The organism is Polyangium sp. 6x1 (assembly GCF_029946515.1).
In the GTDB taxonomy this organism is placed as follows: Bacteria; Myxococcota_A; Polyangia; order Polyangiales; family Polyangiaceae; genus Polyangium.
Window position 1 is genome coordinate 1 of record NZ_JARZHH010000069.1, and the last position, 57,423, is coordinate 57,423.

49 protein-coding genes and 1 tRNA gene (1 of these 50 only partly in view) are annotated in these 57,423 nt (G+C 69.3%); 19 read left to right on the forward strand and 31 right to left on the reverse strand.

Going from position 1 to position 57,423, the window contains the following annotated elements; all coding sequences use genetic code 11:
• Positions 1-2,133 (forward strand): lamin tail domain-containing protein (locus tag QHF85_RS40300; protein ID WP_281332748.1); only part of this gene is annotated, 2,133 nt, incomplete at its 5' end.
• Between the two features lie 52 nt (positions 2,134-2,185).
• On the opposite strand, the gene QHF85_RS40305 is transcribed toward QHF85_RS40300, so the two are convergent.
• From QHF85_RS40305 to QHF85_RS40325, 5 genes are all read right to left on the reverse strand, one after another.
• On the reverse strand, positions 2,186-3,304 hold the full coding sequence (locus QHF85_RS40305) for a hypothetical protein (RefSeq protein WP_281332749.1): 1,119 nt from the start codon (positions 3,302-3,304) through the stop codon (positions 2,186-2,188).
• Positions 3,304-4,296 (reverse strand): hypothetical protein, encoded by a 993-nt coding sequence (locus QHF85_RS40310; protein ID WP_281332750.1) that lies wholly within the window; start codon positions 4,294-4,296, stop codon positions 3,304-3,306. The genes QHF85_RS40305 and QHF85_RS40310 overlap by 1 nt, the downstream gene beginning before the upstream one ends.
• Positions 4,297-4,463: 167 nt before the next feature.
• The gene (locus tag QHF85_RS40315) at positions 4,464-5,810 is read right to left on the reverse strand and encodes a serine/threonine-protein kinase (RefSeq protein WP_281332751.1); all 1,347 of its coding nucleotides are present in this window, start codon (positions 5,808-5,810) and stop codon (positions 4,464-4,466) included.
• Positions 5,811-5,843: 33 nt separating this feature from the next.
• Positions 5,844-8,135: a transglycosylase SLT domain-containing protein gene (locus tag QHF85_RS40320; protein WP_281332752.1), complete on the reverse strand. Its 2,292-nt coding sequence runs from the start codon at positions 8,133-8,135 to the stop codon at positions 5,844-5,846.
• A 105-nt stretch (positions 8,136-8,240) separates the two neighbouring features.
• Entirely contained in the window at positions 8,241-9,209 is a 969-nt protein-coding gene (locus QHF85_RS40325) for a hypothetical protein (RefSeq protein WP_281332753.1), read from the reverse strand.
• Positions 9,210-9,470: 261 nt separating this feature from the next.
• Here QHF85_RS40325 and QHF85_RS40330 point away from each other — a divergent pair, with 261 nt between their 5' ends.
• Positions 9,471-10,064, forward strand: a complete 594-nt coding sequence (locus QHF85_RS40330; RefSeq protein ID WP_281332754.1) for a plastocyanin/azurin family copper-binding protein — start codon at positions 9,471-9,473, stop codon at positions 10,062-10,064.
• A 5-nt stretch (positions 10,065-10,069) separates the two neighbouring features.
• Positions 10,070-10,375 (forward strand): hypothetical protein, encoded by a 306-nt coding sequence (locus QHF85_RS40335; RefSeq protein ID WP_281332755.1) that lies wholly within the window; start codon positions 10,070-10,072, stop codon positions 10,373-10,375.
• A gap of 94 nt (positions 10,376-10,469) precedes the next feature.
• Here QHF85_RS40335 and QHF85_RS40340 read toward each other — a convergent pair whose 3' ends face one another.
• Positions 10,470-11,831 carry a hypothetical protein gene (locus tag QHF85_RS40340; RefSeq protein WP_281332756.1) on the reverse strand — a complete coding sequence of 454 codons (1,362 nt, stop codon included), beginning with the start codon at positions 11,829-11,831 and terminating at the stop codon, positions 10,470-10,472.
• A gap of 36 nt (positions 11,832-11,867) precedes the next feature.
• On the opposite strand from QHF85_RS40340, the gene QHF85_RS40345 reads away from it, so the two are divergent.
• Entirely contained in the window at positions 11,868-12,194 is a 327-nt protein-coding gene (locus QHF85_RS40345; RefSeq protein WP_281332757.1) for a hypothetical protein, read from the forward strand.
• Positions 12,195-12,300: 106 nt separating this feature from the next.
• Entirely contained in the window at positions 12,301-13,671 is a 1,371-nt protein-coding gene (locus tag QHF85_RS40350; RefSeq protein WP_281332758.1) for a hypothetical protein, read from the forward strand.
• A gap of 26 nt (positions 13,672-13,697) precedes the next feature.
• Here QHF85_RS40350 and QHF85_RS40355 read toward each other — a convergent pair whose 3' ends face one another.
• Positions 13,698-15,128 carry an MXAN_5187 C-terminal domain-containing protein gene (locus tag QHF85_RS40355; RefSeq protein WP_281332759.1) on the reverse strand — a complete coding sequence of 477 codons (1,431 nt, stop codon included), beginning with the start codon at positions 15,126-15,128 and terminating at the stop codon, positions 13,698-13,700.
• 85 nt (positions 15,129-15,213) lie between these two features.
• Between QHF85_RS40355 and QHF85_RS40360 the strand changes: the two genes are divergently transcribed.
• Together QHF85_RS40360 and QHF85_RS40365 are read left to right on the forward strand one after the other, a co-directional pair.
• Complete coding sequence (locus QHF85_RS40360) at positions 15,214-16,296, forward strand: histone deacetylase (protein ID WP_281332760.1); 1,083 nt, start codon at positions 15,214-15,216, stop codon at positions 16,294-16,296.
• A gap of 74 nt (positions 16,297-16,370) precedes the next feature.
• Positions 16,371-16,446 (forward strand) — tRNA-His (locus tag QHF85_RS40365).
• Here the strand turns inward: QHF85_RS40365 and QHF85_RS40370 are convergent.
• The 3 genes from QHF85_RS40370 to QHF85_RS40380 form a co-directional block, all read right to left on the reverse strand.
• Entirely contained in the window at positions 16,439-16,960 is a 522-nt protein-coding gene (locus QHF85_RS40370; protein ID WP_281332761.1) for an acyl-CoA thioesterase, read from the reverse strand. The genes QHF85_RS40365 and QHF85_RS40370 overlap by 8 nt on opposite strands.
• A gap of 32 nt (positions 16,961-16,992) precedes the next feature.
• Entirely contained in the window at positions 16,993-19,662 is a 2,670-nt protein-coding gene (locus QHF85_RS40375; protein ID WP_281332762.1) for a tetratricopeptide repeat protein, read from the reverse strand.
• Positions 19,663-19,773: 111 nt separating this feature from the next.
• Positions 19,774-22,584, reverse strand: coding sequence for an HAD-IC family P-type ATPase (locus tag QHF85_RS40380; RefSeq protein ID WP_281332763.1), 2,811 nt, complete (start codon positions 22,582-22,584; stop codon positions 19,774-19,776).
• A 113-nt stretch (positions 22,585-22,697) separates the two neighbouring features.
• Here QHF85_RS40380 and QHF85_RS40385 point away from each other — a divergent pair, with 113 nt between their 5' ends.
• Entirely contained in the window at positions 22,698-23,876 is a 1,179-nt protein-coding gene (locus tag QHF85_RS40385) for a hypothetical protein (RefSeq protein ID WP_281332764.1), read from the forward strand.
• Between the two features lie 3 nt (positions 23,877-23,879).
• On the opposite strand, the gene QHF85_RS40390 is transcribed toward QHF85_RS40385, so the two are convergent.
• Both QHF85_RS40390 and QHF85_RS40395 read right to left on the reverse strand, forming a co-directional pair.
• Positions 23,880-24,275, reverse strand: a complete 396-nt coding sequence (locus QHF85_RS40390) for a VOC family protein (RefSeq protein ID WP_281332765.1) — start codon at positions 24,273-24,275, stop codon at positions 23,880-23,882.
• Positions 24,276-24,414: 139 nt separating this feature from the next.
• Entirely contained in the window at positions 24,415-25,839 is a 1,425-nt protein-coding gene (locus QHF85_RS40395; protein ID WP_281332766.1) for a hypothetical protein, read from the reverse strand.
• A gap of 208 nt (positions 25,840-26,047) precedes the next feature.
• Between QHF85_RS40395 and QHF85_RS40400 the strand changes: the two genes are divergently transcribed.
• Positions 26,048-27,001, forward strand: a complete 954-nt coding sequence (locus QHF85_RS40400; protein ID WP_281332767.1) for a formate/nitrite transporter family protein — start codon at positions 26,048-26,050, stop codon at positions 26,999-27,001.
• Here the strand turns inward: QHF85_RS40400 and QHF85_RS40405 are convergent.
• Entirely contained in the window at positions 26,985-27,539 is a 555-nt protein-coding gene (locus QHF85_RS40405) for a superoxide dismutase family protein (RefSeq protein WP_281332768.1), read from the reverse strand. The genes QHF85_RS40400 and QHF85_RS40405 overlap by 17 nt on opposite strands.
• A 158-nt stretch (positions 27,540-27,697) precedes the next feature.
• Between QHF85_RS40405 and QHF85_RS40410 the strand changes: the two genes are divergently transcribed.
• Entirely contained in the window at positions 27,698-29,152 is a 1,455-nt protein-coding gene (locus QHF85_RS40410) for a serine/threonine-protein kinase (protein ID WP_281332769.1), read from the forward strand.
• A complete protein-coding gene (locus QHF85_RS40415) occupies positions 29,149-30,165 on the forward strand; it encodes a tetratricopeptide repeat protein (RefSeq protein ID WP_281332770.1) in 1,017 nt (338 codons plus the stop codon). Before QHF85_RS40410 ends, QHF85_RS40415 begins: the two co-directional genes overlap by 4 nt.
• 3 nt (positions 30,166-30,168) lie before the next feature.
• Here QHF85_RS40415 and QHF85_RS40420 read toward each other — a convergent pair whose 3' ends face one another.
• A complete protein-coding gene (locus tag QHF85_RS40420) occupies positions 30,169-30,870 on the reverse strand; it encodes a hypothetical protein (protein ID WP_281332771.1) in 702 nt (233 codons plus the stop codon).
• 68 nt (positions 30,871-30,938) lie between these two features.
• Between QHF85_RS40420 and QHF85_RS40425 the strand changes: the two genes are divergently transcribed.
• A complete protein-coding gene (locus tag QHF85_RS40425) occupies positions 30,939-32,276 on the forward strand; it encodes a sigma 54-interacting transcriptional regulator (protein ID WP_281332772.1) in 1,338 nt (445 codons plus the stop codon).
• 3 nt (positions 32,277-32,279) lie between these two features.
• Here QHF85_RS40425 and QHF85_RS40430 read toward each other — a convergent pair whose 3' ends face one another.
• The 7 genes from QHF85_RS40430 to QHF85_RS40460 form a co-directional block, all read right to left on the reverse strand.
• Entirely contained in the window at positions 32,280-33,215 is a 936-nt protein-coding gene (locus QHF85_RS40430; protein WP_281332773.1) for a phytochelatin synthase family protein, read from the reverse strand.
• Positions 33,212-34,249 (reverse strand): TauD/TfdA family dioxygenase, encoded by a 1,038-nt coding sequence (locus QHF85_RS40435; RefSeq protein WP_281332774.1) that lies wholly within the window; start codon positions 34,247-34,249, stop codon positions 33,212-33,214. The genes QHF85_RS40430 and QHF85_RS40435 overlap by 4 nt, the downstream gene beginning before the upstream one ends.
• Before the next feature lie 13 nt (positions 34,250-34,262).
• The gene (locus tag QHF85_RS40440) at positions 34,263-34,919 is read right to left on the reverse strand and encodes a methyltransferase domain-containing protein (protein WP_281332775.1); all 657 of its coding nucleotides are present in this window, start codon (positions 34,917-34,919) and stop codon (positions 34,263-34,265) included.
• Positions 34,916-35,392, reverse strand: a complete 477-nt coding sequence (locus QHF85_RS40445; protein WP_281332776.1) for an arsenate reductase ArsC — start codon at positions 35,390-35,392, stop codon at positions 34,916-34,918. The genes QHF85_RS40440 and QHF85_RS40445 overlap by 4 nt, the downstream gene beginning before the upstream one ends.
• Positions 35,389-36,510 carry an ACR3 family arsenite efflux transporter gene (gene arsB / locus QHF85_RS40450; protein WP_281332777.1) on the reverse strand — a complete coding sequence of 374 codons (1,122 nt, stop codon included), beginning with the start codon at positions 36,508-36,510 and terminating at the stop codon, positions 35,389-35,391. The genes QHF85_RS40445 and arsB overlap by 4 nt, the downstream gene beginning before the upstream one ends.
• Positions 36,511-36,585: 75 nt before the next feature.
• Entirely contained in the window at positions 36,586-37,083 is a 498-nt protein-coding gene (locus QHF85_RS40455; RefSeq protein WP_281332778.1) for an ArsI/CadI family heavy metal resistance metalloenzyme, read from the reverse strand.
• Positions 37,084-37,142: 59 nt separating this feature from the next.
• Entirely contained in the window at positions 37,143-37,454 is a 312-nt protein-coding gene (locus tag QHF85_RS40460; RefSeq protein ID WP_281332779.1) for a metalloregulator ArsR/SmtB family transcription factor, read from the reverse strand.
• 222 nt (positions 37,455-37,676) lie between these two features.
• Between QHF85_RS40460 and QHF85_RS40465 the strand changes: the two genes are divergently transcribed.
• Genes QHF85_RS40465 through QHF85_RS40475 form a run of 3 tightly spaced genes read left to right on the forward strand, consistent with a single transcriptional unit; the run spans position 37,677 to position 38,948 of the window.
• The gene (locus tag QHF85_RS40465) at positions 37,677-37,820 is read left to right on the forward strand and encodes a hypothetical protein (protein ID WP_281332780.1); all 144 of its coding nucleotides are present in this window, start codon (positions 37,677-37,679) and stop codon (positions 37,818-37,820) included.
• A 44-nt stretch (positions 37,821-37,864) separates the two neighbouring features.
• Positions 37,865-38,407, forward strand: a complete 543-nt coding sequence (locus QHF85_RS40470) for a sigma-70 family RNA polymerase sigma factor (protein ID WP_281332781.1) — start codon at positions 37,865-37,867, stop codon at positions 38,405-38,407.
• Complete coding sequence (locus QHF85_RS40475) at positions 38,394-38,948, forward strand: hypothetical protein (RefSeq protein ID WP_281332782.1); 555 nt, start codon at positions 38,394-38,396, stop codon at positions 38,946-38,948. The genes QHF85_RS40470 and QHF85_RS40475 overlap by 14 nt, the downstream gene beginning before the upstream one ends.
• A 6-nt stretch (positions 38,949-38,954) precedes the next feature.
• On the opposite strand, the gene QHF85_RS40480 is transcribed toward QHF85_RS40475, so the two are convergent.
• The 4 genes from QHF85_RS40480 to mscL form a co-directional block, all read right to left on the reverse strand.
• The gene (locus QHF85_RS40480; RefSeq protein ID WP_281332783.1) at positions 38,955-39,320 is read right to left on the reverse strand and encodes a DUF3703 domain-containing protein; all 366 of its coding nucleotides are present in this window, start codon (positions 39,318-39,320) and stop codon (positions 38,955-38,957) included.
• Between the two features lie 122 nt (positions 39,321-39,442).
• Positions 39,443-39,829, reverse strand: coding sequence for an NFACT RNA binding domain-containing protein (locus QHF85_RS40485; RefSeq protein ID WP_281332784.1), 387 nt, complete (start codon positions 39,827-39,829; stop codon positions 39,443-39,445).
• Positions 39,830-39,860: 31 nt separating this feature from the next.
• Entirely contained in the window at positions 39,861-41,309 is a 1,449-nt protein-coding gene (locus QHF85_RS40490; RefSeq protein ID WP_281332785.1) for a ferritin-like domain-containing protein, read from the reverse strand.
• A 46-nt stretch (positions 41,310-41,355) separates the two neighbouring features.
• Positions 41,356-41,754 carry a large conductance mechanosensitive channel protein MscL gene (gene mscL, locus QHF85_RS40495; protein WP_281332786.1) on the reverse strand — a complete coding sequence of 133 codons (399 nt, stop codon included), beginning with the start codon at positions 41,752-41,754 and terminating at the stop codon, positions 41,356-41,358.
• Positions 41,755-41,886: 132 nt separating this feature from the next.
• Between mscL and QHF85_RS40500 the strand changes: the two genes are divergently transcribed.
• The 4 genes from QHF85_RS40500 to QHF85_RS40515 all read left to right on the forward strand — a co-directional run bounded on the left by QHF85_RS40500 (position 41,887) and on the right by QHF85_RS40515 (position 46,933).
• Positions 41,887-43,125, forward strand: coding sequence for a hypothetical protein (locus QHF85_RS40500; protein ID WP_281332787.1), 1,239 nt, complete (start codon positions 41,887-41,889; stop codon positions 43,123-43,125).
• Between the two features lie 78 nt (positions 43,126-43,203).
• Complete coding sequence (locus tag QHF85_RS40505) at positions 43,204-43,758, forward strand: hypothetical protein (protein WP_281332788.1); 555 nt, start codon at positions 43,204-43,206, stop codon at positions 43,756-43,758.
• A 266-nt stretch (positions 43,759-44,024) separates the two neighbouring features.
• Positions 44,025-45,674, forward strand: a complete 1,650-nt coding sequence (locus QHF85_RS40510) for a tetratricopeptide repeat protein (RefSeq protein ID WP_281332789.1) — start codon at positions 44,025-44,027, stop codon at positions 45,672-45,674.
• A 35-nt stretch (positions 45,675-45,709) separates the two neighbouring features.
• Positions 45,710-46,933, forward strand: a complete 1,224-nt coding sequence (locus QHF85_RS40515; protein ID WP_281332790.1) for an ATP-grasp domain-containing protein — start codon at positions 45,710-45,712, stop codon at positions 46,931-46,933.
• On the opposite strand, the gene QHF85_RS40520 is transcribed toward QHF85_RS40515, so the two are convergent.
• The 6 genes from QHF85_RS40520 to QHF85_RS40545 form a co-directional block, all read right to left on the reverse strand.
• Entirely contained in the window at positions 46,892-48,133 is a 1,242-nt protein-coding gene (locus tag QHF85_RS40520) for a ferritin-like domain-containing protein (protein ID WP_281332791.1), read from the reverse strand. The two genes, QHF85_RS40515 and QHF85_RS40520, sit on opposite strands and share 42 nt — an antisense overlap.
• 124 nt (positions 48,134-48,257) lie before the next feature.
• Positions 48,258-49,553, reverse strand: coding sequence for a ferritin-like domain-containing protein (locus QHF85_RS40525; protein WP_281332792.1), 1,296 nt, complete (start codon positions 49,551-49,553; stop codon positions 48,258-48,260).
• A gap of 116 nt (positions 49,554-49,669) precedes the next feature.
• Positions 49,670-50,158: an MGMT family protein gene (locus tag QHF85_RS40530; protein ID WP_281332793.1), complete on the reverse strand. Its 489-nt coding sequence runs from the start codon at positions 50,156-50,158 to the stop codon at positions 49,670-49,672.
• Entirely contained in the window at positions 50,155-52,641 is a 2,487-nt protein-coding gene (locus QHF85_RS40535) for a DUF3536 domain-containing protein (protein WP_281332794.1), read from the reverse strand. Before QHF85_RS40535 ends, QHF85_RS40530 begins: the two co-directional genes overlap by 4 nt.
• The gene (gene glgB, locus QHF85_RS40540) at positions 52,638-56,393 is read right to left on the reverse strand and encodes a 1,4-alpha-glucan branching protein GlgB (RefSeq protein ID WP_281332795.1); all 3,756 of its coding nucleotides are present in this window, start codon (positions 56,391-56,393) and stop codon (positions 52,638-52,640) included. Before glgB ends, QHF85_RS40535 begins: the two co-directional genes overlap by 4 nt.
• Before the next feature lie 50 nt (positions 56,394-56,443).
• Positions 56,444-57,423 carry part of the coding region annotated (locus tag QHF85_RS40545; RefSeq protein WP_281332796.1) for a DUF4215 domain-containing protein on the reverse strand (this coding region is incomplete at its 5' end). The annotated region continues 1,325 nt past the right edge of the window, so 980 of the 2,305 annotated nt are shown.

Genomic DNA, 57,423 nt, shown 5'->3' on the forward strand with positions numbered 1-57,423 from the left:
GGCGGCACCGGAGGCGTGGGCGGCGAGGGCGGCGTCGGCGGCATGGGCGGCGTCGGTGGCATGGGCGGCGAGGGCGGCGCCGGCGGCATGGGCGGCGCGGGCGGCATGGGCGGCGCCGGCGGCATGGGCGGCGCCGGTGGATCCGGCGGCGTCAATCCCACCGAGATCTGCGACAACATGATGGACGACGACGGCGACGGCGACACCGACTGCTCCGACGCCGACTGCCTCGCGGCGTGTTCCGAGGTCTGCGTGGGCGGCGCGGACGAGGACAATGACGGCGACATCGACTGCGCCGACGCCGACTGCGCGATGGCGCCCGCGTGCGGCAAGCTCGTCATCAACGAGGTCGATTACGACCAGGTCAGCTCCGACACGGCCGAGTTCATCGAGATCTACAATGCCGGCAGCGACGTGGTGCTCGACGGCGTCGAGGTCATCCTCGTCAATGGCACGGGCCCGGGCGGCGCGGACGTCGCTTATGGCACCGCGACCAAGCTCACCGGGACGCTCGCCGCCGGCGGGTATGTCGTGATCGCGGGCGCGAGCGTGATGAACATCGATCCGGCCGCGATCGTCCTGTCGCTCCCGAATGCGATGGACAACATCCAGAACGGCGCGCCGGACGGGGTCGCGCTGTTCGATACGAAGACGAATACGCTCCTCGACGGGATCTCGTACGAGAACGGCACGCCGGACGGCCAGATCACGGCCGTGGACCTCCACGGAAAGACGGTCTCGCTGGTCTCGGGCACCGCGACGACCGCGTCGGACAACCAGGCCGCGGCCTCGCCGATCCGCTCGATCATTCGCTACCCGAACGGGCAGGACACGAGCGACGACAGCGTCGATTGGCGCGCGACCACGCAGGTCACGCCGGGCGCGGCGAACGTGGCGACGGCCGAGGTCTGCGATACGGCCATGCTCGACGAGGACGCGGACAACCTCATCGATTGCGCCGATCCCGACTGCGCGATGGCGCCGCAGTGTGTCGAGGACTGCGGCAACATGAAGGACGACGACGGCGACATGATGGTCGATTGCGCCGATCCCGACTGCGCCGCCGCTCCGGCGTGTCTGCCGCAGGAGAACTGCGGAAACGGCACCGACGACGACGGCGACATGGCGACCGACTGCGCCGACACGGATTGCGCCGACAAGTCGTGCGGCGCGAACGGCCTCGTCTGCGAGGCCGTGTCGATGATGTGCGTCTGCCCGAGCGGCATGACGATGGAAATGGCCTGCGCCGACCTCGTCGACGACGATTGCGACGGCCTCGTCGACTGCGCCGACACGGATTGCGCGGGCAACATGGCTTGCCTCGCCCAGAAGATCACGTCGGTCGATTACCAGGTCATCGCGCACGGCGGCAAGCTCGTCATCACGGGCAATGGCTTCACGGGCGCGACGGCGGTCAAGATCGGCGGCGTCGATCAGACGTTCACGGTCGACAGCAACACGCAGATCACGATCACGAACGTGCCCGACACGACGCCGATCGCGCTGCAGGACCTCGTCGTCACCGCGCCGGGCGGCGACACGGCGCCGTTCCAGGTGACCGTGATCCACCTGCTCATCAACGAGCTCGACAGCGATCAAGCGAGCACCGACACGGCTGAAATCGTGGAGGTCACGACGGGCGTGCCGAACGTGAGCCTCGCGGGATACACGCTCGTCTTCTTCAACGGCGGCCAGGCGAACGAGCCGTCCTACCTCACCGTGTCGCTCAATGGCACGACCGACGCGAATGGCATGCTGTGGGTCGGCAGCCCCGGCATGACGCCGACGCCGCCCGTCGCGTTCGCCAACACGAGCGTCATTCAAAATGGCCAGGACGCGGTCGGCGTCTTCCAGGCCCCGGCGGCGTCGTTCCCGAGTGGCACGGCCGCCTCGTCGAACCACCTCATCGACGTGCTCGTCTATTCCACGGGCCAAGCCGCGGACGACGGCCTGCTCGACGCGCTCATCGGGCCCGCGGGCACGACGGGCCGCACGCAGGTGAGCGAGGGCTCGGGCGGCGCGCAGAACACCGTCTCGATCCAGCGCTGTGGCGACGGCCGCAAGAATGGCGACAAGTTCAAGGTCGGGCAGCCCACGCCCGGCGCGGCGAACAACGTCATGGCCTGCCCGTGACGTGACACGAAAGGGGCTCCGCCCGCGCCCGCGCGGGGCCCCTTCTCGCGGCCTAGAATTGGTGCCGCATGATCACGTTTCCCTGGAAGTTCGCCCAGAAGAGATAGTCCCCCACGAGGCCCATGCCCTGCGGGTAGGCCTGCACCGTCGCCAGGGGATTGAGTGGCTCCAGCATATCCCTCGTGAAGATACGCACCATCGCCTCGGCCGCCGCGGAGACGTAGACCCTGTCGCCGCGGAAGGCGATGTCGCCGGGTTTGTCGATGCCCTCGAGGAACGGGTTCTGGTTGCTGATGTCATTCGCGGTGAAGCGCCCGGCCACGCCGAAATCGGGGCTGATCCAGTAGACGTATTCGTCGTGCAGGGCGAAGATCTGCGCGAGGTGTTCCGCAGGGGCTTCCTGGATCTCCTTCGTCTTCTTGGCCATCCGGAAGAAGCGGTGCTCGCCGGCCGCGCCCACCCGGGCGCTCCAGAAGACGGCCTCCGTGTCGACCCCGATCGCGACCGGCTCAACGTCGGCGGCGAGCTGCGTGTCGGTCATCTCCTTCGTGACCACGTCCATCGACCACACCTTGTGCGCGGGCGGGTCGGTCCAGTACAACGCGGCCCCGTCGAGGGCGATCTGATTCACCCCCGCCTCGCAGCTCGCGAAGAGCTGCTCGCCGACGGCGCACGTCTCCCCCGGCGCGATCCGCATGATGCGCAGCGGGTTGTCCGGCGTGCATTCGCCGACCGGGCGCTCGACCCAGTAAACATACGAATTCGTACCATCGACGAGGAGCTGCCCGATGGTGCGCAAGCTGGCGTCGACGGGCGCGACCTGCACGCCCTTCGTCACGAGATTCTCCGGGAATTTGGGCGCGCGCCACACGCCTCCGAGCGTGCCCGCCGCCTCGCTCGACCAGTACACGTAGCCATCGGCCAGCGAATCGACGGCGAGGTGCCTCGGCCGCTCCGTCTCCTCGACGATCGGGATCTGGCCGACCATCAAGGCGGGACCGAGGTCCGGCCCCGGCTTGCCATGGACCGGATCACAGGTCTGGCCCCCGACGCCCCCGTATCCGGCGACCTCGCGCTCTTCGAGGCCCGCGACGAGATGACAGCCGGTCGCGCACAGGGAAAGGAGCGCGGACGCCCCCAGGGTGGCATGCCTCCAGAAGGGCGCGCGCATCAGAAAGCACCTCCCATCACGAAGCCCGCGCCGGTAGGGCTCACCGAGGGCAAGACGTGGACGAACCCGGTCGCGGGCGGCTTTTGCCCGCGCTTCGGCGCCGTGAACCAGAGAATGGCGGCCGCCGCGAGCCCGACGCCGCCGACCACGAATCCCGCCGTGGAGATGTGCGCCCGGAGGAGCGCTTCGTCGTTTTCCTCGACGTCCGCCGTGGTCTTGCAGGTCGCGCCGCTGCACCGGCCCTCGAGCGCGGCCGCGCCTTCGAGGGCCATCACCCCGAACGCCGCGCCCACGCCGATCCCCACGAGCCCGAGCCCGCCCGCGGCGAGCGCCCCGATCCGCTGCCCGCCGAGCCCGCCCTTCGTCGTCGCCTCCTCCTCGGGCTTCACCGGCGGCGCGGTTTCGAGCGCTGGAACCTGCACGCGCTTCTCGGACGGACCCGGCTCGACCTGGATTGTCTCGACATACGGTTTTTTGCCCGGCGCCTCCACCTTCAGCGCGAGCGGACCCGGGTCGAAGGGCATGGCCGTGCCAAAGGTCGCCTCGCCGACCTCCCGCTCGCCGAGCGTCACCTTCATCCCGGGCGCCTTCACCGTCACGTCGAGCGCCACGCGCGAGAGCTTCTTCTCCAGGGCCGCGGCCCGCTCCTTGGCGAATGCGGCGCGCTCCTTGTTTTTCGCGGCCAGGGCGCGCGAGACGGCCTCGGTGAACTCCGCCCACGCACTCGCGGTCTTGCCGTCCTCCTCGTGACAGACCGCGAGGTTCAGGAGCGAGCCCAGGGTGGAATCGAGCCGGTGGCTCTCGGCGAACTTGGGGCAGGCCTCGGCCACCTTGCCGTCGCCCATGAGCTTCTTTGCCTCGCGAAACAAGGTCTCGGCGAGGGCTTTGTCCGCCGCGGTCGGCGTATTCGCGGGATTGCCCTGCCCGAACGCCGCAGCCGGACCCGCGAACGACGAAAGGAGCAGGACGGCGGCGATCGTTCGAAAGCGCATGCGGGGGGCCAGCAAAGTACCGTCGATCGCTCCGAATCTCAACCGTCGTTCTCGTGGGCCCACACGCCCGAGGCTCACACGCGCATGCGAAACGAGGGGGGCGCGCCAACCTTGCCGGGACACCGGGCAGCCGGGGCCGCAGCGGCGCCCCCCGGTGCGAACCTTCCTCATTGTCGATCGTTCAGGAGATCGGCCTTGTTCGTCTTCTTGGTCGTGTTCGGCGTGCCCCCCTTCGATGTCGCCGGGAAGCGCGGGATCACGGCAGGGGCCGCCGACGCTTGCGCGGACGCGGGGGCCAGAGGGGCCGCCGAGGCAGAGGCGGGCGCGAGGTCGGTCGAAGCAGCGACCGGCGCGACCCCCACGTCGGTGGGAGGGCGCGGCGGCGCGACCTCCGCGGCAGGGGCGACGGCGGGCTCGGTCTTGACGTTTCTCCCGCCAAGCAGGGCCCAGGCGCCGGCGCCGAGGAGCGCGGCGCCGAAGAGGCCCGCCCCGACGAGCCGCGCAACGCGACCCGGGGCGGGGTGCCCGTAGCGCACGGAGGTGGCCGAGGTCGAGAGCGTGGCCGAGGTGCCTCGACCGAGGGCGCCCGCGATGCGCTCGGCCGCGACCTTCGACGCCGTCGAGCCGAACGGGGCGAGGGCGGCCGAGAGCTCGGCGACGTTGCGGAAGCGCGCGCTCGGCTCGCGCTCCATGCACCGGAGGAGGACCTTCTCGAGGCCCGCGGGAGCGTCGGGGCGATCGCTGCGCAGGCGCGGCGGCGAGTCGCGGAGCACGCGCGCGAGGATGAGGCCCACGGTCTCGCCGTCGAACGGGGGTTTGCCCGTGAGCAGGTCGTGGAGCGTGGCGCCGATGGCCCAGACGTCGGCGCGGCCGTCGACGTTCTTCGGCGAGGAGATCTGCTCGGGCGCCATGTACTGCGGCGAGCCGATCACCTGCTGCGTCGAGGTGATCGCGCCGGCGACCGCGCCGGAGGCGTCGATGCTGCGGTGCTTGGAGATGCCAAAGTCGAGGACCTTGATGCGCGCCGAGCCGTCGCTGCGCTTCGTGAGCACGAGGTTCGCCGGCTTGATGTCGCGATGGACGATGCCCGCGGCGTGCGCCTCGGCGATGGCCTGGAGCGCCTGCACGACGAGGTCGACGGCCTCGACGACCGGCAAGGGGCCGCGGCTCTCGACGAGCTGGTCGAGGTCGACGCCGTCGAGGTACTCCATGACCATGTACGGCACGCCCGCGTCGAGGCGCCCCACGTCGAAGACACGCGCGACGTGCTCGCTCTCGAGCCGCGCCGCGGTGCGCGCCTCGGTGAGGAATCGGGCGACGGCCTCCTCGTTGTCGAGGATCTCGGGCCGCAGGAGCTTGATCGCGTAGCGCTGGTCGAGGCTCTCGTGGCGGGCCGCCACGACGACGCCCATGCCGCCCGCGGCGATGACCCGCTCGACCCGGTACTTCCCAGCGACGAGATCCCCGGGCCCGACAACCGACGGGCTTCGGGAGGAGGGGGCGACGTTTCCCACGCGGACACTCTACACGATCCGCGACGGATGCGATCAGTACGCGTCCAGCGGCACCTCGACGTCGACCGGCACCTCCAGCACGAGCGGCGCGACGGCCGCGTCGCCGCCTTCCAGCCATTGATATCGCGCCAGGTTGCCGAGCACGCGCGCCACGTAATTGCGCGTCTCGTCGTAGGGAATACGCGCGACCCAGAGGTCCGCCTCCGCGTCCACGCCCGGCCGCATCCATTGCCCCACGGCCCGCGGCCCCGCGTTGTACGCGGCCACGGCGAGGACCGAGTTTTTCCGGAACGTCTTCAGCAGCTTGCCGATGTAATACGATCCGAGCCGCAAATTCACGTGCGGGCTCTTGAGCCGTGACGGATCGAAGCTCATGCCGACCTCGGCCGCGGCCTTCTCCGCCGTCTTCGGCATGAGCTGCAAAAGGCCCACGGCGAACACGGGCGAGAGCGCCTCCTGGTCGAATGCGCTCTCCTGCCGCATGAGCGAATGCACGAGCCCGCGCGGCACCTCGTGCTCCCCTTCGAGCTTCTGCACCTCGTCGAGGTAAGGCCGCGGATAAAGGCACTCCCACGCCCAGCGATCGGCCTCGCCCGGCGCGCGCAGGAGCTGCGGCATCCCCACCTGCGCCACGCCCACCCGATACCGACGCCGCGCATGCGCGAGCTTGCCGTACATGCCGCAGAGCGCCTCGCCCTCGCGACCGGCGAAACGCGCGGCCGCCTCGCGCTCGAAGGGAACGAGCGCCCCCTCGGCCTCGGCGTCGAGCCCGAGCGAGACGAGCAGCCGCGCCGGATCGGGCAGATCGAGGTCGAGCGGATTCACGGGGCGCGCGACCCCGGGCTCGATGAGCGGCGGCAAGGGCGCGCCCGCGGAGGCGAGGCGTGAGCGGGCAGCGAGCGCGGCGAAGGAGAGCGGGAATGCGCGGGCAACCTCGGTCCAGAGGCGCACGGCCTCGTTGCGGTCGCCGGCGCGGAAGGCGGCGAGCCCCTCGAGCTCGCGGAGCTTTTGCGCCTCGTCGGGCTTCTTCGCGGCCTTCGCGAGCCTGCCGAGCGTCTTTTGCGCGGCCTTCGGCTGCGCTGCCGAGAGGAGCGCGAGCGCCTGCTCGTATTCGGCGTCCTCGCGATATGCGCCTTTCGGGAAGAGCCCGAGGTACCGCGTATAGAGCGGCGCGGCCTCGTCGTAACGCCCGCGGAGGAGCAGCCAGCGCGCGGCCTGGTAAAGCGAGCGCTCCGCCCAGCTGTTTTTCTTGAACCGCGCGGCGATGTCGAGCCAGCGCTTGATCGCCTCGTCGGCCTGTCCTCCGCGGGCGAGCGCGTTCGCCGATTGATACAGCGCCTCGACCTTGCGCGGGCCGGGGAGCGTGGAGAGCACGCGGAAGGCCTTTTCGGCCTCGGGATAGTCGCGCGCCTTGAGCTTCGCCTCGGCCCGCGCGTGGAGCACGTCGAGGAGCGGCACCGTCTTCTTTTTTTCGAGCTCGTCGAGGAGCGGGACCGCCGATTCGGCCTGCCCTGCCCGGACGAGCGCGAGCGCGCGGGCGAGCTGATCCTTCGGCGCGAGCGATTGCTTCAGCCGATCGAGCGCGGCCGCGCCGGCCTCGCCCTCGGGCGAACCGGCGGCCTCGACGGCGAGCCAGCGCAGGTCGGCGATCGCGATGGGCAAGAGGCCCTGGGCCTCGGCGATCCGGGCGCGGGCGGCCCGCAGCGGCGCGTCGTCGCTCTTCTTGCGGGACTTCGCGGCCGCGGCGAGCGCGCGATCGAGGATCGAGCGCGCCGGAACGAGCTGCCCGTCCTTCTCCAGCGCGAGCGCCGCGCGATGCAGGTCGGCGGGTGTCCTCGATTTGCCGAAAAACGCCGCGGCTTCGGCGAACGGCCCGGCGACGGCCGCGGCCTCGGCGCGCCGGCGCACGATGTCGTCCGCGAGCTGCGACAGCTCCTTGTCGAGCCCCGTGAGGAGCTCGACGGCGCGCGCCGCGTCGCCCCGTTCGAGCGCGACACGCCCCCGGATGTACCGCATCTCGGGCCGCTGCCGATCGGCCTCGGGCAGCGCGTCGAGCTGCGCATCAGCCTCGTCCCAGCGCTCGAGGCGCACGGCGTCGGCCCAGCGCGCGGGAGGCGGGGCGGGCGCGGCGGCGGGCGTGGTCGTGCTGGCGGACAGGGCCGCGGGCGCGGCGGACGCGGACGTCGCGGCGGACGCCGACGAGGCCGGCCCGCCTTCGGCGCTCGACGTGGTCTCGCCGGGCAGCGGAACCGAACGAGCGCAGGCGCCGAAGCAAAGCGCCCCGAGCCCGAAAAGCCCCATCACGATCCGCCGCCTCTGCACCACCGTTGCTCCTCCAGGAGGCCTAGCAGGGGAGCGAGGGGGCCGGCAAGAAAGTCCCGTATGTTTTTCCTTTGATTACATTACAAAATATCGAATCCGGCCGACCGCTCAATCGACGCCGGCGGCGATCCGGGCGATGGTCTCCCGATCTTCCTCGAACAAGAACTCGTCCACCTCCTCGATCGACCCCACCTTCGCGGGGGCGACCCCGAGGCGGAGCGCCGCCGCGCGCGCGACGGCGGCGACGACCGGATGCGGCGAGCTCGACAGGCGCAAAAGCTTCGGCGTGACGGCCGTTGCGCCGAGCAAGGCCGCGCAGAGCGCCGCGATCGGGCGCGGATCCGCCGAGCCCGGCACGTCGCCCGCGAGCGCGCGGCCGAGCACGGCGCACGTCTCGGGACCCGGCGCCCGGAGCGAGGCGTGGCGATAGTCGCCCGCCGGCAAGTGCAGCCGCAAAGCCCCCTGGCTCGTCGAGCAGAGCTCCTGCGCATGCCGCAAGAGAAGGCCCACCACGGGCCCGAGCCCGTCCTCGCCGAGCACCTCCATGCCGTCGAGGTCCGTGGCGAGCGGCCGCGATGCCTCGTCCGCGTAGGCGTCGAGGTTCACGGTGAGCGACTCCAGGCCCACGGCCCCGACGGCGTGCCCCGCGAGCACGTCGTGCTCGGTCTCGACCGTCACCACGCTCGACACGATCGCGGGCGTGCCGCCGCGGAGCGTGTGCTTGACCTCGACGTCGACCTTTCGAACGGCCGACCAGCGCAGAATCCGCGCCTCGGCGCCCGGGTCGACGAGCACGCCCCAGGGCACGATGGCCATGCTGACCTCGCGCGCGCCGGACGGCGCCCGTGGCCGCTGGATTTGCCGCACGAGGCCGACGGCGAACGCCGCGCCGCCGGCCACGGCGAGCCCGATCGGAAGCGAGCCCGACGTGAGCGACCAGGCCGCCGTCTCGGGCCCGAGCGCGAGCCCGAGGCTCGAGAGCCCCACCGTGCCGGCGGCCAGCGTGAGCGCCCGGAAGCTCGGACCCGGGACGAGCCACACATACCGAAAATCCGGCGGAGGGGCGTAACGCAGCACGACTCCTGGAAGGGTAAGCCGATCGTCGCCCGGGCGGAAGGGCCGAGGGCACGAAGGATGGGCATCCGGGGAGGATGGTCATCGGAGATTCCAGGTCCCCTGGGATCTGCTATGCGCAGAGGATGGTCATCGCGGATTCCAGCCACGTCGATGTCGTGCGCCCGTGAAGACGCGGATACGGAAAGGGTGATAGGGTGCCGTCATAGGTGGATCCGGCCTCCGGGGGAGCCGGACCACGCGAGAAAGGTTGGTAGCTTGAACATGCGAACAATCGGAATGCTTTTGGTCGTGGGCGCGATGCTGGCAGCGGGCGCGGGCTGTGGGGACGATACCGGCACCGGCGGCTCCGGCGGAACGGCCGGCGCGGGCGGTGGCACGGGCGGCACGGGCGGCGCAGGCGGCGCAGGCGGTGGCATGGGTGGGACGGGCGGCGCCGGCGGCGGCATGGGAGGTATGGGCGGCGCCGGCGGCGCGGGCGGTATGGGCGGCGCGGGCGGTGGCGGCGGCGCGGGCGGCGGCGGCATGATGGCGGTCAACGGCTGCACGATGGATATGGCCGAGGATCACACGGCCGACGCGTCGACGACCGTGAAGACCATGGGCCTCGCCTATGCGCCGAAGTGCATTCGCGTGAAGGCGGGCTCGGACGTCGTGTTCGAGTCGAATTTCACGCTCCACCCGCTCGTGGGCGGCACGGTCGACGGGATCACGAAGACCGAGGACGCGGCCTCGCCGATCAAGAAGACGACGAGCGGAATGAGCGCGACGTTCAGCCTGCCGGACAAGGGCACCTTCGGGTATTACTGTGACGTGCATGCCCTCGGCGGGATGACGGGGGCGATCTTCGTCGAGTGACTCCCATGCGAACCCTTGCCGTGGCTCTCGCGTGCGCAGCGCTCTCGGGCGCTGCGTTCGCGGCCTGCGGGGACGTGGAGGAGGAGAACATGCCCCCCGGGAGCAACACGACGGCCTCGTCGAGCAGCAGCAGCAGCACGGCCGGAGCCGGCGGTATGGGCGGCGCCGGGACGGGCGGTATGGGCGGCGCCGGCGGAATGGGCGGCGCTGGGGGAATGGGCGGCACCGGCGGCGCAGGCGGTATGGGCGGCGCTGGGGGAATGGGCGGCGCTGGCGGTATGGGCGGCGCTGGCGGATCGATGATGCCCTGATTTCGTCTGCTCGGGTGGGGGCCTCGCGAGGTGTTTGGCGCGAGGCCCACGCCTTTTTCGGATTCTGAACGAGCGACGAGGGCGCCGCGCGAGATCAGGAGTCGTAGCCGTAATTGCCGTCGAGGACGAGGACGACGCCGCTACCCGGGTAGTAGAGCACGACACGCGAGACGAAGTCGGTGCAGTTGTGGCACGACACCTGCTCGCTGTAGGACCACGCCTCGATGTCGCCGCCGCCCGCGAAGGCGTCGATCGCGGCGAGCAGAGCGCTTCCGCCGGTCGATCCGAAGAAATTCGTCGCGGCGAGGCCGGCGCGATCGGTGAACGTGCCGTATTCGGAGGCCGGCTGATTCTGATCGGTGGCGGCGATCTCGTCGATCACGCTCGCAATCGTGACCGGCGACGCCGGACACTCTGGCGTGTCGTAGGCGGCGATGGGCTGAATGTTGCGCCAGTTGTAGCCGCTCGATCCCTGGTTCCACGCCGCGCGCGCCGGCTCGAGCGAGGAAGCGTCGATCGAGGAGAGCGAGAGCGGCTCCTGCATCACGTCGCACGCGCTCGCATAGACACAGCGCTGCACCTGGCGGTAGGTGCCACACGCCGCAAAATCGGTCGTGCCCGCGGGCTGGCTGTGGTAACAAGCATAAACCGCGGGCTCACACGCGGGCGTCGGCCACACATTGTAGGGGTCGCCGGAGGTGAGGGCGAGGCCCGTCACGCGCGCGACGAGGCGCGCCGACTTCTTCGCGACGGTGCCGTCGGGGCGCGTCGCGCTGAAGGAGAAGGACTGCGTGTGCGGATCGATGGCGTCGTGCAGATTCGCGTACGACCAGTCGAGGCGGTAGCTGTCCGCGTCGATGGGGAAGACCGTCGGCGCGCCGTCGGGCGCCGTGACGGTGAGCGGATATCCGAGCACGTTCACGCCGCCGCGATAGACGATGTTATCGACGCCGTTGACGGCATAATAGGGCTGCACGGCCTCGTCGATCCAGAGGTCGCTCGCCCCGAGGAAATCGTAAAAACGCGCCGAGATCTCGACGCGGGCCGTGTACTGGTTCGGCGTGCCCGTGAAGGTGTTGATGGCGACGAAGAGCGGCAGGCCCGAGAGCAAGGAATTCAGCTCGTGGCCCTCGTGGATCACGACCTCGAGCCGGCGCTCGCTGATGATGTTCGCTTGCGCGAAGGCGTCATCGGGCACGAAGCTGAAGACGCTCTGCAGGTAACGGTTCGCGGTGCCGCGGAAGATGAGCGCGCGGACGCCGTCGCGCTCCTCGAACGTGCCGAGCGTCTCGAAGGAGAAGTCGAGGTCGCCCTCCGAGGCATAGATCCGTGTCGCAGTGGCAGCGGAGGCGGCCGATTCCGTTTCTTCCGGCAGCGTAGAATCCTGCGCAGCGCAGGCGGGCACGGCGAGGGCGGCGAGGAGACCGATTGCAAGGAAGCGCGATTTGTTCACCATGATATCTCCAGCGAAGGTGGGGACCTTTTATTGCTCATGAACATCGGCGTGGCAAGGGCGCGGGGCGTATTGACACACATTCGTGCGCGAGATGTCTTTTCGCCGTGCTCGTCGCGCGGTTCGCAGGCGGAAAGCTGCTTGGAAGGAGCCACCTGCCATGCCCAGCAGGCCACGGGCAACGAATGCCCGCCTTCACCTGGATCCAATGAAATGCCGACCTCGCTTGCGAGCGAATGGAATGGTTCCTACGCCGCCGAAATTCTCGCCCGCGAGCGCTGGGTTTCCCTCTCGCCGATCGACGCGCTCACGCTCGCCGTGGTCCTCCTTGCTGCGACGCCGCTCACGGCTTTCTTGCACGGCTGACGTGCCGGGGGCCTGATGACGGGACCTTCGGCCGCGGGTTCCGTGCGAGCAGGCTCGACGTCGGGGCGCAGGCGAGCGATCTTCGGCGCGGGAGGAGGCTACATCCATGATTCAGAACATCACGAAAAGCATCGCAACGGGCGCTCTCGCCGTTTTCATCGGGCTTTCAGTCCCGGCTTGTGACGACGAGGGCGGCGGCAAGACGACAGAGGGCGGCGGCGGAAGCGGCGGAAGCGGCGGAAGCGGCGGCGCCGGGGGAAGTGGCGGCGCCGGCGGCGGATCGAGCCAAGGCGCGCAGTATGTCGACGCCATCTGCGGCAAGCTCTTCGAGTGCTGCAACGCCCAGGACCTCGTGGCCCGCGTCGGCAATTCGGGGGTCGTCGACTACGCGGGCTGCCGGATCCTCTACCGCACGTTCTGGGACGGAGGCTACGAGCCCATGCTGAAGGAGTCGGAGGCGAGCGGGCGCATCGAATTCGACGACGCGGCGTTCACGGCGTGCCTCGACACGCTGAAGGCGCAGACCTGCGGCGAATTCGCGACGAGCGGCTTTGCGAGCTGCAACGCGTTCATCATCGGCAAGGTCGACAAGGGCGGCGCATGCGAGGAGGACTTCGAATGCAAGTCCAAGGCGTGCGAGACCCCGAGCGGCGCCTCCGTGGGCACGTGCGTCGACGCCGTCGCCCCGGCGGCCGAGGGCGCGGCCTGCGCCGAGAACGACGATTGCGCGGAAGGCCTCTACTGCGATGGCCCCACCGACAAGTGCGTACAGAAAAAGGCCGACGGTCAGGCTTGTTCGAGCAACAACGAATGCCTGAACACGACCTGCGTGGACGATGGGAGCGGAATGAAGAAGTGCGTCACGGTCTGCCAGGGCGGCGGCCCTGGGCCCGGGGCCACCGACGCGGCGCTCGAGAACGTGGGCGCGCCCATCGTCGCCGCGGAGTGCAAGAGGAGCTTCGAGTGCTGCACGGAGCAGGAGCGGACGGGCTTTCTGTACAACACCAAGTCCCAGTGTCTCCTCATCACGGGCGCCCTCCTCGGCATCACGCTCGTGGCGAGGCACAACGACGTCGCCGAGGGCCGGATCTCCGTCGACGCCGAGAAGCTCGCGTCCTGCGTGCAGGCGTACGGGGCGCTCTCGTGTGAAGCCTCGGCGGGCAATGATTTCGAATGCCCGGACGCGATCGTGGGTCTCGTCGCCGACGGCCAGAGCTGTACGGACGAGACGCAATGCACGAGCGAGTACTGCAACGAGCCGCCGGGCTCGACCATGGGCACCTGCGCGACGCTCCCCGGCGTCGGCGCCCCCTGCACGGACACGTGCGCCGAGTCCTTTTATTGCGCTGCGGGCACCTGTGCGGCGCAGAAAGCGCTCGGCACGGCGTGCGCTACGAGCAAGGAATGCCTCGAGGGCCGCTGCGTGGACGATGGCGCGGGCGCGCTCACCTGCACGCTGGTTTGTGACGGCATCTAGAGCATTCGTTCGCCCGCCGCCGTGCTTCAGCCGATAGGCACCGCGAGCAGGACGACCTCCTTGCCCCGCACCTCGACCTTGTACCGCACGGGTTTTCCGTGCTTCTGCGCCATCTGCTTCTCGCTCGCCACGATGCGCGCGACGAACGCGTCCCGCGTGATGTGATCGACCGGATCCCCAACGCTCTTCTTCGCGCGAATGTAATCGTCGAAGATGCGCTGGTGATACGCGGCCTCGGCCTCCGCCCCGAGCGCCGTCGCCTCGCCGCCCGACGCACGATTTTGCGCGAGCGACTCGTCGACCGCGAGCGCCTCCGGGAAATCCTTGCCCCGCGCCGCGTGGGCCGGCGGTGGCGCCCCGGTCTCCTCGTCCTCCTGCACGCCGAGGAGCTGGCTCAAAAGGCTGTTCAGCCGCGAGACGAGCCCGCCGAGCTCCGGATGCACGATCTGGAAACGAAGGTCCGTCCGCCCATTCATGATCGCGAGCAGCCCCTCCTCGATCTCCTCGACGGGCCGCGTGATGGATTGCCCGAGGAAATGGCCCGCGATGGCCACGAGCACGATGCCGACCGCCATCGCCCCCAGGAATGGGAACAAAAGGATCGTCGTCGCCGGCGTGTTCGCCCGCGTCGCCGCCACGAGCACCGCGCGCCGCCCGTCCCCATAGCCGCCGAGCGGACTCACCTTCACGGCGAAATCGGGCACGAGCGTCGCCACGTCGACCGCTTGCCCCGAAGCGAGCGCCTCGCTCACGCCTGTCTCCAGCTGCTTGTCGTCGACAATCGACCCGAGGTCCATCTTCGAGCGTGTGACGACGCGCAGGCCCTCCTGGGTCTTGACCTGGAGCCACAACGGCGCGCCGCTCGTCTGGGCCCCGACGCCGCCGATGAGGCCGTCGCTGAGCGCGATCCCCATCAAGAGCCCGCCGAGCACCTGCCCATTTTCGCCCCGGATGGGCGCCCAAGACACGAGCATTTGCTCGTTCCGGGACGGCGTCACCCACACGTCCGAGCCCGCACGCCCCTCCGCGAGCCCGGCCCGGAGCGCTGGGTAAATCCCGCCCAGATCATCGCCCCGCAAGAACGGCGAGCCGTCCCGGCCGAGCGCCGTACCTTTCGCGTCCACGATCGCCACCAGCGAGGGCGCGAGCCCAGCCATCGCGGGCGTTTTGCCGGTGGCGCTCTTGATACCGTTCGCCACACTGGTGGCGCCGTCGCTCCTGGCCTGGCCCGTGCCTGCGCTGAAGGGTTCACGCACCTTCGGATCCGCGGCCTGGGACGCGAGCCACCGCTCGACCTCCCCGGCCTGGACACGAAGAACCGCCTCGGCGGCGACCAGCGCTCGGGCCGCGTCGGTCCGGGGCGACCCCGGGTTCAGGGAGGCCCGGGTCAAGGCAAACGCGAGCACCCCCACCACCAGCACGACCACCGTGAAAACGGCAATGATTTTTGCGCGCATGAGAGGCCGCCCTCCTTTGCGGGCGACGGGCTGAGGAAGTTACCATCCGCCCGGGCGAGTCCTCAACCGTCCCCGCCGGAGTGCCATGATCGCAACGAACCCCGCCTCGCAGATCCTCGTCGTCGGTGACGCGCTCTTCGACGACCACCGCTCGCGCGGCTACCACCCCGAGCGGCCCGAGCGCCTGCATGCGGCGCGCGCGGCGCTCGATCGTTGTGCTCGTGAAGGCCTCGCCGCCGTGCCCGTCGCGTCGCGTGACGCCACGGAAGAGGAGCTCGCGCGCGTGCACGACGAGGCTTACCTCGCGAACCTCGCGAGCCTCGCGGGCCATCACGCCTCGCTCGATCCGGACACGTACCTCGCGCCCTCGTCCGTCGCCGCGGCGCGGCGCGCGGCGGGCGCCGGCATCGCGCTCGTCGACGCGTTGCTCGATCCGTCGAGCCAGAAGCCCGGCGAGGCGCGCGCGCCCGGCCTCGCGCTCCTGCGCCCGCCCGGCCACCACGCGACGCGCAGCCGCGGCATGGGCTTCTGCCTGTTGAACAACGTCGCGGTCGCGGCCGCGAGCGCGCTCGCGAAGGGCCTCGAGCGCGTGGCGATCCTCGACTGGGACGTGCACCACGGCAACGGCACGCAGGACATCTTCTGGACCGATCCGCGCGTGCTCTACATCTCGCTGCACCAGTACCCGTACTACCCGGGCACGGGCGGCGTGCGCGAGAAGGGCGGCGGCGACGCGGAGGGCTACACGGTGAACGTGCCGCTCTCGCAGGGCGCGGGGGATCGCGTCTACGCCGACGCGTTCCGGCAGATCGTCGATCCGGTGCTCGAGGCGTTCGAGCCGGAGCTCATCCTCGTGTCGGCGGGCTTCGACGCGCACCAGCGCGATCCGCTGGCGGACATGTGCGTGTCGGATCAGGGCTACGCGGCGATGGCGGCGCTCGTCGGTCACGCGGCGCTGCGGAGCGCCGAGGGGCGGCTCGCGTTTTTCCTGGAGGGCGGCTACGACCTCTCGGCGCTGTCGAGCTCGCTCGCCGAGACGCTGCTCGGCGCGGCGAGCGCGGCCTCGGCCGAACCGAGGTCGAGCAACGCGCCGCCCGCCTCCTTCCGGCACACGGGCGAGGTCACGCAAGCCCGGACGACGGCCGCCGAGCGCTGGCGAGGGATCTGAAACGAAGTCGTTGCACACTACGGCGAACCGTGTATAGTGCGCGCCCGGTGTTGCCCCTCAGGGGTCGTACCACGGTGGGTATAGCTCAGTTGGTAGAGCGCTGGTTTGTGGTACCAGCTGTCGCGGGTTCGAGCCCCGTTACTCACCCCAGTTTTCGCTGAACATCACGGCGCTTGCGCCGCGCGAGACGCTGATTCCTTCGCTCGTTCGCCTCTGCGGCGAGCGCCCTGTCCTCCTCGGTCTCGCAGACGAGCGACGGGACGGCCGCGGGCTTCAGCGCGCCGTCGACCTCCTGCATCGCCACGAAGGTCACGAACGCGTGCGCGCAGCGCCAGCGCTTGCCCGAGGGCGCGTCCTCGCCCTCGACGTCGACGAGGATCTCGACCGACGTGCGAAACGCCGCCGTCACGCGCGCGCGGAGCAGCACGACCTGCCCGACCTTGATGGGCGCCTCGAACGACACGTCGTCGAACTCCGCCGTCACCGCGAGCCTGCCTGCGTGACGCTGCGCGCAGATCGCCGCGCAGAGATCGATCCACGCGAGGATCTGCCCGCCGAACACGTTCCCGAGCGCGTTCGCGTGCGTCGGGAGCACGTACTCGGTCATCGTCGTGATCGAGTCGCTGACGTTGCGTGGGGAAAGCGAGGCGGCGTCGGTGGACATGGATGCCGGGTAGCACGGAGCCGAGGCTCCCGTCACCCCACCTCGATGTCCGCCTCCGGCGCGGGCGGCAGCTCCGACTTGCTCGCGCTCGTCATCTGCAGCCGCCCGAAGATCTCGTCGGCGCGCCCGTCCATCGTGCTCGCCTCCTTCTGCACCTCTTCGTTGCCGGCGAGCTCCGGGTTCTTCCGCAGGAAACGCGCGTACGTCTTGAAGGTCCGCGCGAGCTCCACCTCGTTGCCGCTCTGCTCGAAGATCGCCACGGCGCGGTCGAAGTACTCGCGCGCGCTCGTCGTATGCGCGTGGCCCCAGCCGCCGGCCGCCGTGATCTCCCCGAGCGTCCGCAGCGCCGCCGCGAGGTGCACCTTGCTGCGCACCGAGGCGAAGAGGTCGACGGCGCGGCCGATGCAGTCGCGCGCCTTCCCGAGGTCGCCTTGCATCAGGTACGCCTTGCCGAGCGCGCGCAGCGTCTCGGCGAGCTTCAGCCGATCGCCGAGCTCGTCGCACAGGCCCTCGGCACGCACGAGCACGCCGATCGCCATCGAAGGCTCGCCGCTGCGGTAGTACGTCGTCCCGATGTTCGTCAGCACGAGCGCGATCTTGTTCCGATCGCCGATCTGCTGCGCGACCTCGAGCGCCTCCTCGAACATCACGAGCGCCTTCTGGAAGTTCCTGCGCTCCTCGGCGATCGTCCCGAGGTTGTTCAGCGTCGTCACCACGCCGACGAGGTCGCCGACCTCGCGCCGGATCGTGAGCGACTGCTCGAACGCCTCGAGCGCCTCCTTGAACTGACCCGAGTCCTGCAGCGCCAGGCCCACGTTGTTGAGCGACAGCGCGATCGATCGCCGGTCGCCGAGCTTCTTCCGCCGCGCGAGGCCGTCGCGGAAGCTCGTGAGGGCCGACTCGTACTCGCCCTTGAGCCAGGCGATCTTGCCGAGGTCGTCGATCGTCGAGGCCACGCCGCGCTCGTCGCCCGACGCTTCGAAGAGCGACATCGCCGTCGCCAGGTGCCGCTCGCCCTCGTCGAGCGAGCCCATGTCGCGGAAGAGCCGGCCGATGCGGTTGTGCGCGGCGCCGCCCTTCTTCTTCATGTCGAGCCGGTACGCGAGCGTCAGCATCCCGCGGAACGCCGCCATCGCGTCGTCGATGTAACCCATCGACTGGAGCACGTCGCCGTACGCATGCAGCGCGTCGATCCGCGCGCCGTCGTGCGAGTCGCCGAGCAGCTCCAGGCCCCGCTGGTAGTACTCGCACGATTTGCCGTTCGCGTACCTTCGCCGCGCCACGGCCGCCGCCTCCAGGTACGCGATCCCCGCCTGGATCGACTCGCCCGCTTGCTCGCGATGACGCGCCAGCGACGCGATCCGCTCCTCGCTCGTGCGCACGCCGGGCTGGTGCTCCATCCAGTCGGCGATGACGCGGTTCGACAGGCTCTTCGCGTCGACGCTCGTCCGCGCCGCGATCGCCTCGCGCTCCTCGCTCCGCGCCCAGGCGTACTCCACCGAGCCGGGAAAAATCGTCCCGGCGCGGCGCACGATCCACCCGTTCTTGCGCAGGCCGTCGAGCATCCGACCGATCCGCGCGACGTCGCCCGTCTCTTCCTCCACCCAGAGGTCCGGCGCTTCGAGGCCCGTGCGCGCGAGCGCGACGAACGCGCCGCTCCAGAACACCGCGCCCATCGCGGCCGCCTGTTCGAGCACCGTGCGCTCCTCCTCGTCGAGCGAGGCCACGCGCGCTTGCACCGCGTCCTCGACCGTCGCCGGCAGCCGCGCCGCCGCGAGCCGCTCCGGGTAGAGCACGCGCCGCGCCTCGCCCTCCTCCGTCACGGCCTCGTCGATCACGCCCTCGGCCGCGTAGATCTCCACCATCTGCGCGAGCAGCCCCGGGTTGCCGCGCGCGAACGCACACGCCGTCTCCACGAGCGGCGCGGGCACCTCGCCGCCGTTCGCGTAGACGGCGAGCATCGCGCTCGACACGCGCGCGCTGTCCGCGTCTCCGAGCGGACCGAGCGAAAGCAGCGTGTGCCTGCGCTCGCCCACGCGCGCCCAGTCCTCCTGCCGGTAGACGAGATCGTCGCGGCCCGTGCAGATCACGAGGATCGGACCCGTCAGGTATTCGAGCAGGTAACGCAGCAGCGAGAGCGCGTCCTCGTGCGCCTCGTGCAGGTCTTCGAGCACCAGGATGAGCGGACCCTTCTGCGCGTCCGCTTCGAGGAACGCCTTCACCACGGCGCGCCGCACGAGCTCGGCCTCGTGCGGATCGTCGCTCACGGCGCGCGTCAGCGGGCTCTCCTCCTCGGTCAGGCCGAGCAGCTGCCCGAGGAACGTCACGGCATCGCTCACGCGCCGCGGCTCGAGCACGCCTTCGAGCTGCCGCCGGATCGTCGCGCGCGCCTCGTCCGGATCCATGCCGCGCACGAGGCCGAAGCGCGAGCGGATGAGCCGCGCGAAGGGCGAGAACGACACGGACCCGTCGCGCGCGCTGCCTTCGAACGCGCGGACCTCGTCCTTGCGCGACGCCACGAACTCCGCGACGAGCCGCGTCTTGCCGATGCCTGCGGGTCCGACGATCGTCACGATGCGCGTGTCGCGCCGCTCCTCGACGCCGGCGAGACTCTCGTCGAGGAGGGCAAGCTCTTCGTCTCGGCCTACGAGCGGACACGTGGGCGCGCGTGGCGCACTGACGTTTGGTCTCTCGGTCTCCATCGAGCTCCGCGGAGGTCTGGCGAGGGAGGTTTTTCTCCGACGCGGCGAGGGTATAGCCTTGCCCGCTCCGAGGAAAGCGGCGCCGGCGGCATTTTCGAGTGTTCGCCGTCTTCAAGAGGGGTGAGGTCGGAGCCGCGGGCGGAAGAACCGGACGCTCGGGCCGCCCGGGGTACGTCCGGTCCGGCGCATGGACCTCCGCCGTTGCCACCGCTTCTCCAGGGCGATGACCGGCAGGAGCACGAGGGCGGCGGCCGTGGATTTCGCCCACTCCGCGGCGCCGAGCGGGGCCGAGTCGAAGAGCACGTGCATGAACGGCAGGTACACGAACCCGAGCTGGAGCAAGAGGAGCGCCCCGATCCCCACGTACACGAGCGGGTTCGAGAACAAGCCGATGTCCAGGGACGACCCTTGAAGCGAGCGGCAGTTCAGGAGGTAGAACACCTGGAACAGGACCATCGTGGTCACGGCCATCGTCTGCGCCTCGCGCAAGGCGAACTCCGGGGACAGGCCTGCGTCGAGCTTGTCCCGGTACTCCATCAAGAAGAGCCCCACCGCGCCGGCCGTCATGAGCAGCGCCACGATCACCGTCCGCGCGAGGACGAACCGCCCCAGGATGGGCTCGTCGGTGCGCCGCGGCGGACGCTCCATCAGGTTCGGCTCCTTGGCCTCGAACGCGAGCGGCAAGGACAACGTCACCGTCGCGACGAGGTTGATCCAGAGGATCTGCACGGGCGCCATCGGCAGGAGCGGCCGCCCGTCTTCGAGCGGGAAGAACAGCACCGCGATGAGGAGCACGAGCGCCTCGCCGATGTTCGTCGGCAGCACGAACGCGAGCGCCTTGATCAGGTTGTCGTAGACCCGCCTCCCCTCCTCCACGGCCGCGCGGATGCTCGCGAAGTTGTCGTCCGTGAGCACGATGTCGGCCGCCTGCTTGGCCACGGCCGTCCCCGTGATCCCCATGGCCACGCCGATGTTCGCCTGCTTCAGCGCCGGCGCGTCGTTCACGCCGTCGCCCGTCATCGCCACGACCTGCCGCGCGGCCTGCAGCGCCTCCACGAGCTTGAGCTTGTGCTCCGGCGCGACGCGCGCGAACACGTTGCGCGTCCGCGCCGCCGTCGCGAGCTCCGCGGACGACATCGCCGAGAGCTCGCGGCCCGTCACGGCCTCGTCTTCGGCACCGAGCAGCCCGAGCTCGACCCCGATCGCCTTCGCCGTCACGGGGTGATCCCCCGTGATCATCTTGACCGTGATGCCTGCGCGTTGACACGCCTTCACCGCGTCGATCGCCTCCGGCCTCGGCGGATCGATCATCCCCACGAGCCCGAGCAGCTCGAAGCCGCCCGCGACCTCCGCCTCGCCGAGCTGCTCGATCCGCGCCTCTGGCTTGCGTGACGCCACCGCGAGCACGCGCATCCCGCGCGACGCCATCACCTCCACGTGTCCGAGCACCGCGGCGCGATCGAGCGACGCTCCACCGGCGAGCCGACTCGCGCGGCCGAGCACCACCTCCGGCGCGCCCTTCATCAGGATCTCTTGCTCGCCCGACGGAGGCGCGTGCAGCGTCGCCATGTACTTGTGCTCCGACTCGAACGGGATCGCGTCGCGCCGCGGCGCCTCTGCGTGCAGCGCGTCGCCCATCATCCCGAGCTTCTGCGCGGCCACGACGAGCGCGCCTTCCGTCGGGTCTCCCGTGATCCCGAAGCCTCCGCCCTCGCGCTGTGCAAGCCGCGCGTCGTTGCACAGCGCCGCGGCCCGGAGCAACGCGCGCACGTCGTCCGGCGTCGCGCCCACCGGCTTTCCGCCGCGCCGAAGCTCGCCTTCCGGCGCGTATCCCACGCCCGACAGCTCGTAGCCGCCCGACGACGCCCAGATCGCCGCCACCGTCATCTCGTTCCGCGTCAGCGTGCCCGTCTTGTCCGTGCACACCATGCCCGCTTGCCCCAGCGTCTCGACGGCCGGCAGCTTCCGCACCACCGCGCGACGCGCCGCCATGCGTCGCACCCCGATGGCCAGCGCGATCGTGATGATCGCCGGCAAGCCCTCCGGGATCGCCGCAACCGCGAGCGTGATGCCCGCGAGGATCGCTTCGAGGAACGGATATCCGCGCACGAGCGCGACCGCCACCATCACCGCCGCCACGATCGCGATCGCCACCGTCAGCACCTGCGCCACGCGCGCGAGCGACCGCGTGAGCGGCGTCTCGAGCTCCGTGGCTTCGCGCAGCATCGACGAGATCTTCCCGATCTCCGTCTGCGCGCCCGTCGCCACCACCACGGCTTGCCCCGTGCCCATCGTGATGAGCGTGCCGCCATGGACCATGTTCTTCCGGTCGGCCACGGCTGCGTCCTTCGACACCGGCTCGACGTGCTTGCGCACCGGTATCGACTCGCCCGTCAGCGGCGCCTCGTCGGCCGCGAGGTTCTTCACGTGCAAGAGCCGCATGTCGGCCGCTGCCTTGTCCCCGGCCGCGAGCATCACGACGTCGCCGGGCACGAGCTCTTCCGCGGGCACCGAGATCCTTCCGCCGTCGCGCATCACCGTCGCGAGCTCGGGCACGAGCATCGAGAGCGCCTCGATCTCCTGCCCTGCGCGGTACTCCTGGATGAACCCGATCAGCGTGTTCAGCACGACCACGCCGAGCACCACCGCGCCGTCCGTGATCTTCCCGAGCGCGAACGCGAGCACCGCGGACGCGATGAGCACGTAGATGAGCGGGCTCTTGATCTGCCGCAGCAGCAGCGTGAGCGGCCCTTCCCGGGCGGCCCTCGGCAGCACGTTGGGTCCGTGCTCGGCGAGCCTGCGTTTGGCCTCCGTGGTGACGAGCCCGAGCTCGGTACTCCCGAGCGCTGCGAGCACGGCTTCGGCTGGGTCCGCGTGGTACGACGACGGCTCGATGCGGGCGGGCGCGGGCGTGTCTGGCATGATGTCCCTCCCAGACGCCTTCACGGAGCGTGCCGAGCCGATCGGTTTCGTTTCGAACGGGCGGGGGAGCGCTTCGGATGCCCATGGCCCGCGGGCCGGGGTAAGCTCACCGCGTGAGCGACCAAGGGGAACGGCCGAGCTACGACCCGGCCGAGGTGCGCCGAAGCATCACGCTTTGTTTCAGCGCCAAGGATCTACGCGAGCTCGCCGAGGGCCTCGGCGCGACCGGCCTGCCCGGCGAGGGCCGCGGCATCCAGGACGTCGCGCGTGAGGTCGTCCGGCACTTCGAGCGGCAAGGCTCGCTCGATCGTCTCGTCGAAGCGCTGAAGCAGGCGCGACCGCTGATGGAGTGGCCCGCTCCGCTCCACGGCGCCGCAGCGCCCGCCTTCCCGCCGCCTCCGCCCCTCGCGCCCCTTGCACCCGAAGCTGCTCTCGCGCCCGCGGCTGCTCCCGAGCCCGCGACCGCTTCCGCTCCCGCTCCCGAGCCCGCCTCCGCTTCCGCGCCTGATGCCGCCTCCGCCCCCGCGCCGCCCGCTCCCACCGTCGTCGAGCCTCCGCGCGGCCCGGAAGCTCCGCTCCTCCGTGATCCCTACGCGCCCGTCTGGCCCGGCACGACGGCTCCGCGCGAGGCTGCGCGCACCGTCGACGGACGCCGCTTCACCTTGCTCTTCGCCATCGCCGCCGTCGTCATCGTCGTCGCTTCCGTCGGCGCGTTCCTCATCGGCCGCGCTGGCTCGAACGCATCCGGCCCGGCGCCGCTCCTCGCCGGCACCGACGCGATGGCCAAGGGCGAACGACCTCTCCGCGACAGCGGCCCCTCGCGCCTCGCGGCCGACGCGGTTCGGCGCAGCCTCGGCAACCTCGCGCGTGGCTGCGACTTGCCCCTCGGACCGAACGAGGAGCCCGGCGCCGACCTCTTCAAGAGCGCCTACGAGCAATGCGGCATGCGCCCCATGATCGGCCGCCCGCCTTCGGCCGGCCGCCCCACGCGCACCACGGACCCTGCCGGCGACGCGCCTCCGCCGGCAGGAGCCGACGCGCCCGACAGCCCCGCGCCCGCGAAGGCCCGCGCGGCGCCTGCCACGCAGCCTCGCAAGACGCCTGCCACCTCGGACAAACCTGCGCTCCCGGACAATGGCACGGCCTGCGTCGACCGCTGCTCCGCCACGCAGAAACAATGCAATCGTGGCTGCGGCAGCGAGCCGACCTTGAGCAGCGAGTACGGCCGGTGGCAATCGTGCCAGGCGCAATGCCTCTCGGCCGCGTCGCGCTGCCGACTCGCTTGCCAGTGAGCGCTACGCCTCCATGCGCTCGCTCGGCGCCACGAATGCGAGCTTGTACCCTTCCGGATCCGTCACCACGAGCTCACGCGTGAACCAGGGCTGATTTCGCGGCCCGTCCACCGCGGCGCCGCTGGCCTCGGCCCGCGCGCGCAGCTCGTCGAGCGACACCTCGTCGCCCACGTGGAAACACAGGATCACCCCGAGCCCGCGTTGCCCTGGCAGCTCGACGCCGGCCGGCATGCCGACCAGGAACAGATCGGCGTACCGGGCCCAGCGCAGGTGCACGAACACACTGTCGCGATTCACGCAGGAGAAACCGAGCGCCTCGTAAAACGCCGTCGAGCGCGCGGCATCCGAGACGAGCAGCCTCACGTGGGAGGGCATGAGGTAGGGTTCGTCGGGGGTCATGCGCTCTCCCTAGCACGACCGGAGCGCTGCACGGCCACCTGTTCGGCACCGCGAGCTCGCGCAGCGAGCTCGCCTCCAGGGGGTGAATCGGCCGGGCTCCGCCTGGCCGAGAGGGGGACGCGAGGCGTCCCCCTCGGGACTAACGGGAGGGGTTGGCCTTCGCGACCGGCGATGGGAGAAACACGACGCTCGCGCCCGCGTGACGCGGGACGAACTCCTCCACGAGCACGTGCTCCTTCCCGTAGTTCTTCGCGAGCCACACGCTGCAAGTCCGCGAATACTGATCGAAGTATTGATACTTCGTCGAGTAATTCACGCAAACCTCGAACGACTTCTTCGCCTGCAGCTTCTGGGGCTCGCTCGCCTCGTCGAGCTTCTCGTAATAGGCTTTACGCAGCTCCTCGTACGTCATCGTCGACCCGGGCACGGGCCCCTTGCCCCTCCAATCCTTCGGGATCGGGGCCGCGCGGAACTCCGCGACGAACTTCCCCCATAGCTGCCCCACGCGGGCCGCCGAGGCCACCACCCACCGCGGCGGCGCCACGGGCTGAAGCGCCGTCACCTGGCCATACGCCTTCTCCACCTCCTCGATCGCCGGCCGCTTCTTCTTCACCCAATCCACGACCTTCGTGTTGATGTGCTTCATCACATCGTCACGGCTCGCGGGCCCCTTGTATTCGGGATACCGGATGGCGTCGACCTCGGCCCGCTTTTGCTCGGCGAAGAAAAACAACGCCTCGCCCACGTCCGTCAACGACCGCCCGAGCCGCCGCATTTGCTCCTGATCGCTGCCGCCCATCGCCGCGAGCTGCTTCGTGCTGGCCTCGGGATCCTTCCACGCCGCGCGCACGACCTCGTATTCCTTCGCCGCGCCCTTCTTGTCGTCGAGCTTGTCCAGCGAGCGCCCGAGCAGCGTGTGCGCGTGAATCCGATCCTGCAGGCTCCCCGCCTTGTCCACCGCGGCCATCCACTTGCCGAGCCACGTGCGCGCGTCGGCCCATTTCTCCTCGTCGACCAGGGAATCTGCGACCGCCACGGCGAGCCGCGCAGACGCCTCCGGCTGCTTCGCGCCGTAATTCTTCGTGTAGAGCTCGACGTCCGCCATCGCCGCTTTGTAATCCTTGAGCCCGCTCCGCAGGATCACCGCCTCCATCAGCGCCGCCTGTGCCTGCGCCATTTGCGGGAACTTGCGCGCGGCCGACTCGTGGTAGCTCGCTGCCTCGGCGTATTCGCCGATCGACTGCAGGTCCGACGCGATCACGAACGCCGTCTCCTTGCCGTACTCCGTGTAATCGAGCCGGTTCTTCGGATCGAGGATCATCTTCCGCACGGCGATCGCCTTGTCTCGCTTGTGCGCTGCCTCGAACGCCGCCGCCGCCTTCACCAGCGCCTGCCCGGCTGCTGCGCAACCAGGCTCGTTCTTCTCGCAAAGCGGCTTGCCGCTCTCCTCCCACGTCTTCAGGAACGCCTCTGCCTCGGCCGCGGGATCCGTCGCCGCTGCGCCTCTCGGGTCCGGCGCCGGCGTCGCCTCGGCCCACGCGGCCCCCGTGACGAGCAACGACACCCCCAGAATCACTCGCGAGCTCCACCGCTTCGGGTTCATGTGCACCTCGATCGCTGGTTTGTTGTATCACACCCGCAGACCCGACCGGATCCCCGGGTTCTCGGACCGCAGATAGACGGAGCGACACGCACTTCCTTGGTGTGTTCCTGCGATCTTCCGGTGAGGGGCTTCCCAAGGGCGCGGCGCGCGGGTGATGATGGCGACGTTCATGGACTACGTCGCACCGTCGAAGGTCGTCTCCACCATGCTCGACGCGGGCGCCGCGAAGGCCGCGGCGTCGCTCCGGGACCTCGTGATCCGCGGCTTCCTCTCGGGCGCGCTCCTCGGCTTCGCCACGAGCTTCGCCATCACCACGACCGTCCAGACCACGCTCCCGATCGCCGGCGCGCTCGTCTTTCCGGTCGGCTTCGTGATGATCGTCCTGCTCGGCCTCGAGCTCGTCACGGGCAACTTCGCGGTCCTGCCCATGGCGATGCTCGACAAGCGCGCGACCTTCTGGCAGGTCGCCCGCAACTTCGGCGTCGTATTCTCTGCGAACCTCGCCGGCAGCCTCTTTTATGCGTGGCTGCTCTGCATCTCGCTCACCATGGCGGGCAGCGTCCCGCCCGACGCCGTCGCGAACAAGATCGTCGCCATCGCCCAGACCAAGACCCAGTTCCCCCAGTATGGCCTCGCCGGCCTGCTCGGCGTGTTCGTCCGCAGCATCCTCTGCAACTGGATGGTTTGTCTGGGCGTCGTCATGGCCATGACGTCCACGTCGACCGTCGGCAAGATCGCTGCCGCCTGGCTACCGGTGTTCGTCTTTTTCGCGCATGGCTACGAGCATTCGGTCGTGAACATGTTCGTCATTCCGGCCGGCATGATGCTCGGCGCGAAGGTGACGTTCGCGGACTGGTGGCTCAAGAACCAGCTCCCGGTCACGGCCGGCAATTTCGTGGGCGGCTGCGTCTTCACGGGAATGGCGCTTTATTTCACGCACAAACCCAAGCCCGAGCCCGCCGCGGAGAGCCCCGCGCGCCCGGAGAGCGCCGCGCCCCTCCCTGCCCCAAGCCTCGTCCTCGTCCCCGACCCTCCCGTGCTCGAGCTGCTCGCGAGCGAGCCCGAGCCTGCGGAGAGCCCCGCGCCAGAGCCCTCCCTCGACGAGGCTACGGATTCAGCTTGATCACGCCGCAACCGATCCGGGCCCCCGCATTGCCCGTGGGCTGCGTTTTGAAATCGTCCGGGGCCGCGTGCACCATGAATGCGTGATTGACCACGTCCGTGGACGACTCGTCCCCGAGCGTCCAGAGATTCGTGCGGAAGTAGAGCGACGCCAGCCCCATCATATCCGCCTCCACGTTGCCGATATCGCCCCGATGAAACGGCGGCCTCCCCCACTCCCCGTGCGCCTCGTTCGTCGGGTTCCAGTGCCCCATGGCGTTGTTTCCGTCCATGCCGCAGTCGGGCATCTCGTGGATGTGCACCGCGTGGACCCCGGGCGGGAGACCATTCAAGTGGAGCCGAAGCCCGACGAGCCCATTCTCCTCGCTGAACACGGCCGTCCCCGTGACGGTCTGGCCCGCCGAGGGCGTGATTTCCGCCGTCGCCCGCGGCCCCTCTTTTACGCCCTCCTGATGTTCGGTGACGTTGTCGCTGCACCCGGTCAGCGCCGTCAGGACACACGTGCCCAAGACCGCGAAAGGATGGCCTTTCTTCGTCACGTACCCCTCCCTGCCGTTGGTCCTCCAAGCGATACCGCCTGGAAAGCTCGGGCATCATGGCGCGTCCTCGGGGCTCGGCAAGCGTGCTTTCGTGGGCCCGATCGCCTCCTCGAAGGTGTAGCCAAGGAACACCCGGGAACGGTACTATCCGCCCTCCCATGCGAATGTGTCCGGAGTGCCGCGCGAGCTACGAGGACGACGTGTCCGTATGCCCGGCGCACGACGCGGCGCTCGTATCGCCAGATTTTTTCCCGACGGACGACACGCTCGAGCCCGGCACGATGGTCGGCGAGTACCGCATCGACCGCAAGATCGGCGGTGGGACGTTCGGCGACGTCTATGCCGGAGAGCACCCGCTCATCGGCAAGAAGGTCGCGGTCAAGGTCCTGAACCGGCGCTTCGCCTCGGACCCGGAGACCGTCTCCCGCTTCATTGCCGAGGCGCGCGCGGTGAACAAGATCCGCCACCGCAACATCATCGACATCTTCTCGTTCAACACGCTGCCTGGTGGCCGGCATTATTTCGTGATGGAGTACGTCGAGGGACAGACCCTCGCCGCGCTCCTCCAGCAGAAGCGCCGCTTGCCCATCGCGACGGCCCTCCCGATCGCCCAGGGCGTCGCCTCCGCGCTCGACGCCGCGCACGAGGCGGGCATCACGCACCGCGACCTCAAGCCGGAGAACGTCTTCCTCGCCGCCGAGCGCGACGGCTCCCATTTCCCCAAATTGCTCGATTTCGGCATTGCGAAGCTCGTGGACGACGACGTCGCCCACAAGACCGGCTCGGGCGTCCTGCTCGGCACGCCGCTCTACATGTCCCCCGAGCAGGCGCGCGGCAAGAAGGTCGACCCCCGCTCCGACATCTATTCGCTCGGCGTGATGATCCACGAAATGCTCACGGGCTCCGTGCCATTCAACGGCGACTCCGCGATGGACGTCGTCCTCCAGCACGACACCGAGCCGCCCCCCGCCATGGCGAGCGTTTGTCCCGACCTACCCACGGCGCTCGACGCGCCCGTCCTCGCCATGCTCGAAAAACGCCCGCGCAATCGCCCCGCGTCGGCGGGCGAGGCCGTCGCCGCCTTGGTCGCGCAGGCCGCCGCGCTCGGGCTCGTGTCCCGTCCGCCCTCGCCGTCGGCGATCGAGAGCGCCCGCGGCCCGCTCGAAAGCGGTGCCCTTCACGCCACCGCGCAAGCCGGCCGCTCCGCCCCCGCCGAGACGCCCCACGCGCGCTCCGAGCCCTCCGCGACCGAGCGCATGTCCGCCCTCGATTCGTCGAGCGTGCATCGAAAAAATGGCCCGCCCGCCCGCTGGCTCTTCGCCGCGCTCGGGCTCGCCGCCGCCGTCGGCACGGCCTCGTTCCTCGCGCGCTCACGCGCCCCGAGCGACGAGCCCTTCGGCCCCGGCGCCAGCACCGGCATGCACGACGAATCCCCCGAGCCCGAGCGGATCCCGAGCCCCAAGCCGTCCGCCGCGCCGCCCGAGATCACGCCCGCGCCCGCGCCGACGACCTCGGCCTCGGCCGCCCCGCCCATGCGCCCGGCCAAACCCGCCAGGACCAAAACACCGTCGAAGACGCAAAACCTCGATCCGATCCTCGGGGAGCGCGAATGAGGCGCTCGGCCCTTGCCATCTTGCTCTCGCTTGGCGTCGTTTCCTCCGGCGCCCCGGCGCGCGCGCAATCGCCGGAAGGCGCTTCCATTGCCCTCGCCGAGGCGCTCTTCACGCAGGGCCGCGCGCTCCTCGATCAGGGACGTCATGCCGAGGCTTGCCTCAAGCTCGCCGAGAGCCAGCGCCTCGACCCGAAGCTCGGCACGCTCTTGAACCTCGCCGTCTGCCACGAGAAGGAAGGAAAAACCGCGACGGCCTGGGCCGAATACATCTCCGCCGCCTCGCTCGCGCGGGGCAAGGGGCAAAAGGATCGCGAGCAATTCGCCCGCGACCACGTCGCCGAGCTCAAGAAAAAGCTCGCCTACGTGGTCCTGCGCATGGAGGCGCCGCCCGCCGGCCTCGGAATGAAGCTCGACGACAAACCCATCGACGTCGCAGCGCTGAACGTCCCCTTGCCGATCGACCCGGGCAAACACACCGTCACCGCGATAGCCCCGGGCAAACGTGCCTGGACCGGCGAGCTCCTCGTACCCGCGCAGCCGGGCGAGATTCCCGTCGAGATCCCCGCCCTCGAAGAAGTGCCGGCGCCGCCGCCCGAGGAAATCAAGCCGCCGCCCGCGCCCGCGATCCCACCGATGAAGCCGCCGCCCGCGGAGCCGACGACCCCCAAGGAGACCGGCCCGAGCGCCTCCACGATTCTCATGGTCACGGGGTTCGGCGGCGGCGGCGCGGCGCTCCTCGTGGGCGCGGTGACAGGGATCGTCACGCTGGCCAAGGCGAGCGAGATCCTGCCCAATTGCAATGGCTCGCGGTGCCCCGGGCAGAAGGACGCGCTCGCCGCGGCGAACACGCTGGCGAACGTGTCGAACATCGGGTTTGGCGTGGCGATCGTCGGCCTCGGCGTCGGCATCGCCGGCGTCGCCCTCGCGCCGAAACGCGAGGCAACGCCCCCGGCCGCCTTCTCCGTCACGCCCCTCCTCGGGCCTCTCGGGATCGGGCTCCGCGGCACGTTCTGACGCTCAGAGGCACGTCTCCGCCTTGCAATCACACGAGCCGCCGCAGACCAGATCGATCTCCACGGCGACGTCGCACGTGGCCTTGCAACGGTTGTCACCGCAGATCACGGTCGCGCCCGCGCAGCTCTGGCCTTTGCAGACAAGGCTGCATTCGCCGTCGGGGCCGCATTTCAACGTCAGGTTCTGACAACCTCCCTCCTCGCAAACGACCTCGCAGGGCGCGCCGCCCATGCAATTCACGAGGACGTCGTTGCATTGATCCTTGCATTCGAGCCGGAGGGGCGCCGGCCTCGTGTCGAGGGTCAACGTCAAGGTCCCGGCGTCCATGTCGGCCTGCGTGCACTCGTTCGGCGCGTCGCACACGCGCAAGCACACGTTCCCGACGCAGGAATCACATTCGGCGCTCGGACAAACGCCGGACATGGCCGACCACCCGCATCCCTCGCATGTCCCGGGCTGGTTCATCGGCGCAACGCAGACGGCGTCGTCCTTGCAGCCCCCTGTCATCCGGTTGCAGCTCGTGGTACACGCCGTCCCCTCCGCATTGCAGGCATAAGGGCCGCACGCCGCCTCGTCGCACGTCTCGCCGGAATCGTCCGTCGCCTCGAGCCCCGCGATCCCCGCGACGAACTGACAGCCGAAGGCCACGAGGCCCGAGGCCCACAGAAGCAGGGCGATCCGCGCCGCCTTCCCTGTTTGCATCATTGCACCCTCTGTCCGAGGATACCACGGGACGCGCACGTGGGGCCCGCGCCGTGGTAAGCTCCGCGCCCATGTCGGTGAAGAGCACGTTGCCCCTTCAATCCCGGGCCAAGGAGCTGCGCCTCGACGGTTTCTCGCTCACCGTCGTCGAGGGCCCCGGCGCCGGCGCCTCGCTGCGCGCCCAGATGCGCGAGGTGTCCGTCGGCACGGTCCAGGGAAACGATCTCGTGCTCCCCGATCCCACCGTCTCCCGCCACCATTTCAGCCTCTCGGCGACGCCCGAGGGGTATCTCTTGAAGGACCTCGGCTCCTCGAACGGGACGTGGGTCTCCGGCATGCGTGTCCTCTCGGGGTACGTCGAGCCCGGCGCCCGCGTGCGCGTCGGCCGCACGACGCTCCTCATCGATCAGGTGAACGAGGACATCTGTGAGGCGCTGAGCCCCGAGGACGGCTTCGGCTCGCTGCTCGGCCAGAGCTCCGCCATGCGCCGCATCTTCGCGGCCTTGCCCCGCGTCGCGCAATCCGACAGCACGATCCTCCTCGAAGGCGAGACCGGCACGGGAAAAGGCGTCCTCGCGGCGGCCATTCACGAGGCGAGCCCACGCGCCGCGGGGCCGTTCGTGGTCCTCGATTGCGCGGCCATCGCGCCGACGCTCATCGAGAGCGAGCTTTTTGGGCACGTCAAAGGCTCGTTCACGGGCGCGCAGGCCGATCGCGCGGGCGCGTTCGAGCAGGCGAAGGGCGGCACCATTTTCATCGACGAGATCGGCGAGCTGCCCCTCGACATGCAGCCGAAGCTGCTCCGCGCCCTGGAGGAGCGAAGCGTCAAGCGCGTCGGCGGTAACCAGCGCGTCAAGCTCGACGTCCGCGTGATCGCCGCGACGAACCGCGACCTGCGCACGGAGGTCAACCGCAACACGTTCCGCGCCGACCTGTTCTACCGGCTCAACGTGGTGCGCATCCACGTCCCGCCGCTGCGCGAGCGCACCGGTGACATCGAGCGCCTCGCGCGCCATTTCCACGCCGAGCTCGTCCCCGACAAACCCCTTCCGGACGACCTCCTCGAGTCGCTCCGCCGTCAATCGTGGCCGGGCAACGTGCGCGAGCTGCGCGCCGCGATCGAGCGCGCCGTCCTCTTCAACGACCCGGCGATCCTGGCGCTCGCGAACGAGATCGCGTCGGGCCCGTGCATCGAGGAGCGGGACGACGACATCGACCTCGAGGTCCCGTTCCGTGTGTGCAAGCAAAAAGCCTCGGATCAATGGGAGCGGCGCTATGTGCGGGCGCTGCTCCGGGCAACGAACGACAACCTCTCCGAGGCGTCGCGCCGCGTGAAGATGGACCGCAGCCACCTGCGCACGCTGCTCCGAAAATATGGGTTTCGCGGGGCGGACGAGGGCGGGGCCTAGTCTTCAGCCGGACGAGCCGAGCCGGCAGTGATCGGCATCCTCGAGGGCGGAGACCTGCGCGCGGAGTCGCTCCACCTGCGCCTTCAGGCTTGCGGGCACGTCGCCCGAACCTTGCAGGATCTCGAGCAAGCGCGGCGCGGGCGAGACGCCTGCCTGGAGACAGCCGGCCAGGACCAGGACGTCCGTGCCGTCGAGATCACGAAGGAAATGCTCGATTTCGGTCCAGTCGGCATCGGCGCGGAGGGCCGTCACAGGTGCCACCGGGTGCTCGCGCTCGATGGTCATGAACCCGCGGGACCGCCCCGAGGCTGGGTCGATCGGGAGCATGGCGCGAAAGAGCGTCTCGATCGGGACCCAATGCGGCGGGTATTTGAAGCGCGCCACGTCGAGCAGGAGCACGATATCCCGGTCCGCGTGCATACCGCCAATGGGCGAGAAGTGGCCGCTCCCGGTCTGACCCAGCGTCGCGCGGTCGTAGGCGACGACGAGATGGGTCTCGCCTGGGCGAGACGTAGCATCCCGAATCGCATTGCGAAACACCTCGACGGAGGAGGACTCCGCGAAGTGCGTATGGGTCCGGGTGCCGTTGCACCGGGCAAGGCATGCGAATTGCGTCAACGTGATCCCGTCCCGAGCAACCGCATCGAGCGGGCGACAGCAGTCCAGGTGCTCTTCCGCGTACCAGCGCCATGGCCCTTTCCACGCGCGGCCAGGATCGATCGTCAGCGCGTTCAACACCATGACGAGCGTACCAAGTCCGCAAAACGCGGGCTCGGCCTGGGTGTGGAACTGCTCGATGAGCGAAAAGAAGCCCTCCATCGTCCCCCCGGACAGAGCTTCGCGAAAGATCGCGCGCCCCTCCGCGGAGGAGAACGATATGCAGCCCTCGGGCAGGGGGCGCTTGTAGAACGACGGCTGGGCCTTGGGCATGGGCTTCATGAGCCTGCGCTCGAATGGCACATTTCCGTTTGTGGGACCGCCTCATCAGCATTCTGCTTCACAACACCACGCCGCAGCCGCAGATCCCCATCCTCGAAATCCGGCGCCGCGAGCCAGAGACGGAGCAGGTGCCGCTTGCGGTCGTCCTCGGGCCAATCCTCGTACTCCGTGCGCTTGTGCAGCACGACCGAGTTCTTCAGCCATTGCACGTCTCCAGGCTCGAAACGCATGTCCAGCGTGAGGCGCGGATCGTTCGCGACCGACTCGTAAAGCACGAGCAGCTCCTCCTGCGCGGGCGAAAGGCGCGGCACGTCGGGCAAAAGCTGCGCGTGCCGGATGTACCAGGCGATGAAAAACGTCGCCAGGTTGCGCCCGTCCCAGCGGCAGATCGGCATCGCGAACGTCCGCGGCATCCCTTCCGTCGCGCCCGGGAGCCGAAAATGCCACGGCTCGAAGAGGAGCGGCGCGAGATCGGGCCTCTTCGCGCGCACCTCCTCGAAGACCCGCACCGAGCTCACGAGACGGCTTGCACCGCCGCTCTTTGCCGTCTTCAGGCAGAGCAGGCCGATGATATCCGCGCCGTCCGTGTGGAAGTCTTGTTCCGCGCGTGTCGTGTAAAGGCGCGTCTCCGGATCGTGCGGGTCTGCGCCGGTATCACGGACATCGCAAAGCAGTTCCCCTGCAGTGTTCTGCGGGGCCGGCGTGCCGAGGTGCAGACCGAGGAGCCAGTAAAGCCGCGCAAGGTCGTCTCGCGTCGCGCCCTCGACCGGGACGCCTCGGACGAGGACGAACCCTCGGCCGCGCCGCAGCGCGTCTCGCCACGCCAGGCTCCCCGCTTCGACGCGAGGCATTGGAAACGCTTCCTTCTGGATCTCCGTGAGGCGCGGCGTCCGGGCCGAAAGCGACGTCAGGGCGCTCCGCAGCTCGGCGCGTTCGGCCTCATCGAGCACGTGGATCCAATCCGTGGAAGTCGACTCGGTGGCACCCACCCAGGCCGCCGAAAAGTCATCGAGAACGGGAGGAAGTTGCGTCATATGGGCACCTAATTCACGTCGCACGCGCAGTGACGATCTCGGTCGGAAAACCTAGCTGCGACACCCGCTCGGTGCGAACGCTAGCAAACCCGGCATTCTCCACGAACGGCGCAAGAGCAACACCCCGACATCCGCCCAAGAGCGCGGGGCTGATCCGATAAACCGCCTCGTAGATCCGCTCCACGCGCCCCTGGCCCACCGTCAGGTTTGCCAGCACGAGCCTCCCGTTCGGCTTGAGGACGCGCCGCATTTCCCGCAGCACTGGCACGAAGTCTCGCTCCGGGAGGAGATCGAACATATAGTTGTTCACGAGCAAATCGAACGTCGCGTCGTCGAAGTCGAGTTGGTGTGCGTCGCCGACACGCAGGCGATGACGACCTGGCAACCCTTCGACCTTGCGGCGCGCACGCGACAGCATCGCTTCGGTCAGATCGACACCTTCCGTGCGGCCCGACGGGTTTTTGACGACGAGCTCGCGAAACACGAGCCCCGTACCGACCGCGACCTCCAGCACCGTCTCACCGTCGCGCACATCCGCCTTCGCAACGCACGCCCGACGCGCGCGCGTCTCGGTGAGCGCAGCCCAGGCATCATAGATCCAGGCCACGCGCGCGTAAACCGAGGGGATCTCCCTCTGCGGCACACGGGCGTCCAACCTTGCCCCCGTCATGATCGCCCCCGGACACCTGGCGCGGGGCGCGGCTCCTCGGGGATGTCGAAGTGCGCCACGAGCACCTCCAGACGAGCCTGAATCTGCCCGCGGGCCGTGCGGAAACGCTCCAGCATTTGCTCGCGTGAGAGCGACGGATCGTCGCTCGCAGGATCGGGGATCGGCCAGTGGAGACGCGGAACATTACCGAGGAAAACGGGGCAAACCTCCTCGGCGCAAAGCGTGATGACCATGTCGACCGACGCAGGATCGATCGTGTCCACCGACTTCGATGCGTGCGTGGTCAAGTCGATGCCGATCTCCTGCGTCACTTCGATGGCGAAGGGGTTGACGCGGGATGGGCTGCTACCAGCGCTCTGTACCCGGACGCGATCACCCAAAAGCTTCCGCGCGAGACCTTCCGCCATCTGACTGCGGGCCGAGTTCGCGACGCACAGAAAGAGAATGCTTTTGGGGGCAGACAGGGCGGTCATCCGTGGACCTCCGATTCCGTGGGGGGTGTTGCGCAGGGCGCTGGTACAACTTCAACGCCGCCCGGGAAGAACCGCTTGCCGAGCCAGAGTGCGACGTTGACGAGCCCGATCAGGACGGGCACCTCGACGAGCGGCCCGATGACGGCCGCGAATGCCGCGCCGCTATGGATGCCGAACGTCGCGATGGCGACGGCGATGGCAAGCTCGAAGTTATTCGACGACGCCGTGAAAGAGAGCGTGGCGGCCTGCTTGTAGTCCGAGCCGACGCGCTTGCTCAGGAAGAACGAAACGAAGAACATCACGATGAAGTAGACCAGGAGCGGCACCGCGATGCGGAGTACGTCGAGGGGAAGCTGCACGATGGTCTCGCCCTTCAGGGAGAACATCACCACGATGGTGAAGAGCAGCGCAACGAGTGTGATCGGCCCGATACGCGGGACGAAATGGGTCTGATACCAGTCCGCGCCCTTGGACGACACGAGCACCCGGCGTGTGAGGAACCCCGCCGCGAACGGGACTCCAAGGTAGATGGCGACGCTCTTCGCGATCTCGATGATGGTGATGCTTACGACTGCGCCACCGAGCCCGAGCCACGAGGGCAGGAGCGTCGCGAAGAAATACGCGTACACCGAGAAAAATAGCACCTGGAAGATCGAGTTGAACGCGACCAAACCGGCGCAGTATTCGGTGTCCCCTTTCGCGAGGTCGTTCCAAACGATAACCATCGCGATACATCGTGCGAGCCCGATGAGGATGAGCCCCAGCATGTACTCGGGCTTGTCGCGCAGGAACAACACCGCCAGGCCGAACATCAACGCCGGGCCGATGATCCAGTTCTGCACGAGCGACAGTGCCAGCACGCGCTTGTTGCGAAAGACCTTCCCGAGCTCCTCGTAGCGGACCTTCGCGAGCGGAGGATACATCATCACGACGAGCCCGATGGCGATCGGGATCGACGTCGTGCCCACGCTCAGGCGATTCAAAAGCGCCGTAAAACCGGGCGCCGCGTAGCCGAGGGCCACGCCGAGCCCCATCGCGAGAAAGATCCACAGCGTCAGGTAACGATCGAGGAAGGATAACTTGCGGGCAATGCCGCCCGCCGCCGTCGACGTGTCCATTTGGCTCCAGCGTTGGAGAGGTGGCACGACGGCGACCCCTCACGGGAGGTCGCCGCCCGGCGTGTGGCTCGCCGATTACTCCGCCGTCTTCGGACCGCAGCAGGACAATGCCGACGGCTTGACCTCGGGCTTCTCCGAGAGGGAGACGGGCGTGCAGCACGCGCTTGCGTCCTTTCGCAGCGCCGGGGAGTCGCCCATGACGGGCGCGTCCGCCTTGACGACGAACACCTCCCAGGAGTTACCGTCCGGGTCCTCGATCCACACCTTGTCCTGCACCGCATAGCAGCAGGACGTCTCTTCCTCCGTCATCGTCTTCAGCCCCACGGCCTCGAAGCGGGTCTTCGCCTCGATGACGTCGTCCGTGGTCGCGACCTGGACGCCGAAGTGACTGGCGTTGACGCCTGTGCGGGGAGCCTCCTGCATCGTCAGATTGAGGGAGGGAATTTCGAGATCGAATTTCGCATATCCGGGACGCCGCTTCGTCGCTGCGACGCCGAACGCCTTCTCGTAGAAGGCGACGGATTGGTCGATGTTGGTGACGTTCAGAGACACGTGGGGCTTGAGGACGTTCATGCGGGGTCTCCTTTCTTCCAAAAAACTCGAACCACGGCGCAAAAAAAGGGGGCGGCCTTTCAGCAGCAGCCACCCTTGCCGCCGCGCTTGCAGCAGTCCTCCCAGACGTAGTCGGTGAGGACGCGCAGCGCCGCGTAATCGGCGGCGTAGTAGTGGAACGTGCCTTCGAGGCGGGTCGTGAACAGGCCGGCTTCGACGAGCCGCTTCAGGTGATGGCTCAGGGTCGACGGCGGTAGATCGACGTGCGCCTGGATCTCGCCCGCGGACGTCCCCCCTTCGCCCCCCTGCACGACGAAGCGCAGGATCTGAAGGCGAACGGGATGGCCGAGCGCGCTGAGCTGCTGGGCGTGACGATCTAGCTTCGAGGTCACGAGGCTATTTCTAACTTCCTCGAAGTAGGCTTGCAAGGGGCTTCTTCGAGAAACGTGGAAGTTGTCCCCGCCCGCGGGTCACCTGCGCGTACGAGGCAAGCGGTCCGAGCCGCTCTCCCTCGTGGTGCGGCGGAAAAAAGATCCTAGACCCGGTCACGCGGAGGCCGCCTCGCGCCTATCCGGATCGCCACGCTCGAAAGGCGCGGCAGATGGAGGAACACGATGAAGACGATCCGAAACACGTTCGTGCGTGCCGTCACGGTCCTTTCGCTGATGGCCATGCCGGTCGGCGCCCTCGCGGACGCGGGCCCCTGCCCCTGTGGCACCTCGTGCCCGTGCGGCGCAGGCTGCCCCTGCGGGCACTGAGACGAGAATCACGCATCGCCGGAGGACGGAAATAACGCCACGTGATGGACCAGGACGAACGCGAACGACTGCACAGGGCGATGGTTCGCCTCGCCGATGGGGATCGGAGTGCGTTCGAGCCGGTTCATGCAGCGATCTGGCCCGTCCTCCGGCGCTTCGCCGAGCGGGCGATGCCCAACCTGGCAGACGCCGAGGATGCCGCGCAATCGGCGTTGATCCGGGTGTTCTCGCGCGCGTCCGAGTTCGACGCGACGCGGGACGCGTGCTCCTGGATCCTGGGAATCGTGGCATACGAGTGCCGGACGCTGCGACAGAAGGCGCGTCGGCGCCGGGAGGATCCGGGCGGGCTCGACGAGCTCGGCCTGCGTGCTCCCACGGAGGAAGCAACCCCCGAGGAGCGTGTGATCGCGCAGGATTTACGGGAGGCTGCTCTCGAAGCGCTGGGAACACTGGGCGCAGAGGACGTCGATACATTGCGGCGGGTCCTCGCCGACGAGCGACCCGACGGCGCGACGTTCCGCAAGCGGGTCGAGCGCGCGATGCGGCGGCTGCGCGAGGCGTGGAGGGTGAAACATGGGATGGAGTGAGCAAGAGCTCGCAGCGCGTGCGAGGCGCGCGTACGAGGTTGGAAGGCTGCGATCGGCGGCACCGATCCTCGTCTATCTCGCGCCGGTCGTGGCGCTCGCGCTCGTAGGCGGCAATGCGGAGCTCGCGTGGACGGTGGGGGTGGGCGCGGCGCTCGGGGTGTTCGCCGTGGGGCTCCTCTTTCGTGGAGGCGCGCTCGGACGTGCCGTGCGACCGGGGCTCATGGCCGGGGTGATTCCGCTCGTGGCCCCCCTCGTGCTCCGCGCGACGGGGCATTGCTGCATGGCGGGTGCGTGCTCGCCGTTATGCCTGCCGGTATGTACGAGTGCAGGACTCGTGGCCGGGATCATGGTTGGTCTTCGTGCGGCGAGCGAGAACGACGGACGGCGCAGCTTCACGCTGTCCGCATCGGTGATCGCGGCCTTGATGGGCGCGCTGGGATGCATGGGGATGGGGCTCGGGGCTGTGGGGGGTATGGCCGTGGCGCTCGCGCTCGGGTCCGCGCCGCTCGCGGTCATGGGCCTGCGGCTGCGCCGCGAGTGAATGCTGCTATCGCGCAACGTCCCTGCGCGTCGTAGACGCCGCGGCGCTTTCGAGTTTTTCCCGTAGGTCCTCCGGGATGGGCATCGGGTCGAAGATGCCGACGTTCGCTCCCCCGGTATTGCCGAGCGGCGCGCGACCGAGCAGCGATCCCGGCGCGGCGAGCAGGAGACGGGGCAGTTGCCCGAGCATCTCGCGCACGTCCCTGCGCCGGAACGCAAAGCGGAACATGGACCAATGAACGCCGGTATGCGCGACAGCGAATGCCTGGCTCAGGATGTGAGCGCGCTCGAGCGCGCGCCACGCGGTCGCCATGTCGCCGCTCGCTTCGGCCGCTGCCGATGCGCCTAGCTCTGCCCTCAAAAGCTCAGCCATTTTCGTGTTCATACGGAATCCGAAGCCGAAGGACAGGGAGATCGTCGCGTATTGCCCGGGCCTTTTCTTGCATCGAAGACAGGGGACGCTCCAGGGCGCGCAGCAAGTTCATCAAGAGCCGGCTAATCCGTCGCACCCGCGGGCGCCACGGGCTTCACCTTCACGCTTTTGTACCGGGACAACTCCACGAGCCCCGCCGGAGCGCCGCGTGGCTTCGAAACCTCGGACGCGCGGCAGAAATGCACCTCGACCTTCGGCGCGCCCCGCGCCTTCGAGTACCAGGCGGCCGCCGCGGCCGCGACCTCCACGACCGAGCGGGGGACCTCGACGCGATCGGGGTTCCGCACGACGACGTGGCTGCCCGGCGTCCCGCCCGCGACATGCAGCCACACGTCGTGCGGCTTCGCCACGTCGAACGTCAGGTAGTCGTTGTCCTCGGCGCCGCGGCCGATGAGGACTTCGAAGCCCTCCACGGTCACGGTGCGATACGGTCGTCCTTTGCTTCCCACGCGCGGAGTCTGCCTCGCGGCGAACCGAACCTCAAGACCAGGCGACGAGGCCGAGCTGCCGAAGGCACGGCGCGACGACCTCGCGCAGCGCCGAACGCCGGAGCGCGCCGAGCGTCCGCGAACCGAGCACGCCGAATTCCTCGTTTTCCACGGGGCCCGCCGGGGGATCCTTTTCATGCATCGCTCGGGCCCGCTCGAACGCCCGCGCGGCGGCGTCGCGCGCCTCGGGCCCGAACGCGTCGAGCGCCCATTGCAACGTTTTCCACGCGAGCGCCGCGTGTCGCGCCTCGTCCTCGGCGATCTGCGCGAGTGCGGCCCCGAGGCCCTCGTCCTTCACCGAGCGCGCGACCTCCTGCCCCTCGGCCGCGCCGAGCGTCTCGCCCACGCAGCCCTCCTCCACGAGCGACTCCACGAATGAAACGACATCCGTCGCGAGGCGCGCCGTCGCCTCCGGGAGTTTGTCTGGGCCGATGATTCGCCCTCCGATCCGGGAGGCGATGGCGTATTCGATCCGCGCGTGCTCCACCTCGTCACGCGCGGCGTTTTGCGCCTCGGCGAGCAGCTCGGCGGGCGCGCCGAGCGCGAGGAGCTGGAGCGAGAAGCGCGCGAAGCTCGCGATCGAGGCGTGCTCCATCGCGGCGATGGCCGCGTGGTGCGCCGCGATCGCCTCGCGCGCATCCGCGCAGAGGTGCGTTGTATCGAAGACGAGCGGCGCACGCCAGTCGGCGCGGGCGCGGGGCCTTGCGGCGCGCGCCTCGCCTTCGACGACGAGGGGACGGCCGATCACGCAGGACATCCCCGCGCATTGCCAGGTCGGCGTCGCGCCCTTTGCGCCGATCGCCACGCAGGCCGACCCGCGCGTCGTGGCGGCCCCGCAGTCCGCGTCGCTCTTGCAGGTGTCCTCCTTGGTCCTGCAAGCGAGCGTGACCTGCTCGTAACATCCATTGTGATATGCCGACAAACCGCAGGTGCTCCCGCCGCAGTCAGCATCCGTGTTGCAGGAGGCCTCCGCGCAGACGGAGTTCCGCGCGCGCAGGGCACCCGTGCCCTTGCAGACGCAGGCCTTTCCGGCGCCGCAGTCGTCGTCGGACTCGCACGAATACGTGCAGCCGCAATACGTCCCGACCTGCCCGATCCCGCTCGTGCACTTGCCGTGCGGGTGCTCCGTGCAATCGGCGTCCGTCTTGCAGGACTGATGCCTCTCCGTGCCCGCACAGGCGGCGATGTCGATCGTCGCGTCACACGTCACGCGGCTCGCGCGGTGGACGTTCCCGTTTTTCTCGGACACCCAGCCGCGCTTCGGCTTCGCCGGCTCGGGTTCGCCGTCGGGCGGAGGCTCCGCGGTCGCGCTCGCGGGCGACGTGGGGATGGCGACGACGGCGCCTTCGCCAGCGCCGGACGAGGCGGGAGGAGAGGCCGAGCACGCGGCTCCGCCGATCGCAGCGAGGAGGGAGAGGCGTAACGTTCGGTGACGATCCACGCCGCGACCGTACCACAGCTCCGCGCGGCGATGTCGCGCGTCGTGGCTACGAGGCGCGCGAGGGGGTCTTCGCGACGAGCGCGTCGCGGATCTGCGCGAGCAGATCGTGATCCGACTCCTGCGGAAGCGCGGGGACGGCGGGCCGCGGGCGCCTCATCGCGTTGAGCGCCTTCACGAAGAGGAAGAGCGCGAATCCGACGATCACGAAATTGACCACGGCCGTGAGGAACTTCCCGTATTCGATCACGCCATTGCCGAGCTTCCACGTGAGCGCGTCGAAGTTCGGCTTGCCGAAGATCGCCGCGATCAGGTTCATCAGGATGCCGTTCGTGAAGGTCGTGACGACGGCATTGAACGAGGCACCGAGCACGACGGCGACCGCCAGGTCCATCACGTTGCCGCGCGAGATGAACTCCTTGAATTCCTTGACGATGCCGTGTGCCATGACGAGCCTCCTCCCCAGCAATTTTGCACGGGACGTGCCACGGAGCGTCGGCCCGCCGGGTTCTGGAACACGTCGTGCAGCGGCCACGCCGGACCATGGCAGGTAAGCCCCCGACCCGTGAAGGAGGGCTCGATGGCACGGACACAGTGGATCCTGGGTACGATTTCGATGTTCTCGCTGCTCGCGTGCGGGAGCAAGGACGACGAGGCGAGCGCGCCGCTCCGGATACCCACGTATCACGAGGACGTGGCGCCCATCCTCGCCGAGCATTGCCAGAGTTGCCACGAAAAGGGTGGCATTGCCCCGTTTTCCCTGGTCGATTACGAGGACGCGCGCCGGACCGCCGAGGCGATCCGCATCTCCACGACGGCACGCACCATGCCTCCGTTCGTCCTCGACAACAGCGGCGAATGCAACACGTACGTCGAGGGCCGCTGGCTCTCGGACGCGCAGATTGCGACGGTCGCGGCCTGGGCCCGCGCCGGCGCGCCCGAGGGAGAGCCGCCGAAGGGCGCCCCTCCCGCGCCGAAGGCCCTCGCGAGCCTGGATCGCATCGACATGACGATCGACATGAAGGACACGTATACCCCGGACGCCGCGAAATTCGACGATTACCGGTGCTTCGTGCTCGATCCCGGGCTCGCGGAGGACGTGTTCATCACCGGCTTCCACGTCCGCCCGGGGGTCGCGTCGATGCTGCACCACCTGACGCTCTTCTCCATCGACACGCCGGAGCAGGAGGCCCTGGCCGAGTCGCTCGACGCCGCCGAGCCCGGGTTCGGGTATTCGTGCATCGACGACATCCACGTGCCGAACACGCGCTGGCTCGTCGGCGCGGGCCCCGGCAGCGGGGCGCTGACCTTCCCCGAGGGCACGGGGCTCCGTATGCGCGCCGGGCGGAAGACGATCTTGCAGATCCATTACAATCAAGAAAATGGACGGGAAGCCGATCGCACCCAGATCGACCTCCGGCTCGAAAAGAGCGTGCCGAAGGAAGCCGCCGTGCGGCGCATCGCGGCCACGAGCCTCCTCTTGCCGCCGAGGCAGCCGAAGGTCGATCAGAGCGCGAGCCAGCCCGTGCCCATGAACGTCACCTTGTGGGGGCTCTGGCCGCACATGCACAAGCTCGGGACGGGGATGCACGTCTCGGCGACGCACGAGGGAGAGGAGAAATGCCTTGCCCAGGTGAACAACTGGGATTTCCATTGGCAGGGGTTCGCCCATTACACGAAGCCCATCGACCTCTCGTGGGGCGACACGATGCGCATCACGTGCACGTACGACACGCTCGGGCGCGACACGACGACGACCTGGGGCCAGGGCACGAACGACGAGATGTGCATCGCGTTTTTCTACCTGACGGAAAATTGATGTCCGGGGCGTCCGGCGCTCTCTCGCGCTCGTGGAGTGCTTGACAGCACCCGAAAAAAGCGGTTTGTTTGGTGAGCAATGATTCTCGCCCGACGAACCCTGTTCGCCTTCGGAATCACCCTCCTCGCGGCGACGGCGCTGCCGACCGCAACCGCCCTGGCCGTGCTGTCGGAGCAGGCCGTCGCCCCGAACGCTCGCGTCGAGGACGCCGACGGCAAGGGGGTCGAGATCAAATCGCTGAAGGGCAAGCCGATCGTGATCGTGTACGACGACCGGACGTCGGCGCCGAAGAGCGAGGCATTCCGGCGCGAGCTCGTCAAGCTCCTGAAATCGGGCCCGTACGCGTCGAAGGTGTCGCTCCTCCTGGTCGCGGACGTGAGCCCCTACGATTTCTGGCCGGCGCGCGGCACCGTGAAGGACGCCGTCCGCGAGGAGACGAAGAAGCAAGGGACCACGGTCTATTGCGATTGGACCGGAGGCATGCGCTCGGCCTACAAGGTGAAAAACGAGGTGACGGGCGTCGTGATGGTGGGCAAGGACGGGCGCGTGATGTACGCCAAGGAAGGCGTGCCCGCGGGGGCGGACCAGAAGCGGCTCGTCGACGCGCTGAAGGCCGAGGTCGAGGGGGGCTGAGTCCAAGCTCCCACACGATGGCCTCGAGCTCGTCGGCCGGCATCGGGACGTCGCCGCAATCGGAGAATGTCTCCTCGTTCATGATGTGACCGAGCCGCATCACGCGGGTGTCGGAGCAGGCGAGCGCCCCGGCGAGGAGGAGGCCGACGAGCCGCTTGGACTTCGTGGAACGGCCGAAACGCCGGCCCGCGGCGTGTCGTTCCTCATGGCCCCGAGCACGTTCGTCCTTGTCTCCAAAGGGCCTCTTGGCGGTAGAATGCGCCGCGATGTCCACCGCCGTCGCGGCGCCCCGGCCCTGGCTGCTCGGTCCGTGGCCCGATCTCCTGCTCGGATGCGGGATCGGGTATGGGCTGCTCGTGCTCGCCCTCGCGGCGACGGGCGCGCCGATGGGCTCGATCGAAGGCTTTCTGCCGCTCGTCGTGCTCGTGACCGGGATCCCGCATTACGGGGCGACGCTGCTCCGGGTCTACGGGACGTCGGCCGCGCGCCGGCGGTATTTTTTCTATGCGTTCCCCCTCGGTTTCCTGGTCTGGGCGGCGTTCGCGGGGTCGTTCGCCGCGCCGAGGCTCGGGACGTGGCTCATCACGCTTTATCTCACGTGGAGCCCTTGGCATTACACGGCGCAGAACTTCGGGCTCGTGATGATGTTCTTGCGCCGCGCCGGGATCACGCCGGACCCGGCGCTCCGGCGGCTCGTCTGGACCTCGTTCGTCCTCTCGTTCGTGCTGGTCTTCGCGAACATCCACGGCGCTGCGTCCGCCGGCGGGGCCGATCCCCTGCAAGCGGCGAGCGCGTCCTACCGATTCGCGCCGCTCGGCATTCCCGCGCAGTTTGCCCTGGGCGCGCTCGGCGTCGCGGGGGCATCGTACGTCGTGGTGACGGGCCTCGTGATCCGGAAGCTCGTGCAGATTGATGGATTTTCGCGGCTCGCGCCGGCGCTCGCGCTCGTCGCGAGCCAGGCCGCGTGGTTCGTCCTGCCGGTGCTGCTCGGCCTCGTGCGGCCGGCGCTCTATGGTCCGGGCGGCGCGACGGCGCTCGCGTTCATCTGGGTCGCGATCGCGCACAGCGTGCAATACCTGTGGATCTCGTTCCATTATGCGCGCGCCTCGGGGAGCGTCGCGAAGGCGGCGCCGGCGGGGCTTTTGTATCTCGGAAAAACCGTGCTCGCGGGCGCGGCGATCTGGGTGTTCCCCGCGGTCCTCTGCGCGCCGGGCGCGCTCGGGCTCCTGCCGTTCGAGTCGGGGCTCGGGCTCCTCGTGGCGGCCGCCGTGAATTTGCACCACTTCCTCCTCGACGGGGCGATCTGGAAGCTCCGGGACGGCGCGGTCGGCAATGTCCTCGTGGGCCAAACGAGCGCGGCGCCGCAGGCGGCCCCGGCGAAAAAGGGCCTCGCGGCGTGGGGGCTCGGGGCGGCGCTCGTGGCCGCGGGGCTCGCGGCCGCGGGCGCGTGGGCCGTCGCGGCCTGGGAGAAGGAAATGGGGATCCGGCGTGCGGCCGCGGCCGGGGATCTCGCGCGGGTCGAGGTCGCGGCGCGGAGGCTCGTGGCGCTCGGGCGGGATGGCCCGCGCATTCACGTGGCGCTCGGGCGGCTGCGGGAGGCGCGCGGGGAGAAGGACGCGGCGCACGCGGCGTACGAGGCGGCGCTCGCGCTCGACCCCGAGGACGCGACGGCGCTCGATCGGATCGCGGAGTCGTGGATCACGCGCGGGGATTTCCAGCGGGCGCTCGACGCGCGGTATCGGGCGACACGAAACGCGCCGGATCGCCCGGCCCTCCGGCGGCGGTACGAGGAGCTCCTTGCGCGATTGCAGGCGCCCCCCGAGGCAGGGGACACCGAGGTTATCGTGGTCGGCGGACAGGCCACCCCGGCGACCGACGCGGACGCTGCCACGGAGAAGTCACGCGCGACGCCTTGAAGACCGGGACGAACGGAGTATGGTGGCGCCCCGCCATGCGATTCGCCGTCCTCGTCACGCCTTTCTTCAACGAGAGCGCCATCCGATTCATCGCCGCCCTGCTCGACGTGCCCGGTCTCGGGCTCGCGGTCGTGAGCCAGGACGTCGAGGAGAACCTGCCCGCGGTGCTCCTCGGCCGGCTCGTGAAGCATTTCCGCGTGAGCGACGTGCAGGACTCGGCGGAGCTCGTGGCGGCCACGCGCTGGCTCCACGCGAACGTCGCGCCCGTCGACCGGCTGCTCGGCGCGAGCGAGTTCGTGCAGGTCGCGGTCGCCGAGGCGCGCGACGCGCTCGGGCTGCCGGGGCCGGGCGCGGAGGTGATCCGGAACTTCCGCGACAAACCGCGCATGAAAGACGTGCTCCGCGCGGCGGGATTGCCGTGCGCGCGCCACCGCCTCGCCCCGAACGAGGCCGAGGCGCGGAGCTTCGCGGCCGAGGTGGGTTTTCCCCTGGTCGCGAAGCCCCCGGCCGGCGTGGGCTCGGCCGGTACGTTCATCGTAAAGGATACGGCCGAGCTCGATCGCGTGCTCGCGCTCTCTGCCCCGACCCCGGCGTCGCCCGTGCTGCTCGAAGAGTTCGTGACCGGCGCGGAGCACACGTTCGACGCCGTGGTGATCGACGGCAAGCCCGTCTGGCACTCGATTTCGCGCTATCTGCCGAATCCGATCGAGGTCGTGGACAATCCGTGGATCCAGTGGTGCGTGCTCTTGCCGCGCGACATCAGCGGGCCCGAATTCGATCCGATCCGGGAGCTCGGGTTCCGGGCGCTCGCGAAGCTCGGGCTCACGACCGGCATTTGCCACATGGAGTGGTTCCGGCAAAAGGACGGGAGGGTCGTGCTCTCCGAGGTCGCGGCGCGGCCCGGCGGCGCGCAGCTCATGAACCTGAACGCGCGCGCCCACGACTTCGACATGTACGGGCAGGTCGCGCGGCTCATCGCATTCGATACGTTCGAGGCGCCGCGCGAGCGCAAGTACGCTACGGGCGCGGCGTTCCTGCGCGGGCAGGCGCCGGGCGTGGTGCGCGAGGTGTGGGGGATCGAGGAAGCCGAGCGGAAGTTCGGCGGGATGATCACGGACGTGAAATGGCCCAAGGTCGGCGAGCCGAGGTCGGCGAGCTACGAGGGCGAAGGTTATGTGCTGGTCCGGCACCCCGAGACGGAAGGCGTCGCCGAGGCGTTACGCGAGATTGTCGAGCGCGTGCGCGTCATCACGCACTGATCCGCGGGCGCGAGGCGCGCGGAGGAGCGTACGCGCGGCGGGCAAGACGACGTCGGCCATGGCGCGGCGCATGACGTCGCGTTTCTCCGCGGCGGAGAGGCAGCCGTGGGCGGCGAGTTTGTCCGGGTCCGCGCCTGGGGCGAAAACGTCCTCGGGCGCGGGGCATTCGGCCATGGAAAATGCCTTTTCGAGGGCGCGGGCGACCTCGGGCCCGCCCGCGTCGAGCGCCCACGCGAGCGTGCGCCACGCGAGCTCCGCGTGTGTGGCCTCGTCCTCGGCGATCGAGACGAGCGCGGCTTTCACCGCGGGATCGGTCGCGCGGAGGGCCTCTTCGCCCGCAACGAGCGCGGCGAGCGTCTCATTGACGGCGCCTTCGAGGGCCGTGGCGAGCGCGAGATCGGCGAGGGTTCGCCGGAGCGTGACCTCGGGCATGGGCAACGTGCCCGGACCAACCGCTGCGCCCGCGTAGGCGCTGGCGAGGCCGAAGCAGAGTTTGGCGTGCCGCACCTCGTCCGCCAGCGCTTGTTGCGCGGCAGAGACGAGCGAGGCCGGGGCGCCCGCGCCGAGCAGCTCCAGGACGAACCGCGCGAACGAGGCGACGGAGGCGTGCTCGTAGAGGCCGGAGCGCGTGAAGTGATCGGCGAGGGCGCGGCGCGTGGCGGGGTCGAGGTTCGATGGATTGGGTGACTCGGCCAAACCTCGCCCGGTTTGCAGGAGCCAATCGGCGCGGGCCTCGGGGTCGGCCGTGCGCGCTTCGCCATCCACGACGAAGGGGCGGCCTTCGCAGATCTCGAAGGTGATGGCCAGGTTATAGCAGCACTGAGCGCTGATCGAGAGCTCCTGGCAGCCGTACCCGGGGTGGTCGTAGCAGCAGGTCCCGGAGCCGACGCATTCGTCGGTGCCCGTGACCTGCTTCATCAGCTCGTCCTGGACCTGGCCGCGCGGAGGGCAGTTGCCGCCGACGGAGCCGGGGAGGCAAAGGAGACGATATTCGGCCCCCGCGGGCGGCGGGTCCGAGCACGCGAGCGAGCTTCCGCCGCCCGCGCCGCCGGTGCCCCCCGCGCCCGCATCGATGGCCACACTGCCGCTGCACGCCGCCGCCGCGACGACGAGGGTCGCGCCCGCGGTGAGCCCTGCGGCCCGCAGAATTCTCGTGAACAGCGCAACGGAAAGAGGAGATGAATGTTTCGCGTGGGTCATGGTGTGCCAGCCTCGATGCATGAAAGATCGCGGTGGCGCAGAGACCACCGCGGACGGAGACGCAACGCTGCAACCGGGCGGCGATGGTTGGCAAGATTCGGACCGAAAACGCGGACTGTGGCGGTTACGCGAAATGGTCCAGCTCGCGCAGGTCCTCGCGGACGGATCGACGGGCGAGCGGCGCGCGGAGGAGCGTGCGCGCGGCCGGGAGGACGACATCGGCCAACGCGCGGCGCATGATGTCGCGCTTCTCCGCGGCGGAGAGGCAGCCATGGGCGGCGAGTTTGTCCGGGTCTGCGCCGGGGGCGGCGAGGTCCTCGGGCGCGGGGCATTGGGCCATGGAAAATGCCTTTTCGAGGGCGCGGGCGACCTCGGGCCCGCCCACTTCGAGCGCCCACGCGAGCGTGCACCACGCGAGCTCCGCGTGCGTGGCCTCGTCCTCGGCGATCCAGACGAGCGTGGCCTTCACCGCGGGATCGGTCGCGCGGAGGGCCTCTTCGCCCGCGACGAGCGCGGAGAGCGTCTCATTGACGGCGCCTTCGAGGGCCGTGGCGAACGCGATGTCGGCGAGGGTCCGCTGGCTCGAGAGATCGGGCATGGGCAGCGTGCCCGGACCCACCGGCGCGCCTGCGTAAGCGCTGGCGAGGCCGAAGCAGAGTTTGGCGTGCCGCACCTCGTCCGCGAGGGCTTCCTGCGCGGCGGAGACGAGCGAGGCCGGGGCGCCGACGCCGAGCAGCTCCAGGACGAACCGCGCAAACGAGGCGACGGAGGCGTGCTCGTAGAGGCCAGTTCGCGTAAAATGGTCGGCGAGGACGCGGCGCGTGGCGGGATCGAGGTTCGAGAGATCGGGTGCCTGGGACAAACGATGGCCGGCCTGCACGAGCCAATCGTCGCGGGCCTCGGGCTCCGCGGTGCGCGCTTCGCCGTTCACGAGGAACGGGCGGCCTCCGCATTGATAGGGGAAGATGGCTAGATTGTAACAGCACTGGGCGCTGATCGAGAGGTCCTGGCAGCCTTGGCCGGCGCTGCTACAGCAGCCGCAACTTGGGTCGCTGTAGACCTGCGTCATGAGCTCGGCCTCGACGTCGGCGAGCGGGGGGCATTGGCCGCCGACGGAGCCTTCGAGGCAAACGAGCTGATACTCGGCCCCCATGGGCAGCGGCTCCGGGCACTCGAGCGAGCTTCCGCCGCCCGCTCCGCCGACACCAACGGCGGTGCTGACCGCGGGGCCCAAGACGCCGCCGGTGCCGCCGGTACCGCCGGTGCCGCCCGCGCCCCCCTCGCCCGCATCGATGACCACCTTGCCGCCGCACGCCGCCGCCGCGACGGCGAGGGTCGCGCCCGCGGTGAGCCCTGCGGCCCGCAGAATTCTCGTGAATAGCGCAACGGAGAGAGGAGACGAATGTTTTGCGTGGGTCATGGTGTGCCAGCCTCGATGCTTGAAAGGTCGCGGTTGCGCAGAGGCCACGGCGGACGAAGGCGCAACGCTGCAACCGGGCCGCGACGAATGGCAAGATTCGGGCCGGAAACGAGGGCTCAGGCGCGCGCGCGTTTGCGGGGCGCGGCGGCCGGCTTTTTTGCGCCGGGGCCGGCCCAGCCGAAACGATCGAGGGAGACATTTCCGCGCGTATCGAAAACCACGCCCTCGGATTCGAGGATCGCGCGCTGGAGGGCGCCGCCCACGGGATCTTTGATGGTCACGGCCGCGCGATTGCGAGGGCGGGCGCCGAGGACACGCTGCCACGGGACGGTGCTGCCGCCGGTGTCCTTCAACGCGGCGAGGGCGAATCCGACGTGGCGCGCCGAGCGCGGGTGGCCGGCGAGGGCGGCGACCACGCCATAGGTGGTGACGCGGCCGCGCGGAATGCGACGGACGACGCCATAGAAGGCTTTCCACCAGGAAATGGGCTCGACGGCGTCGTCGGGCTCGGCGCGCGTGATCCGGGCGCGCGTCTTCACGGGCGGTTTCGTGGCCTTCTTCGCCGGCTTCTTCTTCGATTTCGAAGGCGCGCCGCGGGCGCTCACGGGATCTCCTCGATTTCCTCCCCGCGCAGGGAGCGGAGGCGCGGCAGCGACGCGCCCTCGGGCAGGCGGACGCGGAGCCGCTCGGCGAGGCTCTGGAACGCGAGGCACATCGAATGCGCCGCGGCGTCGCCCTCGTCGGCGCGGGTGCGCATCTCGGGATAGATGGTATGTGCGAGTCGATAAAACACGTTCTGCGTCTTCCAGAGGTCGACGGAGAACCCGGCGCGATGCGCGAACTCGACGGCCATGTCGAGATCCGCGAGGAGAAGCGGATCCGTGGGTCTTTCGCGGAGGCGCTCGGCGAGCGCGGAGAGGCTCTGGCCGAGGGTGAAGGTGACGCCGGCGCGGTCGACGTGGAGGTCCTGCTCCTTGGCCTGCGCGAGGAGGCGCCGCATCGAAAGGACGTCGGGCGGGACGCGCTCGGCGGCGCGCAAAAGGTCGGCGCCGAGGACGAGTTCGCCCGCGACGAGCAAGGAGCGCGGCGTGGGGCTGCGCAAGGGCGCGAGGCGGCGGAGGAGCGGCGCATATCGCTCGAAGAGGGCGCGCTGCGCCGCCTCGACCTCGGCGAGCGTGGGCGCGAGGAGGCGCTCGACGATGCGGCGCTGATCGTCGCGGAAGACGGCGTCGAGCGAGTCGATCGTGCGGTCGCAGCGACGATAGAAGAGGCGCATCGTGCCCTCCATGTCGCCCGATTCGAAGATGCGGACGAGCTCGGCGCGGCGCTCGATCTCGTCGTCGCCCTCGGGTTCACGCAAGACGCCGCCGGCGACGCGGTGATCGCCGAGGTGCAGGACGCTGAAATCGTGGCACTCCGAGGCGAGCGTGAGGCGGCTCGTGACGCGGGTGCGGCCGAGGAGGAGCTTCGCGCCATTGCGCTCGTGCGTCTCGAGGCCCTCGACGTGGACGTCGTAACAATAGGTGCTCGGGGGGGCGTCCTGGACGAGGCTCGTGGCGAAATGGGCGGTGACGGCCGGGAGATCGACGCGCGCCCGGGTGACGAAGCGATCCCAGACGCGGCGACCATCGCCCATCTCGGGGAGGTTCGAGCGGGCCTTTTCGAGTTTTTCGAGGAACGGGCCTTCGAGGCTCTTGCCGAAGAGCGCCTCGCCGAGCTCGACGACGCGGCCGGCATACTGGAGGCATTGCACGGTCTCGATGCCCGAGAGGTCGTCGAAGAACCAGCCGCAGCTCGTGTACATGAGCATCGCGTTGCGCTGGAGCTCGAGGAGCGAGAGGGCCTCGCTCTGCTCCTCGGTCGAGAGGGCGCGCGTCGCGTGCGCCGCGAAGAACCGAGCGAGGGTGCTCGGCGAGCGATCGAGGACGACCTCGATATAAGCGTCCCGCGCGGCCCAGGGGTCGTGGAAGAGGCGCTCGCCCGCGCGCTCGAAGGGGCCCGCGACCTCGTCGCGGAGGGCGTCGAGGGCCTCACGGAGGGGCTTGCGCCAGGCCTGGGTCCATCCATGCGGCGAGCCCGAACGGCAGCCGCAATCGGCGCGCCAGCGCTCGACGCCGTGCGCGCAGCTCCAGGAGGTGCGCTCGAGGATCTCGGCCTCGTGCGTCGGGGGGTGGCGTTCGAGGAACTCGCCGTAATTGGTCAATTTGGCCAAACCATGCGCCTCGATGTGGCCGAGGGCCCAGGCAAGGGCCATCTCGCCATAACGATGGTGGTGGCCGTAGGTCTCGCCGTCGGTGGCGATGTGGACCATCTGCGGGAAGGTGCGCTTGCTGTCGAACGCGGAGGCGAGCCGGCCGGCGAAATGCTCGCCGTTGGCGAGGAGGCGCTCGAAGGCGACGGCCTGCGAGACGGGGCCGTCGTAAAAGAAGACGGCGATCGAGCGGCCGGAGGGGAGCTCGACGCGGTAGGCCATCGAGGGGTCGACGCGGCTGCCGCGGACGTCGATCCATTCCTTGCCGCCAATGCGGCGGACGCGCGCGGCCTGGCGAGGCGCGAGGAGGGTGAACGCGATGCCTTCGGCCGCGAGGACCTCCAAGGTCTCGGTGTCGACGGCCGTCTCGGACAGCCACATGCCCTCGGGTTTGCGGCGGAAGCGCGCGACGAAATCGGCGATGCCCCAGCGGACCTGCGTGATCTTGTCGCGCAGGTTGGCGAGCGGCATGATGAGGTGGTTGTAAGCCTGGGCCATGGCCGAGCCATGCCCGCCGAAGCGGCGCGCGCTCGCCTCGTCCGCCGCGAGGATCGCCCGGTAGGTCTCCTTCGCGTGGTGCTCCATCCAGCCGAGGAGCGTGGGGCCGAAATTGAAGCTGATGCGCGAATAGTTGTTGACGATGCGCGCGATGCGGTCCTCGCCGTCGAGGACCCGCGCGGCCGCGTTTGGCGCGTAACACTCGGCCGTGATGCGCGCATTCCAATCGTGCCAGGGCGCGGCCGAGTCCTGCTGCTCGATCGCTTCGAGCCAGGGGTTTTCCCGCGGGGGCTGATAGAAATGGCCGTGGACGCAGACGTACCGCTCGGGAGCCTTCATCGAGCCCTCACGTAAAGCGCGGCCTCGGACGGGCCGAGGGTGACGCGGACGGTGCCGGTCGACGTGATCTCCTCCGGCGAAGCGCCGTCCCCCTTGCCGCCGAAGCGGGCCTCGGACGAGGCGAGCGAGCGGCGGAAGGTGCCGGCGGGCACGGGCAAGGTGACGGTGACGGGGTGGTCGCCGAAATGGTACAACACGAATACCTCGGAATCACGGTTCCAGCGCCGCACGTAAAGGAGGCGCTCGTCCTCGAAGGCAACCGCTTGCCGGCCGCCCTCCGGGGCGAAGGCGCCCACGTCGCGCCGCGCCCGGAGGAGCTCCTTGTACCACGCGAAGAGCTTTGCGTGGTCCCCGGTGGTGCGAAGCTTGAAATCGAGCTTGGCGCGACGGAACGTGGCCTCGTCCTGCGGATCGAACGGTTCTTCCGAATATCCGAGCCGCGCCATCTCCGCGGCGCGGCCCTTGCGGACATTCTCGACGAGCGTGGGGTCGCCGTGGCTCGTGAAATACGGGAACGGCGCGGTTTCGCCATATTCCTCGCCCATGAAGAGCAGGGGGAGGAAGGGCGAGAGCAGGACGACGGCCGCCGCGAGCTTCTGCTTCTCGAAGGGGACGCGCGCGGAGATGCGCTCGCCACGCGGGCGGTTGCCGGCCTGGTCGTGGTTCTGGACGAACGTGACGAGGCGCCGCGGGTCGATGCTCGCGGCCGGACGGCCGCGGCGGCGCTGGCGATGGCGAGAGTATTCGCCGGTGAAGGCGAAATTCTCGCGGAAGGTCTTCGCGAGCTGCTCGACGAGGCCGAAGTCCTGGAGGTAACCGACGCGCTCGCCCGTGAGCAGGGCGAGGAGGGCGTAATGGACGTCGTCGTTCCAGAGGCCGTCGAGCCCGTGGCCGCCCTGGAACGCAGGCGTGACGAGGCGCGGGTCGTTGTCGTCGCTCTCGGCGATGAGGTGGACGAGGCGGCCGAGCTCGGAGGCGCGACGATGGACGGCCTCGCCGAGCTCCTCGAAGAACGAGAGCGGCGAGTTGTCGACGATCGCATTGACGGCGTCGAGGCGGAGCGCGTCGATGCCCATCTGCGTGACGAAATGGAGCGCGCTCTCGATGAAGAACTTGCGGACCTCGTCCGAATGCGGGCCGTCGAAGTTGAGGGCGTCGCCCCAGCGCGTCCGGTAATACGAGGCGAAGTAGGGGCCGAAATCGGCGAGGTAGGTGCCCTCGGGGCCGAGGTGGTTGTAGACGACGTCGAGGACGACGGCGATGCCCTCGGAATGGCAAGCGTCGACGAAGCGGCGCAAGCCCTCGGGGCCGCCGTAGGAGGCCTGGACGGCGAAGGGATAGGCGCCGTCGTACCCCCAGTTGCGCTCGCCGGGGAACGCGGCGACGGGCATGAGCTCGACGGCCGTGATGCCGAGCTCGCGGAGGTACGAGAGGCGCGAGATGGCGGCGTCGAACGTGCCCTCGGGGGTGAACGTGCCGACGTGGAGCTCGTAGAGGACGTATTCGTCGAGCGGGCGGCCGGTCCAGCCAGGGGTATGGTCGGAAAAACTCTTCACGACCTCGCTCGGGCCGTGGACGCCCTCGGGCTGGAGGCGCGAGGCCGGGTCGGGGCGGAGCTTGCCGCCGCCGAGATCGTACTGGTATCGCGCGCCGGGGGCGATGCCGTCCACGAGGGCCTGGTGATAACCGTTCGCCTCGGGTTCGAGCGCAATGCGGCGCTCGATCTTGCCCTGGAGGACGAGGTCGACCTTTTCGACCTTCGGGGCCCAGACGCGGAAGCGGGCACGATCCTCGCCGAGGTGGACGGCGCCGAGCGGGCGCTCCGAGACGGCGAGGCCCTCGTGCACGAAAAAGACGGCGCCGAGGGGCGGGAGCGTGATCTCGACGGAGTTTTTCCGGCTATGCCATTCGATGTTCTCCGCGACGACGTCGCCGCCAGCGCCCATGCCGCTGCCGCCGAACTCCAGGGCGTCGCTGGAGACGAGCTCCTTCCAGCGGCCGCCCCGGGGCAAGCCGACGCGATACCGCTGGCGCGGCATGGGGGTGAAGTTCAGGGCGACGAGGACGAGGGCGTCGGTGGAGCGGGCGCGGCGGTAGAAAACGACGACGCTGTGGTCGGCGTCGTTGCAATCGATCCACTGGAAGCCCTCGGGGCTCGTGTCGAGCTCGTGCAGGGCGGGGTATTCGCGGTAGAGGCGGTTCATCGCCTGGACGAAGCGCTTCATGCCGGCGTGGTAGGGGCCTTCGTCGAGCAGGTGCCAGTCGAGGCTCGATTCGTGGTTCCACTCGCGCTTCTGGGCGATCTCGCCGCCCATGAAGAGCAATTTCTTCCCCGGCTGCGCCCACATGTACGCGAAGAGCAGGCGCAGATTCGCGAACCTCTGCCATTCGTCGCCAGGCATCTTGCCGATCAGCGAGCCTTTGCCGTGGACGACCTCGTCGTGCGAGAGCGGGAGGACGAAGCTCTCGCTGAACGCATACATCATGCGGAACGTGAGCTGGTTGTGGACGAACTTGCGATAGACGGGGTCGCTCGACATGTACTTGAGCGTGTCGTTCATCCAGCCCATGTCCCATTTGTAGCCGAACCCGAGGCCGCCGACGTACGCGGGGCGGGAGACCATGGGCCAGGAGGTGGACTCCTCGGCGATCGTCTGGACGTCCGGAAAGGCGCGGGAGATCGATTCGTTGAGGCGGCGAAGGAAATCGATCGCCTCGAGGTTTTCGCGGCCGCCGTAGCGATTCGGGATCCACTCGCCGTGCTTGCGGGAGTAATCGAGGTAGAGCATCGAGGCGACGGCGTCGACGCGCAGGCTGTCGGCCTGGTAGCGATCGAGCCAGAAATGCGCGTTCGAGAGGAGGAAGCTCATCACCTCGTTGCGGCCATAGTTGAAGATGAGGCTCTTCCAGTCGGGGTGATAGCCCTTGCGCGGGTCGGCGTGCTCGAAGAGGTAGGTGCCGTCGAAATACCCGAGGCCGTGCTCGTCGGAGGGGAAATGCGAGGGGACCCAGTCGAGGATGACGCCGAGGCCCGCGTCGTGGAGGGCATTCACGAGGTGGAGGAAATCGTCGGGGCCGCCGAAGCGCGAGGTCGGCGCGTAATACCCGGTGACCTGGTAGCCCCACGAGCCGCCGAACGGGTGCTCCATGACGGGCAGGAGCTCGACGTGGGTGAAGCCCATGCGCGCGGCATACTCGGGGAGCTCGGTCGCGAGCTCGCGATAGGTGAGCGGGCGGTTTCCGTTCCCGACGACGCGGCGGAAGGAGCCGAGGTGGACCTCGTAGATCGAAACGGGTTTGTCGTGGCTCGTGCGCTTCTGGCGAGGCTTGCGCGGCTCCTTTTCGAGGGAGGCGAGGTCGCAGACGACGGACGCGGTCTTCGGCGGGATCTCGTGCTGGAAGCCGAAGGGATCGGCCTTCTCGACGACGTAGCCCTGGAAGCGGGAGGCGATGAAGTACTTGTAGACGGCGCCATGGCCGACGCCCGGGACGAACCCTTCCCAGATGCCGGAGCCGCCGCGGCGCGCGAGGGGGTGCGCGCCGCGGTCCCAGCCATTGAAATCGCCGACGACGGAAACACGCTCGGCCTCCGGAGCCCAGACGCCGAAGCAAGTGCCCTGGACGCCGTCCACCGTCATCGGGTGGGCGCCGAGCTTCTCGTAGAGGCGCGTGTGCGTGCCCTCGGCGAAGAGGTAAATGTCCTCCTCCGTGAGGCGAGTGACGTCGTGACGAACCGCGGTCCCGAGCTCCATGAAGAGGAGCGGTTAGTCGAAATCGCGGGGGGCGGGAAGAGGGAATTGCCTTACTTCGCGATCACGCGGCCCGTGGCGAGCTTGAAGAAGGAGGAGTAGGCCGCGGCGTTGAGGCAGGTATTGAGGTCGACGACCGCGTTGTTCTTGTCGCGGCAGCCGTTGACCTCTTTCGTCATCGTGTTTCGCGTGAGCGTGTACGGGGCGCCCGCGCCCGCGACCGGCGCGCCAGCATCGACCTGATCCGGCTGGCGGATGATGATGACCGGGAAACCGAACACGGTGCATCCCCCGATGAGGACGTCGACCAGGGAGTTCGCGGCGGTGTACGCCTGGCTGCACGCGGTGGCGCCGCTGAGGAGCTGCGCGGGGGCGGGGACCTGATCGAGCGAGGCCGCGCTGATGTTGCCGCAGAGCTTGCCCGCGCCATTGGCGTTCGGTTGCCCGGTGCTCGCATAGACCTGGAGCGCCGGGTCGAGGTGCTCCGAGGCGAGGTGGCCGGGCGGGGCGCCCGCCGAGGCGAGAGGCGTGCTCACGGCGCCGATCGTGGTGGTGAGCCGGGCGTTGCTCATCTTGAGGATCGACGCCGGGCCGCCGAGGGCGAGGCTGAGGCTGAGGTAGCCGGGCCCCGCGGTGAGCGTCTTCGCGCTGATGCTGCCCGAAAGCATCTGGAGCGGATTGCCATTCGCGTCGACGGACGCCGGGTTCGTCGCGTACCACCAATCGAGATCCGCGGCGCCATTGTACGTGGCGCCCATCGGGACGATCGGGCTGCCGTTGAGGGCGCCGAGCTGGATGGCCGGATCGGAGGTGCCCGTCATGTCGTCGAGGCCGAACGTCTTGAACATGATGGTCATGGAGCCGTCGGCGATGCCATTCGCGAGCGAGGTCTGGATCGGGGTCGCCGCCGTGGAGGTGATGGCGCTGCCGAGCTGGTTCGCAGCGCAGAACGAGGCGTCCGGCGCGAGCTCGAGCTGGAGCCAGGTCGCGCGCTGGACCTGCTCGAACTGGCACGCGGCGTCGCAGCCGTCGA

Bases quoted from the DNA above. Each gene is read 5' to 3' on its own strand.
- QHF85_RS40425 (WP_281332772.1), top strand. From the start codon at position 30,939: ATGTCGGTGAAGAGCACGTTGCCCCTTCAATCCCGGGCCAAGGAGCTG.
- QHF85_RS40455 (WP_281332778.1), bottom strand. From the start codon at position 37,083: ATGAACGTCCTCAAGCCCCACGTGTCTCTGAACGTCACCAACATCGAC.
- QHF85_RS40440 (WP_281332775.1), bottom strand. From the start codon at position 34,919: ATGACGGGGGCAAGGTTGGACGCCCGTGTGCCGCAGAGGGAGATCCCC.
- QHF85_RS40360 (WP_281332760.1), top strand. From the start codon at position 15,214: ATGATCGCAACGAACCCCGCCTCGCAGATCCTCGTCGTCGGTGACGCG.
- QHF85_RS40445 (WP_281332776.1), bottom strand. From the start codon at position 35,392: ATGACCGCCCTGTCTGCCCCCAAAAGCATTCTCTTTCTGTGCGTCGCG.
- QHF85_RS40465 (WP_281332780.1), top strand. From the start codon at position 37,677: ATGAAGACGATCCGAAACACGTTCGTGCGTGCCGTCACGGTCCTTTCG.
- QHF85_RS40355 (WP_281332759.1), bottom strand. From the start codon at position 15,128: ATGCGCGCAAAAATCATTGCCGTTTTCACGGTGGTCGTGCTGGTGGTG.
- QHF85_RS40330 (WP_281332754.1), top strand. From the start codon at position 9,471: ATGCGAACAATCGGAATGCTTTTGGTCGTGGGCGCGATGCTGGCAGCG.
- QHF85_RS40335 (WP_281332755.1), top strand. From the start codon at position 10,070: ATGCGAACCCTTGCCGTGGCTCTCGCGTGCGCAGCGCTCTCGGGCGCT.
- QHF85_RS40400 (WP_281332767.1), top strand. From the start codon at position 26,048: ATGGACTACGTCGCACCGTCGAAGGTCGTCTCCACCATGCTCGACGCG.
- QHF85_RS40310 (WP_281332750.1), bottom strand. From the start codon at position 4,296: ATGCGCTTTCGAACGATCGCCGCCGTCCTGCTCCTTTCGTCGTTCGCG.
- QHF85_RS40520 (WP_281332791.1), bottom strand. From the start codon at position 48,133: ATGACCCACGCGAAACATTCATCTCCTCTTTCCGTTGCGCTGTTCACG.
- mscL (WP_281332786.1), bottom strand. From the start codon at position 41,754: ATGGCACACGGCATCGTCAAGGAATTCAAGGAGTTCATCTCGCGCGGC.
- QHF85_RS40480 (WP_281332783.1), bottom strand. From the start codon at position 39,320: ATGGCTGAGCTTTTGAGGGCAGAGCTAGGCGCATCGGCAGCGGCCGAA.
- QHF85_RS40435 (WP_281332774.1), bottom strand. From the start codon at position 34,249: ATGACGCAACTTCCTCCCGTTCTCGATGACTTTTCGGCGGCCTGGGTG.
- QHF85_RS40375 (WP_281332762.1), bottom strand. From the start codon at position 19,662: ATGGAGACCGAGAGACCAAACGTCAGTGCGCCACGCGCGCCCACGTGT.
- QHF85_RS40500 (WP_281332787.1), top strand. From the start codon at position 41,887: ATGGCACGGACACAGTGGATCCTGGGTACGATTTCGATGTTCTCGCTG.
- QHF85_RS40515 (WP_281332790.1), top strand. From the start codon at position 45,710: ATGCGATTCGCCGTCCTCGTCACGCCTTTCTTCAACGAGAGCGCCATC.
- QHF85_RS40470 (WP_281332781.1), top strand. From the start codon at position 37,865: ATGGACCAGGACGAACGCGAACGACTGCACAGGGCGATGGTTCGCCTC.
- QHF85_RS40535 (WP_281332794.1), bottom strand. From the start codon at position 52,641: ATGAAGGCTCCCGAGCGGTACGTCTGCGTCCACGGCCATTTCTATCAG.
- QHF85_RS40340 (WP_281332756.1), bottom strand. From the start codon at position 11,831: ATGGTGAACAAATCGCGCTTCCTTGCAATCGGTCTCCTCGCCGCCCTC.
- QHF85_RS40370 (WP_281332761.1), bottom strand. From the start codon at position 16,960: ATGTCCACCGACGCCGCCTCGCTTTCCCCACGCAACGTCAGCGACTCG.
- QHF85_RS40420 (WP_281332771.1), bottom strand. From the start codon at position 30,870: ATGATGCAAACAGGGAAGGCGGCGCGGATCGCCCTGCTTCTGTGGGCC.
- QHF85_RS40510 (WP_281332789.1), top strand. From the start codon at position 44,025: ATGTCCACCGCCGTCGCGGCGCCCCGGCCCTGGCTGCTCGGTCCGTGG.
- QHF85_RS40380 (WP_281332763.1), bottom strand. From the start codon at position 22,584: ATGCCAGACACGCCCGCGCCCGCCCGCATCGAGCCGTCGTCGTACCAC.
- QHF85_RS40390 (WP_281332765.1), bottom strand. From the start codon at position 24,275: ATGACCCCCGACGAACCCTACCTCATGCCCTCCCACGTGAGGCTGCTC.
- glgB (WP_281332795.1), bottom strand. From the start codon at position 56,393: ATGGAGCTCGGGACCGCGGTTCGTCACGACGTCACTCGCCTCACGGAG.
- arsB (WP_281332777.1), bottom strand. From the start codon at position 36,510: ATGGACACGTCGACGGCGGCGGGCGGCATTGCCCGCAAGTTATCCTTC.
- QHF85_RS40525 (WP_281332792.1), bottom strand. From the start codon at position 49,553: ATGACCCACGCAAAACATTCGTCTCCTCTCTCCGTTGCGCTATTCACG.
- QHF85_RS40415 (WP_281332770.1), top strand. From the start codon at position 29,149: ATGAGGCGCTCGGCCCTTGCCATCTTGCTCTCGCTTGGCGTCGTTTCC.
- QHF85_RS40505 (WP_281332788.1), top strand. From the start codon at position 43,204: ATGATTCTCGCCCGACGAACCCTGTTCGCCTTCGGAATCACCCTCCTC.
- QHF85_RS40475 (WP_281332782.1), top strand. From the start codon at position 38,394: ATGGGATGGAGTGAGCAAGAGCTCGCAGCGCGTGCGAGGCGCGCGTAC.
- QHF85_RS40430 (WP_281332773.1), bottom strand. From the start codon at position 33,215: ATGAAGCCCATGCCCAAGGCCCAGCCGTCGTTCTACAAGCGCCCCCTG.
- QHF85_RS40305 (WP_281332749.1), bottom strand. From the start codon at position 3,304: ATGCGCGCGCCCTTCTGGAGGCATGCCACCCTGGGGGCGTCCGCGCTC.
- QHF85_RS40350 (WP_281332758.1), top strand. From the start codon at position 12,301: ATGATTCAGAACATCACGAAAAGCATCGCAACGGGCGCTCTCGCCGTT.
- QHF85_RS40345 (WP_281332757.1), top strand. From the start codon at position 11,868: ATGAACATCGGCGTGGCAAGGGCGCGGGGCGTATTGACACACATTCGT.
- QHF85_RS40410 (WP_281332769.1), top strand. From the start codon at position 27,698: ATGCGAATGTGTCCGGAGTGCCGCGCGAGCTACGAGGACGACGTGTCC.